The organism is Pedobacter sp. GSP4, from assembly GCF_051857575.1.
Lineage (GTDB): Bacteria > Bacteroidota > Bacteroidia > Sphingobacteriales > Sphingobacteriaceae > Pedobacter.
The window spans coordinates 230,687-285,974 of sequence record NZ_JBPZIR010000001.1; the positions used below are offsets into that span (position 1 = coordinate 230,687).

Consider the following 55,288-nt stretch of genomic DNA (forward strand, 5'->3'; position numbering starts at 1 on the left):
TACCATTTTTGATCGGGGAGGAAGGATGCTATATACCGCAATGAACTACCAGAATAATTGGGACGGTTATGTAAATGGAACCGCACTAATGGAGGATACCTACTATTATATGCTCGATCTTGGTGCTGATGGCACAATTAAAGGTTTTATATCCATTTTGTATAAAAAATAACAGCGTGAAAAAAATGAAAGGTTATATAGCAGGGCTGTTAATTTTACTGGGTTTGCCGGCTTTTGCCCAACTAAACCCAATGGGCAGTATTTATTATCAGAACCAGTTTCTTGCCAATCCGGCAATGGCTGGATTAGAGGCGGGTTTAAATTTAAATGCGGCATTTAAGGCCCAGTGGGCAGGGGTAGAGGGTGGACCAAGAATACAATATTTAACAGGCGATTATGGTTTAAGCAACAACAAGGTAGGTTTGGGGCTTCTTTTTTACAATGAAAGTGCCGGAGCCATTAACCGCACAAGGGCAACGGTAACTTATGCCTATCACTTACCTTTAAATAGCGGCACCAATTATCTGGATTTCGGCCTATCAGGCGGGATTATGAATGAATGGATAGATTTTGGTAAGGTTAAGGGAGATCTGGATGATGATGTGCTAAATAGCTTCAACGATCGGAAACTGTATTTGGATGGCGACTTTGGCGTGGCTTACCGCACGGATAAGTTAACACTGCAGGGTACATTGCCCAACCTTAAACGCTTTTTTAAAAGAGATGTGTTAAGGAATGTTGTAGACCGCTCTATCTATTTTATAGCGGCTGGCTACCGTTTTACTACCGATAAGGTAATTAACAGTATAGAACCTAAACTGGTGTACAGGGGTGTTCAAAATTACGATGGCATTTTCGATGCGGGCGTAAACCTGCAGGTTTTGGATAATAAATTAATGTTGAACGGCATATACCACAGTACAAATAGTTTTACTGCCGGGTTTGGTGCCAACTATAAAAATCAATTCTCAATTTTGTTCCAATACACTACTAATACCTCTAAAATGCAGAACTACAGCAATGGCGAATTTGAGGTGGGGTTGAAATACAGTATTAAGAATTAAGTCGATTATCGGAGCTGTCAACTTTCTAGCGCTTGAGTTATTAAGTTGACAACTCTTCTTTATATAGGCAATTGTCAATTTAAGCCTATCGAATGGCCTTTTCTGATGCTTTGAAAGAGCTGTCAGCTTTCTAGCGCATTGGCTATTAAAGTTGACAACTCTCCTTCTCATAAACCATTGTCACCCTGAGCTTGTTGAAGGGCCAGTTAGACAGGCTAATTGTTAGGGCCTATCTTCCTCGGCCTTCGTCCCATTTATTGCGTTCATCCTGCAACTCGCGCGCAAGTCTCATTTCTTTATCTTTTGCCTTTACCTTATGAGCCTGAAACTCATCAGCTACTTCCTGATAAAGTTCTGTGCGGTATTTAGCCTCATGCCTTAATTTGCCCGATTGGAAAATTACAAAGGCCAAACCGAGAGCCAGCACAATAATGATGGCCCAAACAATGGTGTTGTAAGTGCCTTTATCAAAAGCTATCCCTAAAAATTTAATTTCATTTACCGAAGCATTAGCGGTAGCCAATGAGCTTTCTTTTCCGGTTACTTCGCCCTTTAGGCTCGAAATATTACCTGCCTGCGATTTAATTTCCTGCCTGGCTTCCTGTAGTTGCTTGCGTTCTTTTCTGAGCGTATCATTCACACTTTTCCATAAAGATGATAACCTTGATGGGTTAATCAGCCTTGCGCCATTGAAGCTTTTAGATTTTTTTAACATAAACTGGTACTGGCCATTTAATGATGGATCAGTATTTTTAGTAGTATCGGGTAAAGTTTGCCCAAATGCAACGTTAAAAAATAGCATAGCGCCTAAAAACAATAGGGTGTGTTTAATTTTCTGCATAGTTTAAATATAGGTGTTAGAATGTAAAACTACATTTTTAAATATTTCCCAGTCGTATTATTTTTTAGTTTAAGTTTTAGGGAAATAGCCAAAACTGTTTTGGTTTAACATTCTAAATAACAATTTTATCTAAGTTTTATTATAAAATTATTGCCGATAGGTTACATTTGTTTCATGCAAATAGGAATTATAGGTTTGGGCGATATGGGCAAATTGTATGCACTATCGTTCGTAAATGCCGGTTATAAGGTATGTGGGGCCGATATGCCCTTACGTTTTGTCGATTTAAAAAATGAGCTTGAACCTAAGACAATCGAAGTTTTAACCGATGGACATGAAGTTGCACGTAAATCTGATTTTATTATCTATTGTGTTGAAGCCGAAAAAATTGATGAAGTAGTGGCCACCTTTGCCCGCTCTACAAAATACGGTGCCATAGTTGCCGGACAAACTTCTGTTAAGCATCCGGAGATTGCTGCTTTTGAAAAACACCTTCCGGCAGATACCCAGATTGTAACCTGCCACTCTTTGCATGGGCCGGCATTTAGTCCCGAAGGGCAGACCCTGGTTGTGGTACGCCACCGCGCTACCGATGCCGTTTATGCCAAAGCATTGGAGATCTACAAATCTTTAAAATCGAACATTATTGAGATGGACGATTATAGGGAACACGATAAAATTGTGGCCGATACGCAGGCCGTAACGCATATGGGTTTCGAAAGCATGGGCTCGGCATGGAAAAATGCAGGTTTTTTCCCCTGGGATAACCCCGCCTATGCCGGTGGAATTGACAATGTGAAGATTTTAACCACGCTAAGAATTTTTAGCTATAAATCTCATATCTATGCTGGTTTGGCCATATTAAACCCTTACGCGCAGAAGCAGGTAAAATATTATGCACAGGCAGAATCCGAACTTTTTAAACTCATGATCTGTGAAAATGAAACCGAGTTTAGAGAAAAAATTTATGCCGCACGCGATTTTGTATTTCATGAGAGCCGTACGCTTTTGCTCTTGGATGATAATATCATGAAAGAGTTTAGCCTATCGGATGCCGATCATAAACAGAAGCCCAATTCACACCTAAGTTTGCTGAGCATGGTGTACGCTTGGTATAAAATGGGCGTTAACCCTTACGATAACCTGATCTGTCAAACACCGCCTTTTAAATTGAGGTTGGGCATAGCCGAATATCTTTTCAAAAACGAATCCATGCTCGAAGAGTCGATCAGTACTGCTTTGTACGATAAATCTATCCGTGGTGACGATCTGGAATTTCATACCGCAGTACACGAATGGGCATCAATTATCGGTTATGGCGATTTAAAGGGTTACAAAGAACACTTTGAAGCTGCCAAATCATTTTTTGCCAACCGTTTAAACGATGGCAGGGATTTGAGTGCGGAGATGATCAAAAGGTTGGGTAAATAGATGAGCATAAGCTTGCGTCATGCTGAATTTATTTCAGCATCTCATTTCTGCAGAGACCCTGAAATAAATTCAGGGTGACGGCTATTCCATCGCAAAATTCTATTTTATCCCCTTAATATATAGACTTAATTTTATTCCTTTAATCCTTCGTTTACCCAAAACAGGTGTCTTATATTTGCCGCATGTCGGTATTATTGTTTACCATAATCGTTTTGCTGGGCGCTTTTTTAGCTGGCCTATTGGGCTCTTTAACCGGTTTAGGCGGTGGTGTTATTATTATTCCTTTACTCACATTAGCTTTAGGGGTTGATATCCATTATGCCATTGGCGCATCAATTGTTTCGGTTATTGCTACTTCATCCGGATCAGCGGCAGCTTATGTAAAAGAGGGAATAACCAATATCCGGATCGGGATGTTTTTGGAGATAGCCACCACCGTTGGTGCTATTTGCGGCGCAGTGATAGCCGTTTATTTAAATGCCAATTACATCGCCATCTTATTTGGCTGTATCTTGATTTTTTCGGCCATTATGACCTTGAAAAAAAAGGTAGATCATACTACATTAGATGATACCGATAAATGGGCCAATTTTTTTAAACTCAACGGCTCTTATCCCGATAAAGGCATAGATCACCCTTATGCGGTGAAACATGTACCAGGCGGTTTCTTGATGATGCTTTTTGCGGGAACATTATCTGGCCTCTTGGGCATTGGGAGCGGCGCATTAAAGGTAATTGCCATGGATAACATTATGCGTTTACCTTTTAAAGTATCTACAACCACCAGTAATTTTATGATGGGCGTTACTGCTGCTGCAAGTGCTGTGGTTTACCTGCACCGCGGACAGATCGATCCAGGTATAGCCATGCCGGTTTGCATAGGGGTTTTAACGGGCGCAACAATAGGATCGAAAGTGCTGTTAAAAACCAAAACCGACAAGCTTAAAATTGTATTTGCAGTAGTGGTTACATTTTTAGCCTTACAGATGATTTATAAAGGAATAAGCGGATTATAATGGCGGCAGTTGATAAAGAAAATATAAACGATAAAGATATTCAGGTAATATTGGGTACACTGCTGCGTGCCGGTGTAATTATTTCGATGAGCATTGTACTTGTTGGCGGTATTATTTTTCTGGTTCACAATAATGGCGTAATTACCGATTATAAAGTATTTAAGCCCGAGCTGGCCAAATTTTCTTCCATAGCCGCTATTTTTAAGGGCATACTTACATTTCAGGGCGATGCCATTGTGCAGTTTGGGATCTTAATGCTCATTTTTACGCCCATAGCCCGCATCATATTTGCTATTTTTAGCTTTTTAATTGAGCGCGATTATTTATATGTACTGATCGGATTTATCATTTTGGCCATCATAACTATCAGTTTAAATGGGGGTTTAGCGCATTAGCCTTGCTTTTTTAGGTTAAACACCATCATATCAGCAATTTATTTGAAAAATATTTTGCTAACTATTTGAAAATTAATAATTCTTGCCTATCTTTGCCGTCCCTTTCGGGGGATGTACAACCACCTTGAACGAAGCCCTACTGCTTCGATGGGTGTTAAAAAGAAAAGATAAAATGTCAGGAATTATTGGAAAAAAAGTAGGAATGACCAGTATCTTTGATGCCGAAGGAAGAAACATTCCTTGTACGGTAATCGAGGCTGGGCCTTGTGTAGTTACACAAGTAAAGACCGAAGAAAAAGACGGGTATTCATCAATCCAACTGGGTTACGATGAGAAAAAAGAGAAAAACACAACTCAACCGTTAAAAGGCCATTTCGCGAAAGCAAACACAACTCCGAAACGCAAGCTGGTAGAATTCGATTCGTTTACAACTTCACTTAATTTAGGTGATGTGGTAACAGTTGATTCATTCGCAGAAGGCGATTTTGTTGATGTTGTAGGTACCTCAAAAGGTAAAGGTTTTCAAGGTGTTGTAAAACGCCACGGATTTGCCGGTGTTGGTATGCAGACTCACGGTCAGCATAACCGTTTACGTGCCCCAGGTTCATTGGGAGCATCATCATTCCCTTCACGTGTATTCAAAGGAATGCGCATGGCAGGAAGAACAGGTGGAGACAGGGTAAAAATTCAAAACTTACAGGTTTTGAAAGTTTATGCTGAGCAAAACTTATTAGTAGTTAGTGGTTCCATTCCAGGAGCTAAAGGTTCTTACGTAATCTTAGACAAGTAATCAGATGGAAGTTAAAGTATTAAACATTTCAGGTAAAGAAACAGGTGCCAAGGTGCAACTTCCTGAATCGGTATTCGGTATCGAGCCTAACGACCACGCGATTTATTTAGATGTAAAACAGTATTTGGCTAACCAACGTCAAGGTACTCACAAATCTAAACAACGTAACGAGATTGCTGGTTCAACCCGTAAACTATACAAACAAAAAGGTACAGGTGGTGCCCGTGCTGGTAGCATTAAATCTCCGTTATTTAACGGTGGTGGTCGTGTTTTCGGTCCTCAGCCACGTGATTACAGTTTTAAATTGAACAAGAAATTAAAATCATTAGCACGTAAATCTGCTTTAGCTTATAAAGCAAAAGATAACAACGTGGTAGTTTTAGAAGATTTCAACTTCGATACAATTAAAACTAAAAACTATACAAGTTTATTGGCTGCGTTAAACGTAGGTACACAAAAAACATTGTTGGTTTTACCTTCGCAAAATAATAATATCTATTTATCAAGCAGAAACGTTCAGAAAACTAAAGTAATCGCTGCAGCAGATTTAAATACTTATGATGTATTAAACGCTGGAGTACTTGTGTTAACTGCAGATTCTGTTAAAACTTTGGAGGAGGCATTTGCCAAGTAATATGGAAATTTTAAAAAAACCAATATTAACCGAAAAAGCTTCAGCTTTAACTGAGAAATCTAACCGTTTCACATTTAGCGTTAACCACAAGGCTAACAAAATCCAAATCAAAGCAGCTATTGAGAAATTGTACGGTGTAACCATCGTTGCAGTTAACACCATGGTTGTTGATGGAAAAGCTAAATCACGTTACACTAAAGCAGGTTTTGTATCAGGCCGTAGCCCTAAATACAAAAAAGCAATCGTAACGTTGAAAGACGGAGAAACAATAGATTATTACGCAACCCTTTAATTTAATAATTAATTATAACTATGGGCTTAAGAAAATTTAAACCAGTTACTCCAGGTACCCGCTTCAGAGTTGGTGCTAGTTTTACGGAGATTACAGCAACCAAGCCCGAAAAATCATTGGTTGTATCATCAAAAAAGTCTGGTGGACGTAACAATACAGGAAAGATGACTATGCGCTACATGGGTGGCGGTCACAAAAAATCTTATCGTATTATCGACTTCAAACGCGATAAATTCGATATTCCTGCAACAGTAGCTACTGTTGAGTACGATCCAAACCGTACTGCCCGCATCGCATTATTACATTATGCAGATGGCGAGAAGCGTTATATCATTGCTCCTGAAGGATTGCAAGTTGGTTCGGTATTATTATCGGGCGATACAGCAGCTCCAGAAGTAGGTAACACTTTAAAATTATCGAACATTCCATTAGGTTCTATCATCCACAACGTGGAGATCCACCCTGGAAAAGGAGCACAATTGGCTCGTAGTGCAGGTGCTTACGCACAATTAGCTGCCCGCGATGGTAAATATGCTACTTTAAAAATGCCTTCAGGCGAAACCCGTTTAATCTTAACCACTTGTTTAGCTACAATCGGTGCAGTATCTAACTCAGATCACGCAAACGAAGTACTAGGTAAAGCTGGTCGTAAACGTTGGTTGGGCCGTCGTCCGAGAACTAGACCGGTAGCGATGAACCCAGTAGATCACCCAATGGGTGGTGGTGAAGGTAGATCATCAGGTGGTCACCCTCGTTCAAGAAATGGCGTTTTAGCTAAAGGCTTCAAAACCAGAGAACTTAAAAAATATTCTAATCGTTACATCATAGAGAGAAGGAAGAAATAATGGCTCGTTCGATAAAAAAAGGACCTTATATTGACCATAACGTAGAGAAAAAAGTAAACTCTATGAATGATTCAGGCAAAAAGTCTGTAATCAAAACTTGGTCTCGTAGATCAATGATTTCACCAGATTTCGTTAATCATACATTTGCAGTACACAACGGTAATAAATTTATCCCTGTGTACGTAACAGAAAACATGGTTGGTCACAAGTTGGGAGAATTTGCTCCAACCAGAACATTCAGAGGACACGCTGAAAAGAAAAAATAATTAGACAATGGAAGCAATAGCAAAATTAAACAATTGTCCAACCTCACCGCGTAAGATGCGTTTGGTTGTAGATCTTATCAGAGGTGAACGTGTAGAGAAAGCATTAAGCATTTTAAAGTTTACCAATAAAGAAGCAGCAATAAGAGTTGAGAAATTATTATTATCTGCTATCAAAAACTGGGAAGCTAAAAATGAAGGTGCTCGCCCTGAAGAAAACCAACTTTTTGTAAAAACAGTTATGGTTGATGGTGGCCGTCAGTTAAAACGCTTACGTCCAGCTCCTCAAGGCCGTGGATATAGAATTCGCAAACGTTCTAACCACGTAACGCTGATTGTAGATAGTAAAAACACAGAAACAACTCAAAACTAATTAGGAAATGGGACAAAAAGCAAATCCAATAGGTGCCAGGTTAGGAATTATCAAAGGATGGGATTCTAACTGGTTCGGTGGCAACAACTACTCCGATAAATTAGTTGAAGATGAGAAAATAAGAAAATACCTTTCTGCCCGTATCGCAAAAGGCGGTGTTGCAAAAGTAGTTATCGAGCGTACCTTAAAACGTATCACCGTAACTATCCACACAGCTCGTCCAGGTATCGTAATCGGTAAAGCAGGTGCTGAGGTTGATAAAATCAAAGAAGAGTTAAAGAAATTAACCAAAAAGGAAATTCAGATTAACATCTTCGAAATTAAACGCCCAGAACTTGATGCACAATTAGTTGCAGAAGGTGTTGCAAAACAATTAGAAGCAAGGATCTCATTCCGTAGAGCAATGAAATCTTCTATCGCATCAACCATGCGTATGGGTGCTGAAGGTATCAAAATCATGACTTCTGGTCGTTTAGGTGGTGCTGAGATGGCACGTACCGAGCAGTACAAAGAAGGAAGAGTGCCTTTGCATACATTCCGTGCTGATATCGACTATGCTTTAGCTGAAGCTTTAACCACTTATGGTAAAATCGGCGTTAAAGTATGGATCTGTAAAGGTGAGGTTTATGGAAAACGTGATTTGTCTCCAAACATTGGTGCAACAAACAACGGTCCAAAAGGCCAATCAGAGAAACCAGCATTCGGTGGAAGAGATAACAGAGGTGGTGGAAGAGATAACCGTGGCGGTGGTAACGACAGACGTGGTGGAAACCAAGGCGGTCGTGGTCCAGGCCAAGGTGGTGCAAACAGAGGTGGTGGCGCAGGCGCTAACAGAGGTCCTCGTAAATAATTGATTTATTAACATCGTTTAACGATTAGAACAAAATAAAATGTTACAGCCAAAAAGAACGAAGTTCAGGAAGATGCAAAAAGGCAGAATGAAGGGTTTAGCTTCTCGTGGAGCTGAATTAGCATTCGGATCTTTCGGTATCAAATCTTTAGAAGCTACTTGGATCACAAGTCGCCAGATAGAGGCTGCCCGTATTGCCGTAACACGTTTCATGAAACGTGAAGGACAAGTATGGATCAGGATTTTCCCGGACAAACCAGTAACTAAAAAACCTGCTGAGGTACGTATGGGTAAAGGTAAAGGTGCTCCTGAGTATTGGGTAGCAGTAGTAAGACCTGGACGTGTAATTTTCGAAGCTGAAGGTGTGCCTTTAGAAGTTGCTAAAGAAGCATTGCGTTTAGCTGCTCAGAAATTACCAATCCAAACCAAATTCGTAGTACGTAGAGATTACGTAGAAGCATAGTAAAGTGTTGAGGTGAATGTTGTAAATACTTGTTTATTATAACCGCTACACTCAACGTAAAAGAAAAAGAAAAATGAAAAATTCAGAAATCACAGGGCTTTCAAAAGAAGAATTAGTAGCTAAGATTGCGGAAGAAAAAGAGAACTTATCAAAATTGAAGTTCGCTCACACTATTTCAGCTATCGAAAATCCTTCACGCATTGCAAAAGTAAGGAAAGACATAGCCCGTTTAAACACTGAACTGACTAAAGTGAAAAACACTGAGTCAGCTACTGAAACCAAATAATTTGAGAGTCGACATGGAAAGACAATTAAGAAAAACAAGAACCGGGTTAGTGGTAAGCAACAAGATGGATAAATCTGTTGTGGTGAGCGTGGAACGTAAAGTAAAACACCCGATTTATGGTAAGTTCGTAAAGAAAACTACCAAATTTATGGCTCACGACGAGAAAAACGAATGCGGTATCGGAGATACAGTATTAATTATGGAAACTCGTCCTTTGAGTAAAAACAAGAACTGGAGATTGGTACAAATTTTAGAAAGAGCTAAATAAGATGGTACAACAGGAATCGAGATTAAACGTTGCTGATAACAGCGGCGCAAAAGAAGTATTAGTAATTCGCGTGCTAGGTGGAACCGGCAAACGTTATGCTTCAATTGGTGATAAAGTAGTTGTTACCGTAAAAAGCGCGTTACCTTCTGGTAACATTAAAAAAGGTACAGTTTCTAAAGCAGTTGTTGTAAGAACTAAAAAAGAAATCCGTCGTAAAGATGGTTCTTATATCCGTTTTGACGATAATGCTGCTGTATTATTGAACGCACAGGATGAGCCAAGAGGTACACGTATCTTTGGCCCGGTTGCGAGAGAACTACGTGAAAAACAATTCATGAAAATCGTATCATTAGCACCGGAGGTATTATAAAATGGGAAACAAAGTAAATACACCAAAACTTAAAATCCGCACTGGAGATTTAGTTAAAGTAATTGCTGGCGATTCAAAAGGTCAACAAGGAAAAGTACTTTCAGTACAAATAGATAAAAACAGAGCCATTGTAGAAGGCATTAACTTAGTATCTAAACATACTAAACCAAATGCTGCAAATCCAAACGGTGGTATTATTAAAAAAGAAGCTGCTCTTCACATTTCTAACCTGATGTTGGTTGATCCAAAATCTGGTAAAGCTACCCGCGTAGGTCGTAAACTAAACGCTGATGGTAAATTGGTTAGAGTTGCTAAAATTTCAGGAGAGGAGATTAAATAATGGCTACACCTAGATTAAAAAGCAAATACAAAGAAGAAGTTGTAAATGCATTGAAAGAAAAATTTCAGTACAAAACTGTAATGCAGGTTCCTAAATTGGAAAAAATCTGTATCAATCAGGGTGTAGGTCGTTTTTCTGTTACTGATAAAAAGATTATGGATACTACAATCGTAGAATTGACTACCATTACTGGTCAACAAGCGGTTGCAGCACAATCTAAGAAAGATATCTCTAACTTTAAATTACGTAAAGGTATGCCAGTAGGTGTACGTGTAACATTACGTGATAACAACATGTACGAGTTCTTAGATCGTTTGATCTCTGTAGCTTTGCCACGTATCCGCGATTTCAAAGGTATTAACGATAAAGGTTTTGATGGAAAAGGTAACTACACATTAGGTGTTACTGAGCAAATCATCTTCCCAGAGATTAATATCGATAAAATCAATAAAATTTTAGGGATGGATATAACTTTCGTAACTTCGGCAAAATCTGACGTTGAAGCGCTTGAGTTATTGAAACAATTCGGATTACCATTTAAAAATCAAAAAACAGCAGAATAATGGCAAAAGAAGGTGTAAAAGCACGCGAAGTTAAGCGCCAAAAATTGGTAGCTAGATACGCTGAAAAACGTGCAGCATTAAAAGCTGCAGGAGATTTCGAGGGTTTAGATAAATTACCTAAAAACTCATCTCCAGTACGTTTGCACAACCGTTGTAAATTAACTGGTCGTCCTCGTGGATATATGCGTACCTTTGGTATTTCAAGGGTAACGTTCCGCGAAATGGCACTAGACGGTAAAATACCAGGTGTTAAAAAAGCATCTTGGTAATATAGCTTAGAGCTGAAAGCTTAAAGTCTAAAGCGAATAAACCCGCTTTAGGCTTTAGTCTTTTTGCTTTTCGCTTAAAAAAAGAATTTTAACCGATAGCAGGTCCTACCGTTGGGTAATGATGGGAAACCACTATCAAAAACAATAAAAAATGAATACAGATCCAATAGCAGATTATTTAACAAGAGTAAGGAATGCCATTAAGGCCAACCACAGAGTTGTAGAAATTCCTGCATCAAACCTTAAAAAAGAAATTACTAAAGTTCTTTTCGACAAAGGTTACATCGCGAACTATAAGTTTGAAGATACTACAGTTCAAGGCACCATTAAAATTGCTTTGAAGTACAATCCAATTACTAAAGTTCCTGCTATTCGTACATTAGTGCGAGTAAGTAAACCAGGTTTGAGACAGTATGCAGGCGTTGAAAATATGCCAAGAGTATTAAACGGTTTAGGTATCGCAATCTTATCTACTTCTAAAGGTGTAATGACCGATAAAGAAGCAGCCAAATTAAACATTGGTGGTGAGGTATTGTGTCACGTTTATTAATATTTAGGAGAACAACACAATGTCAAGAATAGGAAAAGCCCCAATTACAATCCCTTCAGGTGTTACAATTACCGTATCTAACGATAACGTAGTAACTGTAAAAGGCCCTAAAGGTGAATTAACACAAGCAGTAGATTCAGATATCACTGTAAGTCAAGAAGACGGAATTTTAACAGTTCAACGTCCGTCAGAACAAAAGAAACACAAAGCATTACACGGTTTATATCGCTCATTGCTTAACAACATGGTTGTAGGTGTTACAGAAGGTTATAAATTAACTCAAGAATTAGTAGGTGTTGGTTACCGTGCTACAAACACAGGTAATACCTTAGATCTAGTTTTAGGTTATTCTCACCACTATGTATTCCAATTACCAGAAGAGATTAAAGTAACTACATCATCTGAAAAAGGTCAGACTCCTAAAATTATTTTAGAAAGTATCGACAAACAATTGATCGGTCAGGTAGCAGCGAAAATCCGTTCGTTACGTGCACCAGAGCCATATAAAGGTAAAGGTATCAAGTTTGTAGGTGAAGTGTTAAGAAGAAAAGCAGGTAAATCAGCATCTAAAAAATAGTAATCATGGCAGGTAAAAAATTATCAAGAAGAGATCGTATTAAAAAAGGGATCAGAAAAAGACTTACCGGTTCGGAAGAACGTCCAAGGTTATCTGTATATAGAAGCAATAAAGGGATTTATGCGCAGGTAATTAACGATGTAACCGGTACAACAATAGCATCAGCATCATCATTATCGAAAGATTTTGCAGGTACTGGAAGCAAAAGCGACCAATCAGTAGCAGTAGGTAAATTAGTTGCCGAAAAAGCAATTGCAGCTGGTGTAAAACAAGTTGTTTTCGATAGAAACGGCTATTTATACCACGGTCGTGTAAAATCGTTGGCAGAGGGTGCCCGCGAAGCTGGTTTAGTATTTTAATCTGAAGAAAAAGTAAGATGTCAACTATTAATATAAAAAGAGTAAAAACCACCGATATCGAATTAAAGGATCGTTTGGTTAGTATACAACGTGTTGCCAAAGTAACCAAAGGTGGCCGTACTTTCAGCTTCTCAGCAATTGTTGTTGTGGGTGATGAGAACGGTGTTGTTGGTTTCGGTTTAGGTAAAGCGAAAGAGGTAACTGAAGCAATTGCAAAAGGTGTGGATGATGCTAAAAAGAACTTGGTAAAAGTTCCAATTTTAAACGGTACTGTTCCTCACGAGCAAATCGGTAAATTCTCAGGTGGTTTTGTATTGATCAAACCAGCTGCTGTGGGTACCGGTGTAATTGCAGGTGGTGCGATGCGTGCTGTATTAGAGAGTGCTGGTGTACACAACGTATTGGCAAAATCTAAAGGATCATCTAACCCACACAACGTGGTGAAAGCAACTGTTGATGCATTAACTAAAATGCGCGATGCTTATACAGTAGCCCAAACACGTGGTATAGATTTAAACAAAGTATTTAACGGATAATATCATGGCTAAGATCAAAATAACACAAGTAAAAAGCGTTATCGACAGAAGCGAGCGCCAAAAAAGAACCGTTCAGGCTTTGGGTTTATCTAAAATGAACCAAAGTGTTGAGGTTGAAGCTACACCGCAAATTATCGGTATGGTTCGCAAAGTGAACCACTTGGTAGCAATCGAAGCAATTTAAGAGAATTATTAAATGAATGAATTTTGAGTGAATGAATGTGCATATTGCAAAAACATTCAATCATTCAAAATTCAATCATTATTTATTTATCGTTGTACCTGTTTAGTGAAAGCGAAGGGCAACACAAATTCAAAAAAATGAATTTAAGTAATTTAAAACCTGCAAAAGGTTCTACAAAAAACAGCAAAAGAATTGGTCGTGGTACAGGTTCTGGTCGTGGCGGTACTTCAACCCGTGGTCACAAAGGTGCGGGTTCTCGTTCAGGTCACTCAACCAAAATCGGTTTCGAAGGTGGTCAAATGCCTTTACAACGCCGTGTGCCTAAAGTTGGTTTCAAACCAATTAACCGTACAGAATACATCGGTGTAAACTTAGACGTGTTACAGAACTTAGCTGAGAAATTCAGCTTAACAACTATCGATTTCGCTGCTCTACAGGCGCATGGTTTAGCTTCAAAAAACGACTTGGTTAAAATTTTAGGTCGTGGTGAAGTGAAAGCAAAATTAGAAGTTACAGCACATGCGTTTTCTGCAACCGCACAAAAAGCTATTGAAGCTGCAGGTGGTTCTATTGTAAAATTGTAATTATTAAATGAAGAAGCTATTTACTACTTTAAGTAATATCTGGAAAATTCAAGAATTAAAAGAGCGTATATTGTTTACGCTCTTAATTCTTTTGGTATACCGTTTCGTATCTCACGTGGTTTTACCGGGTGTAGATCCAACTGCTTTAGGTGAAAACGAAAAATCAGGACTTTTAGGCTTACTCGATATGTTTGCCGGAGGTTCTTTCTCTCGTGTTTCTATCTTAGCATTGGGGGTAATGCCTTATATCTCTGCATCTATTGTGGTGCAACTATTGGGTATTGCTGTTCCTTCTTTCCAAAAAATGCAGAAAGAGGGCGAAAGTGGTAGAAAGAAAATGAACCAGATCACGCGTTATCTAACGGTAGCGATTACAATCGTTCAATCAGTTGGTTATGTGAAAACACAAATTGTTGATCCACATCCTGCTGCTATTTTAATTGCATCTCCTACATTATTTTATGTTTTGGCGGTAACTGTATTAACTGCAGGTACACTATTCGTAATGTGGTTGGGAGAGAAGATCACTGATAAAGGTATTGGTAACGGTACATCACTAATCATTATGGTTGGTATTATAGCCCGTTTACCAGTTGCAATATCTCAAGAATTTAGTGCACGGGTTGGTTCGGCAAGTGAAGGTGGTGGTCCGGTAGCATTGGTTTTAGAGATTGTTGCTTTATTTGCAGTGGTAATGTTTACCATTTTAATTGTTCAAGGAGTACGTAAAGTGCCTGTACAATACGCTAAGAAAATTGTTGGTAACCGCCAGTTCGGTGGTGTTCGTCAGTATATTCCTTTAAAGGTTAATGCTGCCGGTGTTATGCCAATCATTTTCGCACAGGCGTTAATGTTTATTCCAGGTGCTTTAATGTCATTTGCTCCTTCTTTACAAGGATCATGGTTAATCCAGTTTAGCAACACCACTTCGTTGGCTTATAGCTTAACTTTCGCATTTTTAATTATCGCATTTACTTTCTTCTATACTGCCATTACAGTTAATCCAACTCAAATGAGCGACGATATGAAGAAAAATGGTGGTTTTATCCCAGGTGTTAAACCAGGTTTTGCAACATCAAGCTTTATTGATGATGTAATTTCAAAAATCACTTTCCCAGGTGCGGTATTTTTAGCGATCATAGCTATCTTACCTTCGTTGGCTGTTAAATTTGGAATTAAACAAGAGTTTGCTCACTTCTTCGGTGGTACATCACTTTTAATTTTGGTTGGTGTTGTTTTGGATACTTTACAACAGATCGAAAGTTATTTATTGATGCGCCATTATGATGGTTTAATGAAGACGGGTAGGGTTACTGGCAGAACTGGAGTTCCAGCGGCAAGTAGCAACGCAGCGTTGTAGTTCTAAAGGATGTCTAAAATTTATTACAAATCTCTTGAAGAGATCGAGTTAATAAGAGAAAGTTCCATGCTTGTTTCTAAAACCTTGGCCGAAGTGGCCAAAGTGATAAAAGCAGGCATGACTACTATTCAATTGGATAAGTTAGCTTACGAGTTTATTAGTGACCATGGAGCGATCCCTGCATTCTTAAATTACAATGGCTTCCCCAATTCATTGTGTATTTCGCCAAATGACCAGGTTGTTCATGGTTTTCCAAGTGAATACGTAATACAGGAAGGCGACTTAATTTCGGTTGATTGTGGCGTAATCAAAAACAACTATTTTGGCGATTCGGCCTATACTTTCTCTATCGGGGAAATTGATGCTGAAAAACAGAAGTTGGTTGTGGTTACAAAACGCTGTTTGGAGTTGGGCGTAGAGAAAGCAGTTGCAGGAATGCGTATTGGAGATATCGGTTTTGCAGTGCAGCAATATGCAGAAGCCAATGGATTTGGAGTAGTAAGAGAATTGGTAGGACATGGCGTTGGTGTAAAACTTCATGAAAAACCAGAAGTTCCCAATTATGGAAAGCGTGGCGCAGGGCCAAAACTTGAAGAAGGGATGGTAATTGCAATTGAACCCATGATTAATGCAGGCGTAGCAGGTGTTAAGTTTCATAATGACGGGTGGACGGTAACCAGTAAAGACAATAAGCCATCGGCACATTTTGAACACACAGTGGCTATAAAAAAGGGCAAAGCAGATGTTTTATCAACGTTTTCTATAATAGAAGAAGTTTTACAACAAAAAAAATAAATAATTAAAATTTTTTATTTAATTTTGCAACCCTGTTTAGAAGCAGCTAATTAAGTAACAATCAATAAAATATGGCTAAACAAGCCTCAATTGAACAAGACGGAGTAATAAGAGAAGCATTGTCTAATGCGATGTTCAGGGTTGAACTCGAGAACGGACATGAGATTATTGCGCACATTTCAGGAAAGATGCGGATGCACTACATCAAAATTCTTCCTGGTGATAAAGTAAAACTGGAGATGTCTCCTTACGATTTAACAAAGGGACGCATCACTTATAGATACAAATAAAATGAAAGTTAGATCATCAATTAAAAAACGTAGCGCTGATTGCAAGATTATTCGCCGTAAAGGTAAACTTTACGTTATCAACAAGAAAAATCCTAAATACAAGCAACGTCAAGGGTAATTAAAAATATTGTAATGTACCGTACAACGGTGGCCCGCCGTTCGGACTTACTTCAAAACATAAATAAATATGGCAAGGATTTCAGGTATTGATTTACCAAGAAACAAAAGAGGAGAGATCGGTTTAACCTATATCTACGGAATTGGTAGAACAACTGCACAACGTATTTTAACTACTGCAGGTATCGATTTGAACAAAAAAGTACAAGACTGGTCTGATGATGAGTTATCAGCAATCCGTACAATGATCAACGATGAAATTAAAGTAGAAGGTGCTTTACGTTCAGAGGTTCAGTTAAACATCAAACGTTTAATGGATATTGGTTGTTACCGCGGTTTACGTCACAGAAAAGGTTTACCTTCTCGTGGTCAGCGTACTAAAAACAACTCACGTACTCGTAAGGGTAAGAGAAAAACAGTTGCTAACAAGAAAAAAGCTACTAAGTAGTAAATAAATGATTGAATTTAGAATGATTGAATATTGAATGAATCCCATTCTCTCATTCACTCAATCAAACATTCTCTCATTCAGTAATAAAAAACATGGCTAAGAGTAAAAAAGTAACAAAAAAACGTATCGTTGTAATTGAGCCTGTTGGTCAGGCGCATATCAATGCTACCTTCAACAACATCATCGTTACCTTAACAAACAACAACGGACAAACCATTTCATGGTCGTCTGCTGGTAAAATGGGCTTTAAAGGTTCTAAAAAGAACACGCCGTATGCAGCTGGTCAAGCAGCTTCAGATTGCGGTAAAGTTGCGTTTGATTTAGGTTTACGTAAAGTTGAAGTATTTGTAAAAGGTCCAGGTTCAGGTCGTGAATCTGCAATCAGAACTTTGCAAGTAGCAGGTATCGAAGTAACATCTATCAAAGATATTACTCCACTTCCTCACAACGGATGTCGTCCTCCTAAAAAGAGAAGAGTTTAATTAATTTTAAAGCTAAGAATCTCCAGCTACAGGTTGGATGATACTTTAAAAACAGAAAAAAATGGCAAGATATACAGGCCCAAAATCAAAAATCGCCCGTAAATTCAGAGAACCAATCTTCGGTCCTGATAAGGTGTTAGACAGAAAAAATTATCCTCCTGGGCAACACGGCTCATCAAAAAGAAGAGGAAAACAATCTGAATATGCAATCCAGTTAATGGAGAAGCAAAAAGTAAAATATACTTATGGTGTATTAGAAAAACAGTTCAGTAACTTGTTTAAAAAAGCATCTTCTCGTGCTGGTATTACCGGTGATAACTTACTTCAGTTATTAGAAGCACGTTTAGATAACACAGTTTACCGTTTAGGTATTGCAACAACCCGTTCTGGTGCACGCCAGTTAGTTAGCCATAAACACGTAACCGTGAATGGTGAAGTTGTAAATATCCCTTCATATCAGTTAAAAGCTGGCGATGTGGTTGCTGTTCGTGAAAAATCTAAATCTTTAGAATCAATTAGTAACTCAGTTGCAGGCAGAACAATTAACAAATTTGCTTGGTTAGAGTGGAATGCTAGTGAATTAACTGGTAAATTCTTAACCTACCCACAACGTGATGAGATTCCTGAAAACATCAAGGAAAACTTAATCATCGAGTTATACTCAAAGTAATAAATAATTTAGTTAATTACCTCCAAAGGGTAATTAACTTTTTTCATGTTACTATATATTCAATAACGAATTTAAAAAAATATAAATGGCAATTTTAGCATTTCAGAAACCAGACAAAGTGATCATGCAGAAATCAACCGATTTCGATGGCACATTTGAATTTCGTCCTTTAGAGCCCGGTTTCGGTGTAACAATTGGTAATGCCTTAAGAAGAATTTTACTTTCTTCGTTAGAAGGTTATGCTATTACTACTATTCGTTTTTCAGGCGTTTCTCATGAGTTTTCTACCATGAAAGGTGTTGTAGAAGATTTAACTGATATTATCTTAAACTTAAAACAAGTTCGTTTTAAGAAAACTGGTGATTCAGGTGATTCTGAAAAAGTTTTCATCATCGTTAATGGTCAAGATCAGTTTAAAGCTGGCGATATCACTAAATTCTCTAACAACTTTACAGTTTTAAACCCTGAGCACGTAATCTGCAATATGGATAAATCTGTTACTTTGGAAGTAGAATTAACCATCAATAAAGGACGTGGTTATGTACCTGCTGAAGAAAATAAAGTTGCTGATGCTGTTGTAGGCGTTATTGCAATCGATTCGATTTATACTCCGATGAAAAATGTAAAATACACGATCGAAAACTTTCGTGTTGAGCAAAAAACGGATTATGAAAAATTGGTTTTAGATATCTCTACTGACGGTTCAATCCATCCAGAAGAAGCATTAAAAGAGGCGGCTAAGATCCTTATCCAACACTTTATGCTGTTCTCTGATGAGAATTTGGTATTAGAATCTCAGGCTAAAGAAGAAACTAAAGAAGTTGATGAGGAAATTTTACACATGCGTAAAATCCTTAAAACTGAATTGGTAGATATGGATCTTTCAGTTAGGGCATTAAACTGCTTAAAAGCTGCTGATATCCGTACTTTGGCAGATTTAGTTTCTTACGATGTTGCTGATATGTTAAAATTCAGAAACTTCGGTAAAAAATCTTTAACAGAGATCCAAGAACTGGTAAAATCAAAAGGTTTATCATTTGGTATGAACCTGTCTAAATTTAAATTAGACGAAGAATAAGCGCATGGCGCCATGCGCTAAGCGTTAAATAAACTATTATTTAACAGTGTATAATTCCCTCTGAGACAGAGACGGTATACACTTAATCAAAGAACAATGAGACACGGTAAAAAAGTTAATCACTTAGGCAGAACCGACAGCCACAGAAAAGCGATGTTAGCTAACATGGCTACTTCACTTATTAAAGCAAAAAGAATTACTACAACTTTAGCAAAAGCTAAAGCTTTACGTACTTATGTTGAGCCAATTATCACTAAATCAAAAAATGATACCACTCACTCACGTCGTACAGTATTTGCTTATTTACAAGATAAAGAAGTAGTAACAATCTTATTCCGCGAAGTGGCTGAGAAAGTTGCAAACCGTCCAGGTGGTTACACTCGTATCATTAAATTAAACAATCGTCAAGGTGATAACGCTGAGATGGCTTTAATTGAATTGGTAGATTATAACGAAGTTTATGGTAAAGATGTAGAAGCTAAAGAAGAGAAGAAAACAACTCGTCGTGGTAGAAGCAAAACTGCTGCTGCTCCTAAAAAAGCTGCTGAAGCGAAAGTTGAAGTTGCTGAAGAAGCTGCTCCTGCTGAAGAAGCTCCAGCTACTGAAGAACCAAAAGGAGAATAATTTATTCACCTTAAGATTTGGAAAGTCCTGTTCGAAAGAGCAGGACTTTTTTTGTGTGCCTGTCATTCTGAACGTAGTGAAGAATCTATAAGCTATAGAACACTGAATTCAACAAAAAGGTAGACCCCAATTATAATGATTTTTAGGTATTCGAATTTAAGCGTCAATAAGAAAATGATTTTTCGCAGCGCTCAGAATGACAACGCATTATAGGAATTAACCAATAAACGAATGCCCAATGAACTAATCAACCAACAAAAGCAAACGTTTGTCTCATTTTTTCATTACATAGTATTTTTTTAGCTAGGTATCTATAAATTAGCCTAAAACAAATTAAAAATGAAATTTAGGCTTTTTCTACTGTCCTGTTTACTGTGGCAGTTATCTCTTCACGCGCAAACAATAAAATATAACGATGGTAAGAATGCTTGGAATGCAGATTCTTTGGGTAACCACAGGGTTGCTGTTCAGTATACTGGTACCGGCAAAATTGCACATGCTAAAATAAATTGGCGCAGGCGGGATGAACACCCTGAAGCAAAAGCAATTATTGTTCAGGATGCCAGTGGTAAAAATATTCCTGTTTTTGGCACTGATCAACTGACGAGAGAAAGTGCTGATGTTTATTTTGAAGCTATAGGGCCCGGGAAATATTACATCTATTATCTTGCTTATAAAAACGAAGGTAGAAGCAACTACCCCAAGGGAGTTTATCTAAAACCTAAACAGGTAAATCAGGACTGGTTAGCGAAGGCAAAGCAGGTTAAAGTAAATGCTGCTGTACTGGAAATTCAATCTATTGATGCTTTTAATTCATTTTACCCAATGGAAGTAATTGCTACCGCGCAGGAAACGGCGGCAATTAAAGCTAAATATGCTTCAGAAGCTTTTATCGTTTTTCCTGAAGACAGGATATACCCGATCAAGATGCAAAACGACCTGCCTTACCGTTGGATACAAAAAGGAGCGATAAGCACTTTTACCGGCACGGCCAGTAAGGGCGAAAACTATGCTTTTCAATTGGGAGTATTTGCACTAAAGGACCTCAAAAATGTAACGGTTAGCTTTGGCGACTTAAAAACAGCGAATGGTAAAGTAATTTCATCGCAATTTATCAACTGTTTAAATACAAATGGAACAAGTTACGATAACAAAGCATTGGTTGAAACCGTTAACGTAGTTTCTGGTAAGATACAGCCCATGTGGATTACCGTTAATATACCAAAAAGCACTGCTGCAGGTATTTATAGTGGCAAATTTACAGTGAAGGCCAACGGAAAATCTAAAATAATCGATGTCAAAATTACTGTTGGAAATGAAATTTTAGCTGATGCGGGTGTTGGAACACCAAATAAACAGACCCGCCTAACCTGGTTAAATTCTACCTTAGCGCAGTCTAACACGGTTGTGGCACCTTATACTCCCCTAACAGTTGATGGAAATGTGATTTCACTATTAGGTAGGAAGTTCGAAATTAATACGGACGGTTTTCCTAAGCAGATCCAAACATTTTTCAATGCAGAGATGACCGCTTACAGTGATAAGCCCAACAATATTTTAGCTGAACCCATTCACTTTCACTTTTTTAATACGCCTAAAACACAAGAGAAATTTGTTCCGGCCAATTTTCAAATTACAAGCAAGGAAGCAGGAACGGTAAAATGGACTGCAACCAACACTTCCGAAAATATAAAAATGGATGTTGAAGGGGCTTTAGAATTTGATGGTTATGTACACTATACGGTTAAAGTAACGGCGTTAAAAGATGTAGATTTTAGCAATGTTGATTTTCATATTCCATTTGATAAAGGCTCTACCAAGTATTTAATGGGCCTGGGCGAAAAAGGAGGAATTAGACCCGATACTGTTAAGTGGAAATGGGATGTAGCCAATAAAAACCAGGATGCTGTTTGGATAGGAAATGTAAATGCAGGCCTCTATTACAACTTAAGAGACGAGCAGTACGTTCGCCCGCTTAATACCAATTTTTACCTTCAGAAGCCTTTATTGTTGCCTAAATCGTGGGGAAATGGAGATAAGGGTGGAATCCAGATCAACGTGAAAGGCAGCTCGATGCTGGCCGATAATTTTACCGGATCAAGGAGTATGAAAAAAGGCGAGGTGCTTTATTATAATTTCAACCTGCTGATTACACCTTTCCACTTAATCAATACCGAATTTCAATGGGATAACCGTTTTTATCATAAATACGGTGATTTAGATTCGATTAAAGCAAAAGGGGCAACGGTAGTGAATATTCACCATGCTACACCGATTAACCCTTGGATCAATTATCCATTTATTGAGTGGAAAAAGATGAAAGGTTATATTGGTGATGCACACTCAAAAGGGTTAAAAGTGAAAATTTACAATACCGTGCGTGAACTTTCTAACCATGCTTACGAATGGCCTGCTTTAAGAAGTTTGGGTACTGAGGTATATTCTCCAGGTAAAGGTGGTGGCTTTAGCTGGTTGCAGGAACATTTGGATTCTAATTACATTGCGGCCTGGTTTGTACCCGAAATTAAGGATGCAGCTGTAATTAACAGCGGAATGAACCGTTGGCACAATTACTACGTAGAAGGTATGAACTGGTTGGTAAACAATGTGGGCATTGATGGTGTGTATCTGGATGATGTAGCCTTCGACCGTGTAACCATGAAAAGGATTAAAAGGGTATTAACGCAGAACAACCATCCGGGAATTATTGATCTGCACTCTGCCAATCAGTACAATAAGAGCGATGGCTTTAACAATAGTGCCATTTTATACCTTGAGCATTTTCCATACCTTAACCGTTTATGGTTTGGCGAATATTTCGATTACCAAAAAAATAACCCAGATTTCTTTTTAACGGAAGTTAGTGGAATTCCTTTTGGCCTGATGGGAGAGATGTTGGAGGATGATGGAAACCCATGGCGCGGAATGATCTACGGTATGACAAGCCGTTTAGGCTGGTCGGATAAGAGCGACCCGAAACCATTGTGGAAAGCTTGGGATAATTTTGGCATAAAGGGATCTGAAATGATCGGTTACTGGAGCGAAAACTGTCCGGTTAAAACTGACAATCCTAAGGTATTGGCAACCGTTTATAAAAAACAGGGAAAAACAATGATTGCCCTAGCCAGCTGGGCAGAGGGCGACGTTAAGGTTAATTTAAACATCGATTGGACCAAATTGGGCTTAGATGGCAGTAAAGTTAAAATTACGGCCCCAGCAATTGATAAATTCCAAACCGCAGGAAGTTACCCAGAAGGAAAATCGGTACCAATTGAAAAAGGAAAAGGTTTGATTTTGATTGTGGAGTAATCTCGATAATATGTTACCGTCATTTCGAGCGTAGCACAGCGAAGTCGAAATGACGGTTTGTTTTAATCATCCTAAACCATAGTCCTCTGTCTCAACGGGGATTATGAACCTACACATTTGTAATGCGTTTCTTTATCAAGATCGATACAATCGATCAGCTCGTTCATCCCGATTAATCGGGACGATGGTACAAAAAAATAGGTGTGGGTTTAAACCCACACCTATTTTTTGTTGATCCCAAGAAATCTGTTTCAAGTTAGATTTAGCTTCGCTGAGCACTGCGTGGTTCTACGCTTCACTGCGTTTCGGTCGAGATGACGGTTCTTTTTATATTATACCTTTACATTTTCCATGCCGTACTGTTTCAGTACATCGGCTGGAACACCGGCCCATTGGTTTGGTGTGTTGCCTACGTAGCCAATGTCTTTCACGCCCATTTCTGTTGTGTAAAAGCCCGATGCGGTTAAATTTCTCATCCTGTTGAAAAAGGTTACACCTGCCTGCATTTCTGGTCTGGCTTTTTTCGGGTAAGCAATTTCATCCACAATCGAAATCTGCTGCTCGGCTGATGCCTCTACAAATGATTTTTGAAATTTATTGAAACAATATACATCCAGCCATTTAAGACCACCGCGCATCGGCACCTTATGCTCAGGAATATCTTTTACGATAAACTCGATAAATTCGGGAACTTTGGCATCAGATGCGCTGCCTGAAACATCATCTTTAGGGATAATGATATCGGCCAAAACCGTAATGGTAGCCATTTCATGTTTAGTGAAAAAGGTCTCCGATTTTAAGTTTTTATCGCGGTCTAGTTCCCACTGCTCTCTTCCAGCTTCTTTTGCCGTTTCTTCTGGTGCAACAGCTTCAGTTTTTGTTTCAGGTTGTTTACAGGCATCTAAAAGTACAGTTGTACTGATTGCCGTTAAACCTAATGCTTTTATGGAATCACGTCTGTTCATGTTAAATGTTTTGTTTTTTCTTTTGAGCTAAAATATATTCGGCGGTACGCATAGAAAGTGCTAAAATGGTCCAGGTGGCATTTTTATCACCCTGCTGAACAAAAGGCCCTGCATCAACCACGAATAGGTTTTTACAATCGTGTGCCTGGCAATATTTATTCAATGCCGATTTTTTAGGGTCATCGCCCATTCTTATGGTACCTACTTCGTGGATAATTTTACCCGGATTGAGTAAGCCATAATTGGTATCGGCACCTTGAATTTCGGAGGTAACTACTGCGCCCATTTCTTTCATAATGGAAAGGAAAGTTTCTTGCATGTGTTTAGCCTGCAGAATTTCATCTTTGTCCCACTTATAGTTAAACCTTAAAACGGGGATACCATATTTATCAACCGTATTCGGATCTATTTCGCAATAGTTGCTTTCTCGGGCAATTGCTGTACCGCGGCCGGCCATGCCAACCCCAGTGCCATAAAAACGGCGGTAATCATCTTTTAACGATTTTCCGTAACCGCCAGCTTCTTTCATTTTGCCATCCCTTCCGGGTACCATACCGTTCATTTGTGCTACACCGCCACCAAAACCATATGCTGGCATGCCCATTCCTCCCCAATACTCTATATGATAGCCACGAGGGAAGTTGAGCTTACGGTTATCCAACCACCAAGGCGAATAAATGTGCACACTGCCAAGGCCATCTTCGTTATAACGTTTCCTATCCATTAACTGCGGCAGAAAACCCGAAACGCTGGCTCCGGTAGAATCGTGAAGGTATTTTCCAACTACACCACTGCTATTGGCCAGGCCGTTTGGGTGCGAGGTAGATTTTGAATTTAATAATATACGGGCCGATTCGCAGGCACTGGCGCCCAAAATAACCAGTTTACCATTTACCTGGTATTCTTGCAGATCTTTACGGTTTACATACGAAACACCTTTTGCGGTACCATCTTTATCGGTAATCACTTCTCGTACCATGGCATCGGTAATTACCGTAAGATTGCCGGTTTTTACCGCTGGGTTTACCAGGCATGAAGAAGAAGAAAAATCGCCGTAAACTTTACAGCTTCTGCCGCATTGGCCGCAGTAAAAGCAAGGTGCGCGGTCGTTGTTATTGGGCAAAGCTTCGGTAAGCACCGAACCACGGCCTGTAATCACCTTTACCCCGGCTTTTTCTGCTCCTTTTTTAATAAAAAGTTCGTTTAACCTTGGCTTAGGCGGTTTCATGAATATGCCATCCGGTTCATTTTCCAAACCCTCGGCTGTTCCATAAATACCGATCATGCGGTCAACTTTATCGTAAAATGGTTTTACATCGGCATAGGTAATCGGCCATGCATCGGTTAAACCATCTTTCGGTTTAAAATCTTCAGGACCCATTCTCAGCGAAATCCTTCCCCAGTGGTTCGTACGGCCACCAAGCATCCGCGAACGGAACCATTCAAATTCGCTTTTGTTCTTCTGGGTGTAGGGCTCGCCTTCTAGCTCCCAGCCACCATAAGAAGCATCAAAATCGCCAAACGGACGCACAGTACCTGCACCACGGCGTGGCGATTCCCAAGGCCATTTCAATTGATGTGAATCTAATCGTGGATCGAAATTTTGACCGGCTTCGAGCATTAAAACCTTTTGGCCCGCGTGCGCCAGTACATACGCCGCCATCCCGCCACCAGCACCCGAGCCAACAACAATGGCATCGTAAACGGTTGGCGATTTTTTTATCTGAAAGTCACTCATGAAATATGGTTAGCTATTTTTATACTCTAATCTAAAACTTAATTTTTTTAAATAAAAGCGTTCGGCTTCTTTGGAATCAATATAGATAATGTGGTAAACGCATATCTCTAAATCGTATTATGTCATTAATTAGTTTAAGGCAACCCGAGCGCTTTTTGAAGTGTAAATTCTTTCCGTTTTTCCTGCACACCTCTTCCATCAGCTTTAATATGGTCTCTCTATTGTTACATTATTTGCTAAATGTTCAGCTCCGGATAAACTTGATTATCTTTGCAATCAAATCAATGCCAGTGTCAGAATACATCAACCAATTTATTGCCGCTTTAAAAGAGCGTTTGGGTACCGAAACTTTCGTAAAGATTTCTTTAGGAAACTATAAAGGGGAGGAGGAAGCCTTAAAGCAATTGTTAATCCGCAAAGTAATCATCAAGCGTGAAGAGAAACTGGCTTTTACCTATCGCTATAAAACCCGCGATGTGGTGAAAAACTATGCTATTGATGAAGCTACGGAGCTGATTGTTGCTTATCTGGAAAATGGTTTTAAAATAGCTACCCTGTTTACCACTGATAAAGATCTTATTTTGGAGGAGCTGAACAATGGAAAAATTGTTTTGAGGGAAATCAAAGCATCTACTACAGCAACACCTTCTGCAAGCCACGATAAAGAAAAGGCCAGGTTGATTAAGCCTGATGCTAAATCATATTTAACCGAACTGAAAATCACCGATGAAGCAGGAAAGGTTTTTAAAAATGCACAGGATAAATTCCGCCAGATTAACCACTATATTGAAATTTTAAGTGCCTTGATTAAAGAGCTGCCGGCAGGAACCATAAAAAAGGTTGCCGATATGGGCTCTGGAAAGGGATATTTAACATTTGCTTTGTACGATTACTTACATTCGGTTTTAAAACTGGATACGGAAGTGGTAGGCGTAGAGTATAGGCACGATATGGTTGAGCTATGCAACCAGGTTGCCGGTAAATCTGCTTTCGGCAAATTAAATTTTGTGCAGGGAACGATTGAAGATTACCAAGCTGCTGATGTTAATTTATTAATTGCGCTACATGCCTGCGATACTGCCACCGATGACGCGATTTTTAAGGGCATTAAGGCCAATGCCGAATTGATTGTTGTTGCGCCTTGCTGCCATAAACAGATCCGCAGGGAAATTGAACAGCACAAAGTGAAGAATGATGTTTCTTTTTTAACGAAATACGGCATTTTCTTAGAACGCCAGGCAGAAATGGTTACGGATGGGATACGAGCACTGATTTTAGAATATTTTGGCTATAAAACAAAGGTTTTCGAATTCATTTCTGATGCGCATACGCCAAAGAATGTGCTTGTTGTGGGGGTTAAGGGCAAAGCGCTAAGCGCAGAGCGAAAAGCAGAGATTTTAGAGAAGATTAAAGCAAGCAAGGCCTATTTCGGAATTGGTTACCATCATTTAGAGAGGCTGCTAGAAATATAGTTTTTCTAATGTAGTCGTCATGCTGAATTTATTTCAGCATCTATCATGTATTTATAAAATATGTGGGACCCTGAAACAAGTTCAGGGTGATGATCGCTTTGTTTAGTTGGTTTCTAAGAATAAATCCAAAGCAATACCGGCTTTTTTTTGGTTTTGAGCAATGCATCTATTTTCCTCATGGTAACATCTGATAAAACCGGGCAACCGGCACTTTGGCCAAATAAGGTTTGCGGATAAATTTCATGATTGGGGACAGGACTGTAGGAATGTAAAACCACAATACGTTTAAAAGCATTGCTGTTAGTTTCTTCTAATCCGTACATTTTATAGTGGATATTAATCCCCCAGTTACTATAGGCACGGCCTTTAACTTTATATTTCCCTAGCGAAGTGCAATAACTTCCTTCTTTATTGCTGAAAACCGGCCGGGTTGGCGTACTTCCGCCACCAACGCCGTGGGCGCACAAGCCTTCGATGATAATTGCTCCTTGCTTAAAATTGTAAACAAAAAGCCTGTTTTTGCCTGAATGGATGCTCATATCAACCATAATAGCGATTGAAGTATCCATGTTGTTCTCCTTGCAGAAAGCTAAGGCATCCTTAATTTTATCCGCACTTATTTTGTTATTGGCAACAGGCTTAAACCCGAAGAGCGTGAATAAGATGAGAAGAGCAAATAACCTTTGCATAAATAATTAATGTTGGGAGGGGGCTTGGCCGGTGTGACACCGACTAATAGCGTTACTTATAAGTGCAATAAAATTAACGCTACCAATGCCGGGATGGATTGCACGTAAAGAATTTTCTTACTGGCTGTTGCAGCGCCGTAAATTCCGGCAATAATTACGCAGGTTAAAAAGAATATAGCTACATAAAATTTCCAGTGATGATCGTTTATACACAGCGACCAAATTAAGCCTGCTGCTAAAAAGCCGTTGTACAAACCTTGGTTTGCGGCCAGTGTTTTGGTGGGTACAAATAAATCTTTAGGGATGGTTTTAAACACTTTCGGAGCCTTGGTTGTCCAGGCAAACATTTCTAGCCAAAGAATATAAATATGGATCAAGGCTATTAAGCCGACTACAATTTGAGCTGCTAACTGCATTATTTTTTAAGATTATATGATTTAGGTGATTACACCGATTGACTTATGTTATAATAAAGATATAAAACTTTGGGTTATTTTTTTTACTGGCCGCTGTTAATAAACCCGGATAGGAGCGAGCACGAGTGGAACGAAGTAAAGCGGATAGCGGGGCTGCTGCTCCCGAAGCACTACTGACATTCATTTTCAAATTATTTTAAGGCATTCGTCCCGCTTTGATCTTTGGCTTTTTTACTTTAGTCTTTCTGCTTTAGTCTTTGATCGTCCCCTCATCCATCTGCCATCCTACATTTTCCTTCCCTTTCTGTCATGCTGTCAGTAAACGATAACTCCTTTTTTTACATTTTATCAGTCTTTTACCCATATTTTCTGCCAAAAACCAATTGGCACAAGCATTGTTTAATAGGAGTAGAAATTATAATACTTTAAAAAGAGAAATTAAAAATACAATGGGAAAAATTATTGGAATAGACTTAGGAACAACAAACTCTTGCGTAAGCGTAATGGAGGGCAACGAGCCTGTAGTTATCGCAAACAGTGAGGGTAAACGTACTACACCGTCTATTGTTGCTTTTGCAGAAAACGGTGAGCGTAAGGTTGGCGAGCCTGCTAAACGTCAGGCTATAACCAACCCAACAAAAACGATATATTCGATTAAACGCTTTATGGGTAACAGCTACGACGAAAGTGCGAAAGAAGCTGGGCGTGTACCTTATAAAGTGGTTAAAGGTGATAACAATACACCACGTGTAGAAATCGACGACAGAAAATATACTCCACAAGAGATTTCTGCCATGATTCTACAAAAAATGAAAAAAACTGCTGAAGATTTCTTGGGTCAAGAAGTTACAGAAGCAGTAATTACTGTACCAGCTTATTTTAACGATGCACAACGTCAGGCTACTAAAGAAGCAGGCGAAATTGCAGGTTTAACTGTAAAACGTATCATTAACGAGCCAACTGCAGCTGCTTTAGCTTACGGTTTAGATAAAGCACACAAAGACATGAAAATTGTTGTGTTTGACTGTGGTGGTGGTACACATGACGTTTCTGTATTGGAATTGGGTGATGGCGTTTTTGAGGTAAAATCTACTGACGGTGATACACACTTAGGTGGTGATGACTTTGACCACATCATTATCGATTGGTTAACTGAAGAGTTTAAATCAGAAAACAGCATGGACCTTTCTAAAGATCCAATGGCTTTACAACGTTTAAAAGAAGCTGCTGAGAAAGCTAAAATCGAGTTATCAAGCACAACTTCTACTGAAATTAACTTACCATACATTACTGCTGATGCTAGCGGCCCTAAACACTTGGTACGTACATTATCACGTGCTAAATTTGAGCAACTGGCTGATAGCTTAATCAAACGTACCATCGATCCTTGTAGATCTGCTTTGAAAAATGCTGGTTTAAGCACAAGTGATATCGATGAAATTATCTTAGTTGGTGGTTCAACACGTATTCCTGCAATTCAGGATGCTGTTAAAGCTTTCTTCGGTAAAGAGCCAAGTAAAGGTGTTAACCCTGATGAGGTTGTTGCAATTGGTGCAGCTATCCAAGGTGGTGTGTTAACCGGTGATGTGAAAGACGTATTGTTATTAGATGTTACGCCTTTATCATTAGGTATCGAAACTATGGGTGGTGTAATGACTAAATTAATCGAGTCGAACACAACTATACCAACCAAAAAATCTGAAACTTTCTCAACTGCAGCTGATAACCAGCCTTCAGTAGAAATCCACATTTTACAAGGTGAGCGCCCAATGGCTGGTCAGAACCGTACAATTGGCCGTTTCATTTTAGATGGTATTCCACCAGCACCTCGCGGTGTGCCTCAGGTAGAAGTATCTTTTGATATTGATGCTAATGGTATTTTACACGTAAGTGCTAAAGATAAAGCTACAGGTAAAGAGCAAAAAATCCGTATCGAAGCATCTTCAGGTTTAACTGATGCTGAGATCAAAAAAATGAAAGAAGAAGCTGAAGCTAATGCAGCAGATGATGCTAAGCAAAAAGAAGAAGCTGATAAAATTAACGGAGCTGATGCTTTAATCTTCTCAACAGAGAAACAGTTAAAAGAGTTTGGTGATAAATTATCTGCTGATAAAAAAGCCCCAATTGAAGCTGGTTTAGAGAAATTAAAAGCAGCTCACTCATCTCGTAACTTTGCTGATATCGATGCAGCTTCTGCAGAATTGCAGTCGGCATGGAATGTGGCTTCAGAAGAAATGTACAAAGATGGCGGTCAGCCTCAAGGTGGCGAACAACCACAAGCAGATGGTCAGCCTCAAGGTGGTGGCGATAACGTTACCGATGTTGATTTTGAAGAAGTGAAAGAAGAGAAATAAGTCTTCAATCCTGGGTCGAGAGTCTTGGGGTTATAAAATAAAAAGCGTTCCGATTTTTACATCGGAACGCTTTTTTTATGCTAGACCTCGCAGGTTTTAAAAACCTGCGAGGTCTGAGATGACATTTGTTTTTTTTGAAAACGAACGGTCCTATACTTTTCTGGAACTGCAGTCCCGCCATTCGCTATAGCCCTGATGATCCCGATCAAAAATCGGGTGGGGGCTGTCGCTGCTGTCGTGTTTATGGAGGAGGAACTGTGCTTTTGGCCAGGCATAAATAGCGATAGGGTTAACTTATAACCTTTCTTATATGCGGCTTAAACCAACTTTTTGATTGAAGTGGACGTTACCCTGATCCGATAGCTTTTGGGTTGTTTCAGGGGTTATCATGCATGAAAGATGCTGAAATAAATTCAGCATGACGATTGTGTTGGGTAATTAGGTTTTTAAACATAAGATTTATTGAAGCTCTAAACCAGATTCTCCTCAATAATATCCTGCAGTTCTTTTTGGTTTACTGATAATTCGTGAAGTAGCTTAAATTGATTTTTAGCGCGGTCAAGATTTTGTGAAGGGTAATTTGTAGGATAATAATTATTGCCGCTTAAAAAGTCGGTTAAAAAGCGCAGGGCCTGCATGTAAATAATGTACTTGCCCGAAAATAAGATCAGCTCTTTTTCTGTTTCAGTTAAAATGCTTTTCATTTCAGATAAATAGCCCTTTATCATCGCTTCGAAATAAGGTAAACGAATTTTAATCAGTGCTAAATCGGTTTCATTTTCAGAAAAAGCACATAAATAAGTACGCATCATATCACCAAGGTCTGAAATAAATTTGCCCGGCATAATGGTATCCAGATCAATTACACAAATGCCTTCATTTGTTTCTCCATCCAATAATACATTGCTGATTTTGGTATCGTGGTGCATCACCCGGTCAGGAAAATCGTTACTGTGGCTGTAAGCGTTGTAATAATCTAAAATATACTTATGTGCCAGTGCATCTTCAATCTGCGCCTGAGCCGTTTCTTTTAAAGTTAATGTAGCTTGATTTAGTGCCAGCATAAACTGTTCATACCTTAATCCCAGATCATGAAAGCCGGGAATAGTGGGCTGCAGTGTTTTTGCATTAAAGTTATCCAGTAGCCTGCTGAGTTTGCCAAATTGTTTAGCTGCTTCATAAGCTTGCTTCGGATCGGCCAGTACATCCAAAGAGATGGTGTTGGCTACAAAAGGAAGCATGCGCCAGTACTCATCATGTAGGTGCGCCATTTCTTCGCCATTTAAGGTAGAAACAGGCTTGATAAAGAGATAATCGGGGTAGGTAAAGGCAAGATAATCAGCAATTGCCCTGAGGTTGTTGGCAATAGCTTGTGGCGATTTAAAAACCGAAGTATTAATGTTTTGAAGAATGTATTTCTGCTCTTCGGCCAGGGGCGAAAGCAAATAAGTACGGTTAATTAAACCCGTACCTATTTGTGTAATTTTGGTATTTTCTTTAGCGTATCCGTAGGCTTTTAAAACTTCGGAGTCTAAATTTAGTTCCATAGTTTTTCAGGATATGTTCCGTTTTTAACCAATTGGTCTATACTGTCCTGAACATAAGGTTTATCTTCTTTGTAAGTTACACCAAACCATTTGTTTGAAGTAGGTACTACTTTGAACGTTGCTGTATTGCTTTTTACCAGGTTTTCGCCAATTAATGGAATAAAGAATTCTGCCTTAGGTTTATCTTTATTTGCTTCTGCAAATTCTCTGAACAGTTCTTCGGTAATTTTAAAAACTGCCGGCGTAAAGCCCCAGAAATTCATCGATACCGGAGTTTCGAAACTTAGAGGGAATTCCTCTCCGTTTTCTTCGTAGAAAATACTTCCATCTTTTGGGTAAACTTTTGTACGCTCTACAATTTCTTCTAGATTGCCGGCACTGTCTACCTTACAAACACCTCTAGAAACAGCTCCGAATTCTGATAAGGTTTTACCAATCTCGTAACCGATGATTGAGTAGTTGCTATCTGTTACTTCAGTAGTCAAGAAATCGACCATTTTCTTAAACGCATCATAACCATAATAATCATCAGCGTTAATTACACAGAATGGCTCTTTAATTACATTTCTGCCCGAAAGGATGGCGTGCGCAGTACCCCAAGGTTTCTCTCTGTATATTTCTTCTTCGATGCCAAATTGTTTAAGGTCGAAATTTTGAAAAACATATTCTGTTTCAATCCTTCCAGCTAACTTTGGTTCAAAAATGGCTTTAAAATTATCTACAAACTCTTCTTTGATAATGAATACAACTTTGCCAAAACCGGCATTAATTGCATCATATATTGAATAATCGATAATGGTTTCGCCATTCGGACCAAAACCATCGATCTGTTTCATACTTCCATAGCGGCTTGCCATACCTGCAGCCAATATTAATAGGGTAGGTTTCATCTATTGTTTATTATTTTTTATTTGTGAGAACCTTGATAATTTAAACAGTGTTTTAACCATGTTGGGTTCATTGTGCGAAAATAGTAATAGCCATTTGATTTAACTAAAAATGGCTTTTGTTTTAATTTTATTGTTTATTTAAGTAAGCGAAGAACTTTGATAAATCTTTGTCTTCTTTAAGTTCAATTTTTTCTTTTTTTAAGTAATCTGTTATTTCTTTTTCTTTATCTGGAGCAAGGCCAAGCAGTGATTTTTTATTGATGCTTATTTTGGATAATGCACTATTCTGCAAAACGTAATAGCCACTATAGGTATTAAAAGATTTGTCGACGGTTGCAGAGCCATATTCTTTACTTTCGGTAATCTTTTTATAAACCCTTTTCAAAAGTGTTAATTTTCCTGTGGCAATTAACTGAAAAAATGAAGCTTGGTTTAGCCCATCGATTGCTGGAAGCCCGTTAATGAATTTATAATTGGCAGATGAATCCACAGTTGTGATTTCGAATGCAGAAAGGGGATCAACGAAATACATAGGATTTCCGCCTGCATCTTGGTAAATGAGCTGATCGCCCATGATATCATATTTAAGCTGCAGATCGGCATAACGTTTACCAGATTTAGTGGTTACATTTCCTTTAGACCAAAAATCCAACAGGTATGGAGTGCCACTTACATTTTCGTATTTGATTTCTCTTAATGGGGCACCCCGCATATCCCCAAGGCGTTCACTTACAAACTGGGCATGAACAGCAACAGAACAGAGCGAGAGCATAATGATTAGATATTTCATTTTCTTATTAGTTAAAATCCAAATAAACCGCCGCCCGTTTTCGATCGCGTTTTCTTTCCGGTAAGCATGCCAAAAATACCACGGACAATCTCTTTACCTATTTGACGGGTAATGGTTGCACCCATCACCTGTTCAACCAAACTTTTTTCGCCTGGTTTAGGCCTACTTTCCTGTTCTGCTTGTTTTTGAGCCTCTGCTTCCTGTTTCTGCTGCTCTACGGCTGCAGTTTGTTCATTAATGCGTTTGGTTAAAATATCGTAAGCACTTTCCGGGTCAATAGGGTCTTTGTATTTGGCATAAACCTGACTGGCGTGTACTACCTGATCAAAATCAGCCGGAGTAAGTGGTCCCATAACTGCCCTTGGCGGGGTAAGCATGGTGGCTGAAACTTCTGTAGGGATACCTTTCTCATTCAATACGGTAACCAAAGCCTGGCCAGTACCTAAAGAAGTAAGTATTTTATCTATTTCGTAAAAATCTGATTTTGGATATGTGTTAACAGTTTTTTTCAAGGCATCAACATCATTAGGTGTAAATGCCCTCAACGCATGCTGAACACGGTTACCCAGTTGTCCTAAAACACTCTCGGGCACATCTGTTGGTGCCTGCGTGCAAAAGAAAACGCCAACACCTTTTGAGCGGATTAGCCTGATAATGGTTTCTATCTGTTCTAAAAATGCTTTAGACGAATTTTTGAACAATAAATGTGCTTCATCAAAGAAGAAAACGAGTTTTGGTTTGTCCAGATCGCCAACTTCTGGCATGGTGTTAAACAGTTCGGCCAAAAGGCTCAATAAAAAAGTAGAATATAATACGGGTTGGTTTTGAACGTCGGCAATGTTGAGCAAACTAATGGTGCCTTTACCATCTACACGCTCGAAAAGATCTTCAATATCAAAAGATTTTTCCCCGAACATACCACCAAGTCCCTGTTGTTCTATCGCTACAATTTTTCTTAATATCGTGCCCGATGTAGCGGTAGAAATACTGCCATAACTGCTTTTTATTTCTGCTGCACCTGCTCCTTCGGATAAGTAGGAAACCAGCTTTTTTAAATCGTTTAAATCGATTATCGGCATTTTATTGTCGTCGGCATATTTAAAAATAACCGCCAGCACACCTGCCTGTGTATCGTTTAAATCTAATATTTTAGCTAAAAGTGTTGGTCCAAATTCCAATACCGTTGCCCGCATCTGTGCACCCATTTTACCCGAAAGTGAATAAATTTCGATGGGAAAGCCGCTTGGTGAAAAAGGTTTATTGAGTTGTTTGGCCCTTTCTTCTATCTTTGGGTTAACTGCCCCAGGCTGGTTTAAGCCCGATAAATCGCCTTTAACATCTAACATAAAAACAGGTACGCCGGCATCTGATAACTGTTCTGCCAATAACTGCAGTGTACGTGTTTTACCAGTTCCGGTTGCTCCAGCAATTAGGCCGTGGCGGTTCATCATCTTTAATGATAAATTAACTTCAGCTTCGCTGTAAACTTGCCCATCTAAAATTCCGGCGCCCAAATAAATGTATGAACCCGTAGGGGCATAGGATGATTTTATTTTTTCGATGAATTTTGAAGACAATTCGCTCATTTTTTTCAAATTAGTGTGCCAATTTAAGAAACTAATCTTAAAAAGGTTGTGTTTTTGTTTTCACTTTTAGTGCAAAATTGTGCACAAACGATTGATTAATGGTGCTGGTTAAGCTGCTTGTAATAATTGAGTTCGTTTTGTAGGGAAATTATTTTATCCTGCATGTGCTGCACTTGATTTAGCAGATGGGAAACAGCGTGGATACCCTCGAGGTTAATCTCAAGATCGTGTGCCAAGCGCAGGTACAGTTCTAGTTTATTCAACTCATCTATGGGCAAGAAGGCCGATTTCTTTTTAACAGTAGTTTGGATTAAGCCAAAATCTTCGAGAGATTGGATAAACTTAATTTCGACATGATGGTAAGCGCATATGGCTTCAACAGGGATAAGATTGTTTTCCATGATGTTTAAAGTTTAGAGAGTTTTTCGAATAGTTCTTTTTGCTCCGCATTTAATTGGGTAGGTAAGCTAACCTGCCATTTAATGTATAAGTCGCCAAAATGGTTTTCTTTTTTATAGATAGGAAAGCCCTTGCCTTTTAACCTTAAGGTGGTATCGGGCTGGGTACCTTCGGGTACTTTTAGCTTCACTTTTCCATTTAGGGTTTCAATAATCCTATCGCCACCCAATATGGCCGTATATAAATCTATATCTTCCTGAATATAGATGTCGTTGCCTTTCCGCTTAAATTTAGGATGGTCGGTAATGTTAAACTTGATAAACAGATCGCCCGGAGGACCATTGTTAACTCCTGGTGCACCATAGCCAGATAATTTAATTTTTTGACCGTTTTCTACCCCTGCCGGAATAGTGATGCGGACCTGCTTGCCGTTTACCGTTAAAGTTTGCTTGTGTGTGGTGTAGGCGTCTAACAAATTGAGCTGTAAATCTGCGTTGTAATCCTGCCCTTTAAATGGCGAATTTCTACTGCTTCTGCCGCCGCCGCCAAACATGGAGGAAAAGAAATCAGAAAAATCATCACCGCCAAAACCTCCAGAATAACCGCCGCCTCCATAACCACCGCCCTGCGATTGATACTGCCTTTGCTGCTGCTGTTGTGCATCGAGCTGATCGGCATGCTGCCAATCTTTACCATACTTATCGTACTTTTTCCTTTTCTCGGGGTCACTTAAAACTTCATTGGCTTCATTAATCTGCTGAAACTTCTTGTTAGCCTCTTCATTGTTGGGATTAAGATCTGGATGATGCTTCCGGGCTAATTTTCTATAGGCTTTTTTGATATCCTCAGTGCTCGCGTCTTTTTTTAAATCGAGGATTTTATAATAGTCAATGTAATCCATAACGGCTAAACAAATAAATAAAGGTAATGTTCAATTTTATAAGATAAATGTAAGTGTTATTGTGAAGTATTTCAATTGTGTTTGATTATTAAGGGATTAAGGACATTAAGTTTGGCTGAGATTTTCTTAACTTCTTTAATGGTCGGTAATATTCGATTGTTTTTTACCATTAAGGGATTAAGGACATTAAGTAGACTGGGATTTTCTAAACTATCTTAACTTCTTAATGGTCATGATATTCGATTGTTTTTTACCATTAAGGGATTAATGACATTAAGTAGGCTGGGATTTTCTTAACTATCATAAGTTCTTAATGGTCGTGACATTCAATTGTTTTTTACCATTAAGGGATTAAGGACATTAAGTTTGGCTGAGATTTTCTTAACTTCTTTAATGGTCGTGACATTCAATTGTTTTTTACCATTAAGGGATTAAGGACATTAAGTTTGGCTGAGATTTTCTTAACTTCTTTAATGGTCGGTAATATTCGATTGTTTTTTACCATTAAGGGATTAAGGACATTAAGTAGACTGGGATTTTCTAAACTATCTTAACTTCTTAATGGTCATGATATTCGATTGTTTTTTACCATTAAGGGATTAATGACATTAAGTAGGCTGGGATTTTCTTAACTACCTTAACTTATTTAATGGTCGGTATATTCGATTGTTTTACCTAAAATCACAGACAAAAAAAGTGCCCCGAATGGAGGCACTTTAATCGATAAAGGTAGAGAGAAATTTTATTTTTTATTTTTTACGTATTTTTCCAACCATTGGTCTTGCTCCCAAAGCATATGCAATAGGTTTTCTTTGCCTCGATAACTGTGGGCTTCGTATGGTAAAAATACAAAACGGGTAGTACCACCTGCACCTTTAATGGCATTGAACAAACGCTCACTATTAATAGGGAAAGTACCAGGGTTATCGTCAGAATCGCCATGAATTAACAAAATAGGTGTTTTAATTTTATCTGCATAACTAAAAGGACTCATTTCGTAATATAATTGAGGCACCTGCCAGTAGGTACGTTCTTCATTTTGGAAACCAAAAGGGGTTAAAGTACGGTTATATGCACCACTACGGGCAATTCCTGCCGCGAAAAGATTGGTGTGGGCCAATAAATTAGCCGTCATAAACGCACCATAACTATGACCGCCAACAGCCATACGTTTTTTATCACCCACACCCAAATCGGCTAATTTGTTAATTGCGGCTTCTGCATTTAACTGTAACTGAGCTACAAAGGTATCGTTTGGTTTTTTGCCATCTTTGGCTACAATAGGCATCTCGGCATTATCTAAAACAGCATAACCGCGGGTTACCCAAAAAATAGGTGAGGCCCAGCTAATAGTAGTAAATTTATCTTTCGATCCACGGATCTGCGCAGCATCGGCGGCCGAATTAAATTCGCGCGGGTAAGCCCAGATTAGTGTTGGCAATGGACCGTCCTTATCTTTATTGTATCCTTTTGGTAAGTATAAATCGCCCGTTAAATCAACTCCATCTGCACGCTTGTAGGCAATTTTTTCTTTGGTAATGCCCTCTAAAGAAGGATATGGGTTGGTAAAATTGGTAATCGGCCTATCGGCAACGCGGAGACCCAGGTTTTTGATAAAATAGTTCGGAACCAATTTCTGGCTTTCTTTACGGGTAAGTAAAACCAGTTTGTCAGGATCAATTACATCAGTCACATATTCGAAAGTACCTTCGGCACTACGCCAGATAATTTCATTCTTTTTGGTAGCCAGATCGAATTTTGCCAAGAAAGGCAAATCTCCTTTTTCTGATGAACCAACAGTATTGTTCATTAGTAATTTGGTGCCGTTATCTATTGTTTTGATTACCTGGCGGCCATATTTGTTCTTGGCGGTAACCGGTAAGCCTGGGTTTCCATAGGCGTCGGTTTGGTTACGGCTGTACAATTCTTCTACTGCTCCCGTTGAAGGGTTGTAACGGCTTACTTTGCTGGTTTGTTTACTGCGCAAGCCCTCCATAATCAAAGCAAGGTTTGCATCGCCCCATTGTACGCCACGGTAACGGGTTTGGGTTTTAAACAGTTCTTTTTCAGTTCCGGTAAAGGGCGCACTTAACGCATAAACAGCATCATGAAAAGGCACATCTTTTTTAATCAAACCGCTATCTAATGGCTTACTCCAAACCAGTGTGGCAGGTTCATCATCGCGCCAATCGAAACCACGGGCAATATTCTGCGTATTATCGTAACCTGATGGCGTACCTTCTGATGAAGGTAGCTCGGCAATAACCTTAATGGCTTTGCCTGTTAAATCGGTAATGGTTACTGTTGATGGAAAGCCATAAGCCGAAACCAAATAGGAAAAAGGTTTGCGGATGGTTTCAACCAGCATATAATTTTTATCAGGTGATAGGCTTACTGAGCCGTAAATGGCGGGCTTTCCGATTGGTGTTTCTACTCCTGCAGTATTTTTAACCAATTGGGAAGTGGCAAAGAATTCGAACAACTGCTCATCAAAAGGAGATTTAATTAAATCCTGATAAGTTGCGCTCGGTGCAGTCTTCCCTAAATTTTGCTGAATAGTTGGTCCTTTTGGCATTAAAGGTTTGCTAGGTGCAGCACTTGCAGGTTTGGTAACCGTGCGGTAAATAATGGTATGATCGTTTAACCAGGTAATGCCACTGCCCAAAACAACATTTAAAAAAGCTTTATTTGTTTTGGTGGCTTTTTTTGTAGCCAGATCAATCACATAAAGATCTACACCTTTTTGGGTGGTATTGGTAAAGGCAATTTTGTTTTCGGATGGATTCCAACTGATATTACTGGCATACAAAGGCGTTGGTAAGCCTGTTACCTGAAAGGTTTGATTGGATTTTATATTCTTGAGGCTAAAATTATTGATATACGTTTGCCTGCTTGGCGAATAATTGTTCGGGTTTAGCCTTAAGCCAGCAATTCTATATTCGGGCATAGCCAGTTCTTCTACAGATGGGTAAGAATTCCGTTCGCTAAACAAGATCCATTCCGCTTTACCATCTATACTAACGCCTGGTGTAGGCTTTGCAAGCAATAAATCGGCAATTTCTTTTGGTGGGGTTTGGTAGCTTACAGCATCCTGCGCAGCCGCATTAAGCGAAACACAAGCGCCCGCTATTAATAAATAGAGGTGTAGTTTTTTAATCATTTCCGGTAAGTTTGTTCGATTAGGGAATAATCAAATATTGCAAAATTTAAGCTATTGTAGCGTAACTTCTTATTTACATGTTTGAGGAGAATATTTTATTCCACTTATGCCATTTAACCGCGAAGAACGCAATGGTTATTCGCATAACGAGCAAAGGCATTTAAATATTCCGTGTTAATCTGTGCATCTGTAGCTATTAAAAGCCATTTGCTGTAAGCTAAGCACAAAGACATGGAGGCACAAAGATAAAACAGGTGTAGTGCTACATTTGGCAATTATGCTATTCCATAATCCATTTTCCCTCATCCACATTTCATTCCTATGGGTATAAACTGCTAATATGCGCTACAGAATTAACAATCATTTCTTTCAGTACTGCCGTATCTATGTCGCTCATTTTTTTTACATATACGCAGGCTTTGGCGGCTTTGTGCTTGCCAAATTTAGCAAGTAGGGTGTCACGGTCTTTAAATTGAGAAGACAGGTACAATGAAATGGCATCTTTTCTTGGCGAAAAACCGATCAGCGGCGCATCTCCCTCGCGGCCACTATCATACTTATAGTGGTAACTGCCAAAGCCAACAATTGCGTGGCCCCACATTTTAGGCTTAAGGCCTGTAGTTTCGGCTATTATTGTTGATAGTGTAAAACAATCTCTTTTTTTGATTTCATCATCCACTGTGTTTAAGAAATCGGATACGCTTAAATCATTTTCGGTGGTCTTATTTTGAGCCATATCTTTTTTTATAATGAAGATAGGGCTTTAAAAAATAATTTCAATATTTTGTATAAAAAGACAGTCAATGCGTTGTTTGTTTTTATTATGATTATAAATAAGGGTGTGTAAATCAATATTATACACTTTTTTGTGATTCGAGTTTGACATATGTCAAAAAATCAACATCTTTTATACAACCTTTCACACTTATTCTTAATTTTAAACTGTCAATCGTCCCCGATATCTGATTTAATTATTTTTTCATTTTAAAAAATTAATTATCTCAATGACAACACAATTACTAAAACAAGGAGAAATCCTTGAGCGCTTAGTGCGCAGAGATCGTATGGGCATCAGTGAGCTTTCTAGAAAGCTTAATGTAAGCCGCAGAACAATTTACAACTGGTTTGGTCAAGACAGAATTGGTCACGAAGTAATTTGGCAAGTAGGCAAATTATTAGGACAGGATCTTTCTTCGTCATTTCCAGAAGCATTCCCCAAGTACAGTGCCGAACCCAGCAACCAAACCGCCGATCCGGGCAAACAGGCGGGTTCAGATTCCAATTCTGTATATTTCTGGATGAATAAGTACATTCATTTGCTGGAAAAGTACAACGACTTATTAATTACTGAAGAACAGCATGAGTCCGATCCAATTGGTAAAGAATTTCCGCTCAGGAACAAACGATCTGAAACATTTTTGTATCAGTAAAGCCAAACACACTAATTCATAACAACCAAGTTGTTTGCTTCATTAACCAAGTATCTAAACCGTCCCGTTAGGTTTTCTTCTAGCTCCCTACCTAAACATTGTAATATTTTTAAGTATTTGCATTATGGCTTGTATAAATCTCTAATTTGGCTAATATCAATTTAGAGGAGAATAATTATGGTGCCGTGTACTGCTAAACAATTCTTAAGCGCCATTGGCCTTATCTTTTGCCTGTTTTTTACTGTTTTACCGGTTAAAGCGCAACAAAAATTAAATGTGGCCATTGCCGGTTTAAATCATGATCATGTGTATCTGATTATGAACAGTTACCAAAAAGCCGAAGTTAATATTATTGGTATTGCAGAAAGTAACGCTGAACTGGTAACACGGTTCAAAACACGCTATAAAATTCCAGATAGTGTTTTTTATTCCAACCTAACCGATCTTCTCCGCGATAAAAAACCGGATGTTGTTTTAGCTTACAACGCGATTAGCGATCATTTGGCTGTTGTAGAAGCCGCAGCACCACTGGGCATATCGGTTATGGTAGAAAAACCGCTGGCCATCTCGGTTAAACAGGCCGAAAGAATGGCTGCTCTTGCCAGTCAATACAAAGTCAACGTGCTTACCAATTACGAAACTACCTGGTATCCCAGCAATCAGGAGATTTATAAAAACCTAAAAGAAAACGATGACATTGGCCACTTGCGCAAAATAATTGTACACGATGGGCATCAAGGTCCTAAAGAAATTGGTGTAAGTACTGCATTTTTAACCTGGTTAACCGATCCGGCTAAAAACGGTGCCGGGGCCTTGGTGGATTTTGGCTGCTACGGAGCTAACTTAATGACCTGGCTAATGGATGGAAAAGCACCTATATCCGTAACTGCGGTAACCCATCAGGTAAAAAAAGATATTTATCCAAATGTGGATGATGATGCTACAATATTATTGGAATACCCGGGTGCTACCGGAATTATCGAAGCCTCGTGGAACTGGCCGTTTAGTATTAAAGATATGGAAGTATTTGGCACCAAAGGCTACATACAGGCTATAAATGAAAAGGATTTAAGGAGCCGAAATGGAAATGGCGGTTATAAAGTCTATAAGGCACAGGCTCCAGCCGCCGAATATGCCAACCATTTAAATTATCTAGCGGCGGTTTTAAAGGGCGAAATTAAGGCGGAAAACGACCTATCTTCTTTAAACAACAATATAATTGTGGTCAGAATTTTGGAAGCGGCCAAGGCTTCGGCCAAAACTGGTAAAAAGGTATTTTTGAAATAGGCTGCTACCCAATAAAAATAGCCACCTGTGAGATGGCTATTGACAAAAGAATTTAATCTTTTTTATGGTGTGCCTGCCCTCCGCGGATCTCCCGCTCACAGGACTTTTTGTCTTTGTTTTATGCTTAACAATTTAGGCAATAGTTGGTTTTGTTGCGCTAAATAATTTTGCACATCGTGTGGAAAATGTTAATATCTTTCGAGCCCTCTCTAACGGCATGATTTATTCATTTCATACTTAAAACATTTTACCCGGTGCGATGTTTTGAATGGACAAAGCTTAAACCAATAGGTTGTAATTAAAACTTGTTTTTGTAACTGATATGACCGAACTCCATAAAGATCTTTTTTATAAGCTTGGCGATTTATCTGCTGATGGTTATTTCATTTTTAGGCAAAAGAATTTTTTGTACCTGAATAAATCCATTAGCAAAATTTTTGAATTGGATCAGCACGTTATTCTTGCCGATCCGAAGGCGGTTTTAACGAATATCCATCCTGAAGATATAGCGCATGTAAAATCTTGTTATGAGGAAAGCCTTAGCAGCACTACCGAAAAAAAGTACGAATTCAGGCTATTGTTCAATGACCGGGAAAAGTATGTGAGGGTTAGTGTTTTTAATATTGGCGATGCCACTGACTGGTATTTGGCTGGCGTAGTAGAGGATACAACGGTAATGCGCCACAATAAAATCCATATTGAGCAGATCAATGCCCGTAAAAACATTACGTTAGAGGTGTTGGCCCACGATTTAAAAGAGCCTTTGGGCATGATGAAACTGGCTGCTTCCTCAATAGAAGAAAGTATTTCCAAAACCGGCGATATCCAAACCATGAATGCTTTAAGTTTTATTAAAGATATGTGCGCGCGGAATTTGCTGTTGGTAAGAAGCATGATTAACCGTGAATTCTTAAAATCATCTGTTGTTGAAATTGGTAAAGAACGGACCGATCTGGTTTGGGAACTGAGAGACGTGGTACGTTTTTACAAAAGATCAAAGCTGGGCAAAACCAAAAATATCCAGTTTACCAGTTCGGCAGAACAGATTTACCTGCGCTTGGACAGTATGAAATTTTTGCAGGTAATCAATAATTTAATTTCTAACTCATTAAAATTTACTGCGGATGATGGATTTATCGGCCTTCATGCCGAAGAACATGAAAATACGGTATTAATTACGGTTACTGATGATGGAATCGGTATACCCGACGAGCTGCAGCCCGGTCTTTTTGACCATTTGCCCGAAACACTCAGGCCTGGGTTAAAGGGCGAAGAATCGGGCGGTTTTGGTATGGGCATTATTAAGGCCATTGTAGAACTGCATAATGGAAAAATCTGGTTTAAGAGCAAAATTGGTGTTGGCACCACCTTCTATATCGAGCTGCCGAAGTAGCCGTTTTTAATTTTAAAATACCGTAAGTTATATTTGAGTTATGATTAACATTATTCTTGCGGATGATCACCACATTATCCGGACCTCACTTAAAGCACTTATAGAAAAACACGAAGGCATCAAAGTTGTAGGAGAAGTATCAGACGGTTTTGCTGTTTTGGAGCTTCTTGAAAAAGGAATAAAAGCTGATATTATTTTATCAGATATTGTAATGCCCAATCTGGACGGGATAGGACTAACCAAAACGATACGGGAGAAAGGATACAGTGCAAAAGTTGTGGTTTTATCGATTTTGGATGATGAAAAGTATGCTTCAAATGCCTTTATTTCAGGTGCTTCTGCTTACCTCTCAAAAGATATAGAAGAGGATGAACTCTTGTTCTGTTTACAGCATGTAATGAAAGGTAAACGGTATCTTTCTTCCAATTTATGCATATCAATTTTGGAGCGCTTTAACAGCCAGCTGAATATGCTTTCTCAAAATATGAACAGTGGCATTAACTTTTCGGAACGTGAAATTAACGTATTAAAGCTGATAGCCGAAGGCTTAACCAATCAGGAAATTGCCGATAAATTATATCTGAGCCGGCGTACAGTTGAGAGTCAAAGGGAAGCACTGATCAGTAAAACTGGCACCAAAAACTCGGCATCTTTGGTTCGTTTTGCCATGAGAAATGGTTATGTAGCCTAGTATTTTTGGCTATTTTTAGACGGGTTTTTGCGTGTTTTTAAGAAACCGTAAAAAATCGGGTATTTCTACAAATAACACCGGGGCGCTGTGTTTGTTAAAAGATATATCAATCCCAAAACTAAATATGGAAACTTTAAATTTCAACTGCGATATTTATCAGTACAGGCAGCCACTATTTGAGCGGGCGCTCGCATATACCCGCGATGAGGACGATGCAGCAGATCTTGTTCAGGATACCTTTATGAAGGCATTTAGGTTTTCTGCCAAGTTCGAACTGGGAAGTAACGTTAGGGCATGGCTTTTTACCATTTTAAAAAATACTTTCCTTAACCATTATTACAAGGTTAAGCGTAAAAATGAAATGATACAGCAGGAAGAAGATTTAACTTCTGTACAACTGGCTCCAAGCGCCTCGATAAACGGTGGCAGTGCCAAATTTATGATGGAAGATATTCAGCGGTCGTTAAGTGCCTTACCTGAAGATTGCAGGTTTTGTTTTTGCCGTTACTTTGAAGGCTATAAATACCACGAAATTGCTGCCGAACTGGATATTCCATTGGGTACGGTAAAAACCAAAATACATGTAGCCAGAGGACTGCTCAAAAAGATGCTTAAAAACTATAAGAGTGATATGGCCGCATAGTTTGGCTTTCTCATTTAAGCATAACATGATAGGTTTTAGGGCGGCATGATGGGTTTAACAAAAAAGGGACAGGCTAATTAGCCTATCCCCATATCTAAACTCAAACATGCGCTCAAACATGAATGAATCTTAACAACTAAACATTTCAGTTTAGTATTGGTTTTAAAAAGCAGAATTTTGATTTAAAGGCTGCTTTTATTTTTTATATTGTTTCAGTTCTATTTTTAATTCCTGGATTTTCTCTTGGGCCTGCCTGTTTTCGAGGTAAAAGAAAATTGCAGCCGCCAAAAATATTTTTCCTAAAACAAATACTGCAATAAATGCCCACTTCCAGGCTTTATTTACCCGCATCTGGTTCGATTCTGACTCAACTTCGATATAGCGGTCCTGTTTTGCTTCTGTTTCATTGTTGCCACCACCATACTCAGGATCTGGTACTTTTTCTACAGATTGGTTGCGGCGTTGAATTTCCCTGATTTCGGTTTCAATCTTGGCCAAGGTGCCGGCAGGAGGGGCTATGCCCATGTTTTGGGCCATCAGTTCCATGTCAAACTCCAGGCTTTCCAATGCATCCTTAAATTCAGGATATTCTTGCTTATACCGTAAAACCTGCTGTACTTCCTCTTCGGTTGCAATACCCATTACATAGGTTTCCATTAAACCGCTCTCTATAACTTTATTAATTTCCACGGGCCCTCCTCATTTTATCGATTGATAATTTTAATTCGTTACGGATCTCATCCAAACTGCTGTTTAAAGTGGTAGCCAGGTATGAAATTGATTTTCCGTGATAATAAACCGAACAGAAAATTCTTTTTTGCAGGTCGGTTAACAATTCCAGGTTGGCTTTGCCCTGAGTAGCAATAGGATTTAAGGCCGGCTCGGCATCTGTAAATAAACTCAGCTTATACTGGGCATACTGACGTAGCTCTAACCATATACTCAGGTTGCTTTTCTCTTCACCACCAAAATCCTGGGTAAATGAAGTCAGAATGGAAACAAGATGATCTTCTGATTTTTGATGATCCTGAACAATTCCATTGATATAACCCAGTAGCATGGCGGCATACTTGTCATAAAACCAACGGATATCTTTTGGTTCGGCAGGAGGGACGTTTAAAACTGCTTTGAACATGGTATGGAAATAGGTGATTTAAAAAGCGTTGCAAGATAAGTGCAAATTCTTAAATAACCTTAAATATTTGTAAAATATGCCGATACCGTACTTGCACGTAGGTTTTTAAGAAAGATTTATCCTTATTGTTGTTCTATTTTAAGTTTTATTGTGGAGATTTATAAAATGAACATCATGAGTTTCCAAAATCATCATGATTGCTTCATCACCATAAATAATTGATACGGATGAAAATAGCAACTTATAATGTAAATGGCGTAAATGGCCGCCTGCCTGTTTTGTTACGCTGGCTCGAAGAAACGCAGCCAGATGTGGTGTGCCTGCAGGAATTAAAGGCACCACAGGAAAAGTTTCCTGAGCAGGCCATTAAAGATGCTGGTTATAATGCCATTTGGCATGGCCAAAAAAGCTGGAACGGTGTGGCTATACTGGCACGTAATTTAGAAATAAAGGAGCTTAAGGTTGGCTTGGGTGGCGATGATGAGGATTTACAGAGCAGGTACATCGAGGCCATGGTTAATGGCGTGGTGATCGGCTGTCTTTACCTGCCAAACGGTAATCCGGCACCGGGACCAAAATTTGATTATAAATTAAAGTGGTTTGAACGTTTTACCGCTCATGCCGCTAAGCTGTTAACGCACAATTTGCCTGTGGTGCTGGCTGGAGATTACAATGTAATACCAACAGAATTAGATGCCTATAAGCCCGAGCGATGGGTAGAAGATGCGCTTTTTCGCCCGGAAACCCGCCTTGCCTTTAAAAATTTACTTGCACAAGGCTGGACAGATGCCATAAGAAAGTTATATCCAAATGAAACCATTTATACCTTTTGGGATTATTTCCGCAATGCTTACGGCCGCAATGCCGGGTTAAGGATCGATCACTTTTTGCTTAGCCCACAGCTTAATGCGCGTTTAAAATCGGCCGGTGTTGATAGAGAAGTTAGGGGCTGGGAGAAAACAAGCGATCATGGTCCGGTTTGGATAGAAATTGATGAGGCCTAGCGTTTAATGGGCCTCCTGTTTTAAGTCGGTGACATCTAACGTAGTTCCAATTAATTTTAAACTTTCACCTTCGGCTTTTGATAGCATTCCATCGGCCTTGATCCATCTGATTTCGCCATCTAAACGGCGGATTCTGTACAGTGCTTGATACTTGCTTTTTTCGCCCAGGATGGTGAGTTCTATCTCATCCTGAACATGATCTAAATCTTCGGGAAGTATTAAACCGAGAACAGCCTCGTAACTCAAAACCTTATCGGGTGGATAACCGTAATTTCTTTTGCAGGATGTAGTGGTACGGAGTATGCCCGAGGCTAAACTCAACTCCCAAAAACCAAGACTAAGCTGATCGAACACAACGTTCCAGTGATCGTCTCGGATAAGGGATAGATCTACCGTTCTTTTATTTGATAACATAAGGATAAACTGCTGGTTAAAATAACGGAACAATGTAGATATAAATTTAGGTATAAATAAAAAGAAACGTAATCTTAAGGGTTTTAAGCAGATTTGTTTTAGCTGTTACATTCGGGCCAGATCTGGATAATTAATCGTTAAAGAAGAAAACAAAAAGGCCTGAAGTTTTTTTCTCCAGGCCTTTATTTTATTTAGGGTTGCCAGTTAAATCGGCTTTTTGATCAGTTAGGTCTTTGTAGTAAAAATAGGCCCCAAAGCCTATGATAAGGATAAAATTTCTCAACTTAAAACTATGATCGAGCCAAAAGCTCAACGGCGGAACATTGCCACTCAAGCTCTGTTTAATTTGTGGCCATGAGTTTAGTGTGAAGATAATCACAATCATCAGCAACACTTTTAGCAAGGTTCTGATCAGAATTTTTTGATGCGATATTTTTACCGGAGCCATTATTTAAATTCTCTAAAATCCTGTCCGTCGGTAATGTTTAACAAGCTTTCGTAAATTAAGCTGATTACATTATCAACATCTTCTTTGTGCACCATTTCTACCGTGGTGTGCATGTAGCGCAACGGTAAAGATATTAATGCCGATGGAACACCGCCGTTTGAATAAGCAAAAGCATCGGTATCAGTTCCGGTAGAGCGCGAAGAAGCCTGGCGCTGAAATGGAATCTGGTTCTTTTCTGCAGTTTTGATCAATAACTTGTTCAAGTTGGTTTGAACGGCAGGTGCATAAGAAACTACGGGCCCTTTTCCGGCCGATAAATCGCCTTGTGTATTCTTGTTAATCATCGGCGTAGTGGTATCGTGTGTAACATCGGTAACAATGGCCACGTTTGGCTTAATGCGCTGCGCAATCATTTCGGCACCGCGTAAACCAATCTCTTCTTGTACAGAATTTACAATGTACAACCCGAATGGAAGTTTTTTCTTGTTCTCTTTTAATAAACGCGCAACTTCGGCAATCATAAAGCCACCAACACGGTTATCTAATGCACGGCCAACGTAATAACGGTCGTTTAAAACCATAAACTCATCTTCATAGGTAATTACGCAGCCCACGTGGACCCCTAATTTTTCTACTTCTTCTTTTGTGGTACAGCCGCAGTCGAGAAAAATATTCTTTAACTCTGGGGCCTGTTCTTTTTCACCATGGCGGGTGTGGATTGCCGGCCAGCCAAATACAGCTTTTACCAATCCTTTTTCGGTATGGATGTTAACCCTTTTTGAAGGTGCAATCTGATGATCAGAACCACCATTGCGGATAACATAAATTAAACCATCATTGGTAATGTAATTTACATACCACGAAATTTCATCGGCATGGGCCTCAATTACTACTTTATAAGCTGCTTTAGGGTTAATTACCCCAACAGCAGTACCATAATTATCAACAAAATGCTCATCAATATATGGTTTTAAGTATTTTAGCCAAAGTTTTTGGCCTTCCCACTCGTAACCGGTAGGCGCAGGGTTATTGATATATTCCTCTAAAAACTGCAGCGATTTTTTGGTAACCACTGCTACATGTTTCTTTTTTTCTTCGTCTTTTTTTTTAGCCATTTTAATAGATATGAGATTTGAGTTTAGATTTGAGACATCATACTCATTTTTAACTTAACTTGATAAATTTTTTTCCATTACCACAAAATCGTAACCATCTTTAAAAAAGGTTTTATCGGTTTCGTAGAATCCAAATTTAAAATAAAATTCTTTAGCATTTACCCGTGCATTGCACCATAGTTTGGTTGCTTTCTGAATTTTACAAAAATCTAAGATATACGCCATCAGTTTCGAGCCATAACCACCCTTTTGGGCATCAGGTAGCACAGCCAGTTTTCTGAACTGATAAATATCGCCCTGATGAAATAGTGATACCACCCCGGTTAACTTATGGTCGGCATATAAGCCAAAATGGATGCCTTCAAAATCATCGGCTAACTTCACACTATCAAAGGGCAGTTCTGGGTACATGGCTTCGTGCCTGATGCGCCAGGTTAATGAAGGGAATAGCTGTTCTATTTGAATTAAGGTATCCAAGGCTTTAATTTTTCTTTCCGTAAAACTTATAAATTAAAATATTCAAATTAATTATGCCGGTCATCCCATAACAGAAAAGTGCCCAGCCGCCTTGGTCCCAAAGCCATAGGCCCAGCGCCGAGCCACAGCTGGCGCCAATAAAACTAACCGACATAAAAATGGTGTTGAGCCTGTTTCTGGCTTCAGGTATAAGGGTGTAAATCCGTGTTTGGTTGGTTACATGAATAGCCTGCTGACCGATATCGATTAGCACGATGCCGATTACAAATAGGTATAAATGGCTGCCCGTAAAATAAAACAGCGCAATACTTATCAGCTGTAATAGAAAGCCGATCATCAAGTTTTTACGTGGATTATTGCCATCGCTTAATTTGCCTACCAATGGCGCGGCCAGTGCACCGGCTGCACCTGCTATTCCAAATAAGCCAATCTGCAAAGTCTGGAAATTAAAGGGTGGATTGGCCAGAAACAGTACCATGGTAGTCCAAAATGCACTGATGATGGCAAAGGCCAAAAAGTTGATGATTGATGTTTCTCTTAGTGCAGGCTGGGTTTTAATATAACTGAACATGGAGCGCATCAGTTCTTTATAGGTTCCCTTAAAAGCAGGATAGCTTTGAGGGAAACGTTTGGCCATTAAGAGGATCAGCAATGCGCATATTGCTGCCGCGATATAGTAAACTGCTCTCCAGCCCAGCCAGAAGCCAATGCTACCACTAACGGCACGAGATGCCAGGATGCCGACCAGCAAACCGCTCATAATCATACCTATGTTTGCACCGCGGTTTTCATCGCTGCTTAAATTGGCGGCCAATGGCAGAATAAGCTGTGGTACGATAGAACAGGTTCCAATTAAGATAGAGGCAGCGGCCAATACAAAAAAGGTAGGCGAAAGCGCAGCAGCAAGCAGAGCCAAAATAGCCAGCCCGGTAATGATCAGGATCTGCTTTTTGCGTTCGAACATATCGCCCAGCGGAACCAGTAGGAAAAGCCCCAAGGCATAACCAATTTGTGTGAGATAGGTAATCCGCCCTGCTTCGGTTTCGGTAAGGTTAAAATCTTTTGCAATTAAGATTACCAAAGGTTGGCAGTAATAAATATTTGCAACAATTAGGCCTGTGCAAAAAGCCATCAGCAAAATATCGGCTCGCTTTAACATTTAGGGTGATGTAAAATGTAAATATGTAAAATGGATGATGGAATTGCATATAAGGTGTTTTACTATGGTGAAACCATTATCCATCTTACATCATGTTCTACAAAGGTATGTTTCCATGTTTTTTTCTGGGGGTGTTTACCACCTTATTTTCTAACATCTTAAAAGCTTTTATCAACTTTATACGTGTTTGCGCAGGTTCTATCACTTCATCAACAAAGCCACGTTCGGCTGCGCGGTAAGGGTTGGCAAAAATATCGGAATAGAGTTTTTCTTTTTCCAGCCATTTTTCTTCAGGGTTTTCTGCAGCGGTAATTTCTCTTTTAAAAATGATTTCTGCGGCACCTTTTGCACCCATTACGGCAATTTCGGCACTAGGCCAGGCGTAATTCATATCAGCCCCAATATGTTTGCTGTTCATCACATCGTAGGCTCCGCCGTAGGCTTTTCTGGTAATTACTGTAATACGCGGTACGGTTGCTTCGCTAAAGGCGTATAATAATTTCGCCCCATTGGTGATAATTCCGTTCCACTCTTGATCGGTGCCTGGCAAAAAGCCCGGTACATCTTCAAATACGAGCAGTGGGATGTTAAAGCAATCGCAGAAACGCACAAAACGGGCCGCTTTGGAGGATGAATTACTATCTAAAACACCTGCCAGATAAGCAGGTTGATTGGCCACCACGCCAATGCTTCTTCCGGCCAAACGGACAAATCCTACCACAATGTTCTCCGCATAGGCCGCATGTACTTCCAAAAAGCTATCTGCATCGGCAACAGCGGTAATTACCTCGCGGATATCGTAGGGCTGTGAAGCATTTTGGGGCATAAACGTATTTAAGCCAGGCCGGCTTTCATCTGCAGGTTCGTAAGGTAAATGATCGGCCGTTTCCTCACAGTTTTGAGGCATGTAGCTCAATAATTTTTTTACATGGTTAATGGCCTCAATTTCGTTGGCACAGGCAAAATGGGTTACTCCCGATTTTGTGGCATGTGTACTTGCTCCACCCAGTTCTTCTGAAGTTACTTCTTCGTGTGTTACCGTTTTAACCACATTTGGCCCGGTAACAAACATATAAGAGGTGTTTTCTACCATCAAAATGAAATCGGTAATGGCTGGCGAATACACGGCGCCACCAGCGCATGGGCCCATAATGGCCGATAGCTGCGGAATTACGCCTGATGCCTGTACATTTTTGTAAAAAATATCGGCATAACCACCCAAAGAAACTACACCTTCCTGAATACGTGCGCCGCCACTATCATTTAAACCGATTAAAGGCGCGCCGTTTTTCATGGCCATATCCATTAACTTGCAGATTTTTTCGGCATGGGTTTCGGATAGTGAACCGCCAAATACCGTAAAATCCTGCGAGAAAACGTAAGTTAACCGTCCATTAATTGTTCCGTAACCGGTTACCACGCCATCGCCAAGGTATTTTTCGTTTTCCATGCCAAAATCGGTGCTGCGGTGCATAACCATCATGCCAATTTCTTCGAAACTGCCTTCGTCCATTAAAAAGTGGATGCGCTCGCGTGCAGTGAGTTTGCCTTTTTTATGCTGACTATCAATTCTGGCCTGTCCACCACCAAGGTTTGCCTGGTTTATTTTATCTTGAAGTAATGCTATTTTTTTATCCATTGCCAATACGAATGAGATTTTAAATTTAAAAATTAACCGTGGTATTGCAAGTTTTGCACTAAGCTTATTTAGGGCGATACCATACTTTTTAGAGCAACAGAAGAAAATAACTGTGCTGAAAATCAGAACAGTTTAACAGTTTTTAAGCTGCCCTGATTTATATATTACATTTTTTTTACAGCATAAAGCATTGAAAAACCAATTATCCGTTTATTTTTGTAAACGTTAGATTAGAATAAGATTAGAAATAGCAGATGTTTTTAAGGAAATACAAGTATTTAATCGTTGCATCGTTTATGTTTATCTTCATGGCGAAGATGGGCATTTCTGGCGCACCGGTATTTTTTACGGGTATCGACAAAGAAATCATGAATGCTGTAATCATGCAGATTGAGTTAGAGCATGAAGGCGGAAAAGATACCGCCAAAGACACTGCAAAGTTTACCGATTTCAAACTCATCGAGCTTAATCACCCCATCTTTTCTTACGAGTTCTCTTCAAGCCACTTCTTTTTGAAGAGCAGTTTTATAGAACATTTCAAAAGATATGTAGATCCATATCACCCTACGGTTCCTACACCGCCACCCAACTTTATCTAGTTTTTTATTCGGAATTACATGATCTGCCTGTCCGTGTGCTTTAGCATTGGATAAATCTGCCAATGTGCCTATTGTGGGCTATTTGCTGGCCATGTTGTGCTATTCCTCACGATTTAATTCGTTAAAATTTACTAGATAATTATATTGTTATGCAAAAGTTTAACCCGGCCTTTTCAGGTTCGGATGTGAAGAAATATTTTCTTAAAAAGAATTTAAAGAAAGATCTACCTTCGAGTATTGTGGTTTTTTTAGTGGCTTTGCCGCTATGTTTAGGAATAGCACTCGCCTCTGGCGCACCTTTATTTGCTGGTTTGTTAACTGGTATTATTGGGGGGATTGTAGTGGCCTCATGCAGTGGTTCGCAATTAAGTGTTAGTGGCCCGGCAGCGGGGTTAACGGTTATTGTACTGGGTGCCATTACCTCTTTGGGCAATTACCAGGTTTTTTTACTGGCTGTTGTTTTGGCGGGTGTTTTTCAGCTGATTTTAGGTTTGGTAAAAGCCGGAACCATCGGAAATTACTTTCCTTCGAGCGTAATCGAAGGCATGTTGGCTGCAATCGGCTTAATACTGATTTTAAAACAGTTGCCCCATGCTTTAGGTGTAGATAGCGATTTTAGTGGTGATGAAGGCTTTTTTCAGCAGGATCACGAAAATACTTTCTCAGCCATAACTGCCGCAATCAGTCATTTTAGTTTGGCCGCGGTTGTAATCAGTGTAATTTCGATTGCGGTACTGTTGCTATGGCCAAGGTTTAAAAAGCTGAGTATTGTTCCCGCTCCACTGATTGTAGTCATAATTGGTGTGGTAGGAAGTTTCATCTTTGCCGGAACAGACCATCAGCTTAGGGCCGATCAGATTGTGAAAATCCCCGTGGTGAATGGTTTCAGCGAATTTTTAGGGCTGTTTACCATGCCCGATTTTTCTGCTCTGGCCAATAAAGATGTTTACATTGTTGCCTTAACCATTGCTGTTGTAGCGAGTTTAGAAACCTTACTGAGCATTGAAGCGGTTGATAAGATCGATCCTATCAAAAGGGTATCGCCTACCAATAGGGAGCTTATTGCCCAGGGTATCGGTAACATTACCAGTGGTATGTTGGGTGGTTTACCTATGACATCGGTAATTGTGCGAAGCTCTGCCAACGTAAATTCGGGCGGTAGAACCAAAATGTCGGCTATTTTTCATGGTACCTGGTTGTTATTGTCGCTGTTGTTTATTCCGCAGGTAATTAATATGATACCGCTTTCGTGTTTGGCTGCAATTCTTTTGGTTACAGGATATAGGCTAACCAGGATCAGTCTTTTTAAACACATGTACCATAAAGGATGGGATCAGTTTATACCCTTTGTAGTTACCGTTTTAGCTGTACTCTTTACCGATCTGTTAAAAGGTGTGGCCATAGGCATGCTGGTTTCTATCTTCTATCTGCTACGCACCAATATGCGCAATCCTTTCTTTTACAGGATCTCGAACGAAGGAGATAAAAAGCACATCAGGATTAAACTGGCCGAAGAAGTTTCGTTCTTAAATAAAGCAGCAATACAGGTAGTTTTAACGAATATCCCGAAAGAAACCAATGTAATTATTGATGGTTCGAATGCCCGGTATATCGACCCTGATGTACTG

66 protein-coding genes (2 of these 66 cut by a window edge) are annotated in these 55,288 nt (G+C 39.3%); 45 read left to right on the forward strand and 21 right to left on the reverse strand.

The window, feature by feature from the left end; all coding sequences use genetic code 11:
* Together ACS5PU_RS00860 and ACS5PU_RS00865 are read left to right on the forward strand one after the other, a co-directional pair.
* Positions 1-172 carry the final stretch of a gliding motility-associated C-terminal domain-containing protein gene (locus ACS5PU_RS00860; RefSeq protein ID WP_439457390.1) on the forward strand. 332 nt of this gene lie to the left of the window's left edge, so only the last 172 of its 504 coding nucleotides appear in the window; its start codon lies beyond the left edge, outside the window; its stop codon occupies positions 170-172.
* A 13-nt stretch (positions 173-185) separates the two neighbouring features.
* Positions 186-1,064: a PorP/SprF family type IX secretion system membrane protein gene (locus ACS5PU_RS00865; protein WP_439457391.1), complete on the forward strand. Its 879-nt coding sequence runs from the start codon at positions 186-188 to the stop codon at positions 1,062-1,064.
* A gap of 229 nt (positions 1,065-1,293) precedes the next feature.
* On the opposite strand, the gene ACS5PU_RS00870 is transcribed toward ACS5PU_RS00865, so the two are convergent.
* A complete protein-coding gene (locus tag ACS5PU_RS00870) occupies positions 1,294-1,905 on the reverse strand; it encodes a hypothetical protein (protein WP_439457392.1) in 612 nt (203 codons plus the stop codon).
* Between the two features lie 174 nt (positions 1,906-2,079).
* Between ACS5PU_RS00870 and ACS5PU_RS00875 the strand changes: the two genes are divergently transcribed.
* From ACS5PU_RS00875 to ACS5PU_RS01035, 33 genes are all read left to right on the forward strand, one after another.
* Complete coding sequence (locus ACS5PU_RS00875) at positions 2,080-3,336, forward strand: prephenate dehydrogenase/arogenate dehydrogenase family protein (protein WP_439457393.1); 1,257 nt, start codon at positions 2,080-2,082, stop codon at positions 3,334-3,336.
* Between the two features lie 182 nt (positions 3,337-3,518).
* The gene (locus tag ACS5PU_RS00880) at positions 3,519-4,352 is read left to right on the forward strand and encodes a sulfite exporter TauE/SafE family protein (RefSeq protein WP_439457394.1); all 834 of its coding nucleotides are present in this window, start codon (positions 3,519-3,521) and stop codon (positions 4,350-4,352) included.
* A complete protein-coding gene (locus ACS5PU_RS00885; protein WP_439457395.1) occupies positions 4,352-4,747 on the forward strand; it encodes a DUF1634 domain-containing protein in 396 nt (131 codons plus the stop codon). Before ACS5PU_RS00880 ends, ACS5PU_RS00885 begins: the two co-directional genes overlap by 1 nt.
* Positions 4,748-4,919: 172 nt before the next feature.
* The gene (rplC, locus tag ACS5PU_RS00890; protein ID WP_439457396.1) at positions 4,920-5,537 is read left to right on the forward strand and encodes a 50S ribosomal protein L3; all 618 of its coding nucleotides are present in this window, start codon (positions 4,920-4,922) and stop codon (positions 5,535-5,537) included.
* Between the two features lie 4 nt (positions 5,538-5,541).
* Positions 5,542-6,171, forward strand: a complete 630-nt coding sequence (gene rplD / locus ACS5PU_RS00895) for a 50S ribosomal protein L4 (protein WP_439457397.1) — start codon at positions 5,542-5,544, stop codon at positions 6,169-6,171.
* A gap of 1 nt (position 6,172) precedes the next feature.
* Positions 6,173-6,463, forward strand: coding sequence for a 50S ribosomal protein L23 (rplW, locus tag ACS5PU_RS00900; protein WP_025145221.1), 291 nt, complete (start codon positions 6,173-6,175; stop codon positions 6,461-6,463).
* 20 nt (positions 6,464-6,483) lie between these two features.
* Positions 6,484-7,308: a 50S ribosomal protein L2 gene (gene rplB, locus ACS5PU_RS00905; RefSeq protein WP_439457398.1), complete on the forward strand. Its 825-nt coding sequence runs from the start codon at positions 6,484-6,486 to the stop codon at positions 7,306-7,308.
* The gene (gene rpsS / locus ACS5PU_RS00910) at positions 7,308-7,574 is read left to right on the forward strand and encodes a 30S ribosomal protein S19 (protein WP_010599906.1); all 267 of its coding nucleotides are present in this window, start codon (positions 7,308-7,310) and stop codon (positions 7,572-7,574) included. Before rplB ends, rpsS begins: the two co-directional genes overlap by 1 nt.
* A gap of 7 nt (positions 7,575-7,581) precedes the next feature.
* Complete coding sequence (gene rplV / locus ACS5PU_RS00915; RefSeq protein WP_439457399.1) at positions 7,582-7,944, forward strand: 50S ribosomal protein L22; 363 nt, start codon at positions 7,582-7,584, stop codon at positions 7,942-7,944.
* A 7-nt stretch (positions 7,945-7,951) separates the two neighbouring features.
* Positions 7,952-8,794 (forward strand): 30S ribosomal protein S3, encoded by an 843-nt coding sequence (gene rpsC / locus ACS5PU_RS00920; RefSeq protein WP_439457400.1) that lies wholly within the window; start codon positions 7,952-7,954, stop codon positions 8,792-8,794.
* A gap of 40 nt (positions 8,795-8,834) precedes the next feature.
* Positions 8,835-9,257, forward strand: a complete 423-nt coding sequence (gene rplP / locus ACS5PU_RS00925; RefSeq protein ID WP_010599903.1) for a 50S ribosomal protein L16 — start codon at positions 8,835-8,837, stop codon at positions 9,255-9,257.
* A gap of 73 nt (positions 9,258-9,330) precedes the next feature.
* Positions 9,331-9,543: a 50S ribosomal protein L29 gene (rpmC, locus tag ACS5PU_RS00930; protein WP_025145217.1), complete on the forward strand. Its 213-nt coding sequence runs from the start codon at positions 9,331-9,333 to the stop codon at positions 9,541-9,543.
* Between the two features lie 13 nt (positions 9,544-9,556).
* Complete coding sequence (rpsQ, locus tag ACS5PU_RS00935) at positions 9,557-9,811, forward strand: 30S ribosomal protein S17 (protein ID WP_010599901.1); 255 nt, start codon at positions 9,557-9,559, stop codon at positions 9,809-9,811.
* Position 9,812: 1 nt separating this feature from the next.
* Positions 9,813-10,181: a 50S ribosomal protein L14 gene (rplN, locus tag ACS5PU_RS00940; RefSeq protein ID WP_010599900.1), complete on the forward strand. Its 369-nt coding sequence runs from the start codon at positions 9,813-9,815 to the stop codon at positions 10,179-10,181.
* 1 nt (position 10,182) lies between these two features.
* On the forward strand, positions 10,183-10,521 hold the full coding sequence (gene rplX / locus ACS5PU_RS00945; RefSeq protein ID WP_439457401.1) for a 50S ribosomal protein L24: 339 nt from the start codon (positions 10,183-10,185) through the stop codon (positions 10,519-10,521).
* Positions 10,518-11,084 (forward strand): 50S ribosomal protein L5, encoded by a 567-nt coding sequence (rplE, locus tag ACS5PU_RS00950; protein WP_090984040.1) that lies wholly within the window; start codon positions 10,518-10,520, stop codon positions 11,082-11,084. Before rplX ends, rplE begins: the two co-directional genes overlap by 4 nt.
* Positions 11,084-11,353, forward strand: coding sequence for a 30S ribosomal protein S14 (gene rpsN / locus ACS5PU_RS00955; RefSeq protein WP_039475193.1), 270 nt, complete (start codon positions 11,084-11,086; stop codon positions 11,351-11,353). Before rplE ends, rpsN begins: the two co-directional genes overlap by 1 nt.
* A 151-nt stretch (positions 11,354-11,504) precedes the next feature.
* Entirely contained in the window at positions 11,505-11,903 is a 399-nt protein-coding gene (gene rpsH, locus ACS5PU_RS00960) for a 30S ribosomal protein S8 (protein ID WP_039475190.1), read from the forward strand.
* A 19-nt stretch (positions 11,904-11,922) separates the two neighbouring features.
* On the forward strand, positions 11,923-12,480 hold the full coding sequence (rplF, locus tag ACS5PU_RS00965; RefSeq protein ID WP_439457402.1) for a 50S ribosomal protein L6: 558 nt from the start codon (positions 11,923-11,925) through the stop codon (positions 12,478-12,480).
* Positions 12,481-12,485: 5 nt separating this feature from the next.
* Positions 12,486-12,839 carry a 50S ribosomal protein L18 gene (gene rplR, locus ACS5PU_RS00970; RefSeq protein ID WP_010599894.1) on the forward strand — a complete coding sequence of 118 codons (354 nt, stop codon included), beginning with the start codon at positions 12,486-12,488 and terminating at the stop codon, positions 12,837-12,839.
* A gap of 17 nt (positions 12,840-12,856) precedes the next feature.
* The gene (rpsE, locus tag ACS5PU_RS00975) at positions 12,857-13,375 is read left to right on the forward strand and encodes a 30S ribosomal protein S5 (RefSeq protein WP_010599893.1); all 519 of its coding nucleotides are present in this window, start codon (positions 12,857-12,859) and stop codon (positions 13,373-13,375) included.
* Positions 13,376-13,379: 4 nt separating this feature from the next.
* Positions 13,380-13,559 carry a 50S ribosomal protein L30 gene (gene rpmD / locus ACS5PU_RS00980; protein ID WP_010599892.1) on the forward strand — a complete coding sequence of 60 codons (180 nt, stop codon included), beginning with the start codon at positions 13,380-13,382 and terminating at the stop codon, positions 13,557-13,559.
* A gap of 137 nt (positions 13,560-13,696) precedes the next feature.
* Complete coding sequence (rplO, locus tag ACS5PU_RS00985; protein WP_439457403.1) at positions 13,697-14,143, forward strand: 50S ribosomal protein L15; 447 nt, start codon at positions 13,697-13,699, stop codon at positions 14,141-14,143.
* A gap of 7 nt (positions 14,144-14,150) precedes the next feature.
* A complete protein-coding gene (gene secY / locus ACS5PU_RS00990; protein ID WP_439457404.1) occupies positions 14,151-15,503 on the forward strand; it encodes a preprotein translocase subunit SecY in 1,353 nt (450 codons plus the stop codon).
* 9 nt (positions 15,504-15,512) lie between these two features.
* Positions 15,513-16,298: a type I methionyl aminopeptidase gene (gene map / locus ACS5PU_RS00995; RefSeq protein WP_439457405.1), complete on the forward strand. Its 786-nt coding sequence runs from the start codon at positions 15,513-15,515 to the stop codon at positions 16,296-16,298.
* Positions 16,299-16,369: 71 nt separating this feature from the next.
* Positions 16,370-16,588 carry a translation initiation factor IF-1 gene (gene infA / locus ACS5PU_RS01000; protein WP_010599888.1) on the forward strand — a complete coding sequence of 73 codons (219 nt, stop codon included), beginning with the start codon at positions 16,370-16,372 and terminating at the stop codon, positions 16,586-16,588.
* Between the two features lies 1 nt (position 16,589).
* Positions 16,590-16,706 (forward strand): 50S ribosomal protein L36, encoded by a 117-nt coding sequence (gene rpmJ / locus ACS5PU_RS01005; protein WP_010599887.1) that lies wholly within the window; start codon positions 16,590-16,592, stop codon positions 16,704-16,706.
* A 69-nt stretch (positions 16,707-16,775) separates the two neighbouring features.
* Positions 16,776-17,153 carry a 30S ribosomal protein S13 gene (gene rpsM, locus ACS5PU_RS01010; RefSeq protein WP_010599886.1) on the forward strand — a complete coding sequence of 126 codons (378 nt, stop codon included), beginning with the start codon at positions 16,776-16,778 and terminating at the stop codon, positions 17,151-17,153.
* A 95-nt stretch (positions 17,154-17,248) separates the two neighbouring features.
* Entirely contained in the window at positions 17,249-17,638 is a 390-nt protein-coding gene (gene rpsK, locus ACS5PU_RS01015; protein WP_010599885.1) for a 30S ribosomal protein S11, read from the forward strand.
* A gap of 61 nt (positions 17,639-17,699) precedes the next feature.
* A complete protein-coding gene (rpsD, locus tag ACS5PU_RS01020; protein ID WP_109929312.1) occupies positions 17,700-18,308 on the forward strand; it encodes a 30S ribosomal protein S4 in 609 nt (202 codons plus the stop codon).
* A gap of 85 nt (positions 18,309-18,393) precedes the next feature.
* Positions 18,394-19,386, forward strand: a complete 993-nt coding sequence (locus ACS5PU_RS01025; RefSeq protein ID WP_025145205.1) for a DNA-directed RNA polymerase subunit alpha — start codon at positions 18,394-18,396, stop codon at positions 19,384-19,386.
* Positions 19,387-19,482: 96 nt separating this feature from the next.
* Entirely contained in the window at positions 19,483-20,010 is a 528-nt protein-coding gene (rplQ, locus tag ACS5PU_RS01030; protein ID WP_439457406.1) for a 50S ribosomal protein L17, read from the forward strand.
* A 339-nt stretch (positions 20,011-20,349) separates the two neighbouring features.
* Positions 20,350-23,319, forward strand: coding sequence for a glycoside hydrolase domain-containing protein (locus ACS5PU_RS01035; protein ID WP_439457407.1), 2,970 nt, complete (start codon positions 20,350-20,352; stop codon positions 23,317-23,319).
* A gap of 332 nt (positions 23,320-23,651) precedes the next feature.
* Here ACS5PU_RS01035 and ACS5PU_RS01040 read toward each other — a convergent pair whose 3' ends face one another.
* Together ACS5PU_RS01040 and ACS5PU_RS01045 are read right to left on the reverse strand one after the other, a co-directional pair.
* Complete coding sequence (locus ACS5PU_RS01040) at positions 23,652-24,284, reverse strand: gluconate 2-dehydrogenase subunit 3 family protein (protein ID WP_439457408.1); 633 nt, start codon at positions 24,282-24,284, stop codon at positions 23,652-23,654.
* Position 24,285: 1 nt separating this feature from the next.
* Positions 24,286-26,022, reverse strand: coding sequence for a GMC family oxidoreductase (locus ACS5PU_RS01045; RefSeq protein ID WP_439457409.1), 1,737 nt, complete (start codon positions 26,020-26,022; stop codon positions 24,286-24,288).
* Between the two features lie 284 nt (positions 26,023-26,306).
* On the opposite strand from ACS5PU_RS01045, the gene ACS5PU_RS01050 reads away from it, so the two are divergent.
* Entirely contained in the window at positions 26,307-27,494 is a 1,188-nt protein-coding gene (locus ACS5PU_RS01050; RefSeq protein WP_439457410.1) for a class I SAM-dependent methyltransferase, read from the forward strand.
* A gap of 113 nt (positions 27,495-27,607) precedes the next feature.
* Here the strand turns inward: ACS5PU_RS01050 and ACS5PU_RS01055 are convergent, their stop codons facing one another.
* Positions 27,608-28,183, reverse strand: a complete 576-nt coding sequence (locus ACS5PU_RS01055) for a murein L,D-transpeptidase catalytic domain-containing protein (RefSeq protein ID WP_439457411.1) — start codon at positions 28,181-28,183, stop codon at positions 27,608-27,610.
* Between the two features lie 56 nt (positions 28,184-28,239).
* On the reverse strand, positions 28,240-28,599 hold the full coding sequence (locus tag ACS5PU_RS01060) for a DUF1304 domain-containing protein (protein ID WP_439457412.1): 360 nt from the start codon (positions 28,597-28,599) through the stop codon (positions 28,240-28,242).
* A gap of 449 nt (positions 28,600-29,048) precedes the next feature.
* On the opposite strand from ACS5PU_RS01060, the gene dnaK reads away from it, so the two are divergent.
* Complete coding sequence (dnaK, locus tag ACS5PU_RS01065) at positions 29,049-30,953, forward strand: molecular chaperone DnaK (RefSeq protein ID WP_439457413.1); 1,905 nt, start codon at positions 29,049-29,051, stop codon at positions 30,951-30,953.
* Positions 30,954-31,423: 470 nt separating this feature from the next.
* On the opposite strand, the gene ACS5PU_RS01070 is transcribed toward dnaK, so the two are convergent.
* From ACS5PU_RS01070 to ACS5PU_RS01105, 8 genes are all read right to left on the reverse strand, one after another.
* Positions 31,424-32,500 (reverse strand): phosphotransferase enzyme family protein, encoded by a 1,077-nt coding sequence (locus ACS5PU_RS01070; protein WP_439457414.1) that lies wholly within the window; start codon positions 32,498-32,500, stop codon positions 31,424-31,426.
* The gene (locus tag ACS5PU_RS01075; RefSeq protein ID WP_439457415.1) at positions 32,491-33,390 is read right to left on the reverse strand and encodes a nucleotidyltransferase family protein; all 900 of its coding nucleotides are present in this window, start codon (positions 33,388-33,390) and stop codon (positions 32,491-32,493) included. Before ACS5PU_RS01075 ends, ACS5PU_RS01070 begins: the two co-directional genes overlap by 10 nt.
* 127 nt (positions 33,391-33,517) lie before the next feature.
* Positions 33,518-34,180, reverse strand: coding sequence for a hypothetical protein (locus ACS5PU_RS01080; RefSeq protein WP_439457416.1), 663 nt, complete (start codon positions 34,178-34,180; stop codon positions 33,518-33,520).
* 11 nt (positions 34,181-34,191) lie between these two features.
* Positions 34,192-35,766, reverse strand: a complete 1,575-nt coding sequence (locus ACS5PU_RS01085; protein WP_439457417.1) for a helicase HerA-like domain-containing protein — start codon at positions 35,764-35,766, stop codon at positions 34,192-34,194.
* A gap of 95 nt (positions 35,767-35,861) precedes the next feature.
* Positions 35,862-36,167 carry a chaperone modulator CbpM gene (locus tag ACS5PU_RS01090; RefSeq protein WP_439457418.1) on the reverse strand — a complete coding sequence of 102 codons (306 nt, stop codon included), beginning with the start codon at positions 36,165-36,167 and terminating at the stop codon, positions 35,862-35,864.
* A gap of 5 nt (positions 36,168-36,172) precedes the next feature.
* Entirely contained in the window at positions 36,173-37,066 is an 894-nt protein-coding gene (locus tag ACS5PU_RS01095; protein ID WP_439457419.1) for a DnaJ C-terminal domain-containing protein, read from the reverse strand.
* A 742-nt stretch (positions 37,067-37,808) separates the two neighbouring features.
* Positions 37,809-40,226 (reverse strand): prolyl oligopeptidase family serine peptidase, encoded by a 2,418-nt coding sequence (locus ACS5PU_RS01100; protein WP_439457420.1) that lies wholly within the window; start codon positions 40,224-40,226, stop codon positions 37,809-37,811.
* A gap of 319 nt (positions 40,227-40,545) precedes the next feature.
* On the reverse strand, positions 40,546-40,962 hold the full coding sequence (locus tag ACS5PU_RS01105) for a DUF1801 domain-containing protein (RefSeq protein WP_439457421.1): 417 nt from the start codon (positions 40,960-40,962) through the stop codon (positions 40,546-40,548).
* Positions 40,963-41,230: 268 nt separating this feature from the next.
* Between ACS5PU_RS01105 and ACS5PU_RS01110 the strand changes: the two genes are divergently transcribed.
* The 5 genes from ACS5PU_RS01110 (at position 41,231) to ACS5PU_RS01130 (ending at position 45,670) form a co-directional block, all read left to right on the forward strand.
* Positions 41,231-41,656 (forward strand): helix-turn-helix domain-containing protein, encoded by a 426-nt coding sequence (locus ACS5PU_RS01110; protein ID WP_439457422.1) that lies wholly within the window; start codon positions 41,231-41,233, stop codon positions 41,654-41,656.
* A gap of 177 nt (positions 41,657-41,833) precedes the next feature.
* The gene (locus ACS5PU_RS01115; RefSeq protein ID WP_439457423.1) at positions 41,834-42,943 is read left to right on the forward strand and encodes a Gfo/Idh/MocA family protein; all 1,110 of its coding nucleotides are present in this window, start codon (positions 41,834-41,836) and stop codon (positions 42,941-42,943) included.
* A gap of 322 nt (positions 42,944-43,265) precedes the next feature.
* Entirely contained in the window at positions 43,266-44,336 is a 1,071-nt protein-coding gene (locus ACS5PU_RS01120) for a sensor histidine kinase (protein ID WP_439457424.1), read from the forward strand.
* 40 nt (positions 44,337-44,376) lie between these two features.
* On the forward strand, positions 44,377-45,027 hold the full coding sequence (locus ACS5PU_RS01125; protein WP_439457425.1) for a response regulator: 651 nt from the start codon (positions 44,377-44,379) through the stop codon (positions 45,025-45,027).
* A gap of 124 nt (positions 45,028-45,151) precedes the next feature.
* A complete protein-coding gene (locus tag ACS5PU_RS01130; protein ID WP_439457426.1) occupies positions 45,152-45,670 on the forward strand; it encodes an RNA polymerase sigma factor in 519 nt (172 codons plus the stop codon).
* Between the two features lie 195 nt (positions 45,671-45,865).
* Here the strand turns inward: ACS5PU_RS01130 and ACS5PU_RS01135 are convergent, their stop codons facing one another.
* Both ACS5PU_RS01135 and ACS5PU_RS01140 read right to left on the reverse strand, forming a co-directional pair.
* Positions 45,866-46,360: a hypothetical protein gene (locus ACS5PU_RS01135; protein WP_439457427.1), complete on the reverse strand. Its 495-nt coding sequence runs from the start codon at positions 46,358-46,360 to the stop codon at positions 45,866-45,868.
* On the reverse strand, positions 46,350-46,805 hold the full coding sequence (locus ACS5PU_RS01140; protein ID WP_439457428.1) for a hypothetical protein: 456 nt from the start codon (positions 46,803-46,805) through the stop codon (positions 46,350-46,352). Before ACS5PU_RS01140 ends, ACS5PU_RS01135 begins: the two co-directional genes overlap by 11 nt.
* A 227-nt stretch (positions 46,806-47,032) precedes the next feature.
* Between ACS5PU_RS01140 and xth the strand changes: the two genes are divergently transcribed.
* A complete protein-coding gene (xth, locus tag ACS5PU_RS01145) occupies positions 47,033-47,809 on the forward strand; it encodes an exodeoxyribonuclease III (protein WP_439457429.1) in 777 nt (258 codons plus the stop codon).
* Positions 47,810-47,812: 3 nt separating this feature from the next.
* Here xth and ACS5PU_RS01150 read toward each other — a convergent pair whose 3' ends face one another.
* The 6 genes from ACS5PU_RS01150 to ACS5PU_RS01175 all read right to left on the reverse strand — a co-directional run bounded on the left by ACS5PU_RS01150 (position 47,813) and on the right by ACS5PU_RS01175 (position 53,061).
* A complete protein-coding gene (locus tag ACS5PU_RS01150; protein WP_439457430.1) occupies positions 47,813-48,223 on the reverse strand; it encodes a PAS domain-containing protein in 411 nt (136 codons plus the stop codon).
* A gap of 187 nt (positions 48,224-48,410) precedes the next feature.
* Complete coding sequence (locus tag ACS5PU_RS01155) at positions 48,411-48,671, reverse strand: hypothetical protein (RefSeq protein WP_439457431.1); 261 nt, start codon at positions 48,669-48,671, stop codon at positions 48,411-48,413.
* Positions 48,671-49,786 carry a M42 family metallopeptidase gene (locus tag ACS5PU_RS01160; protein WP_439457432.1) on the reverse strand — a complete coding sequence of 372 codons (1,116 nt, stop codon included), beginning with the start codon at positions 49,784-49,786 and terminating at the stop codon, positions 48,671-48,673. The genes ACS5PU_RS01155 and ACS5PU_RS01160 overlap by 1 nt, the downstream gene beginning before the upstream one ends.
* A 54-nt stretch (positions 49,787-49,840) precedes the next feature.
* Positions 49,841-50,263 (reverse strand): GNAT family N-acetyltransferase, encoded by a 423-nt coding sequence (locus ACS5PU_RS01165; RefSeq protein ID WP_439457433.1) that lies wholly within the window; start codon positions 50,261-50,263, stop codon positions 49,841-49,843.
* A 4-nt stretch (positions 50,264-50,267) separates the two neighbouring features.
* Positions 50,268-51,422 carry an MFS transporter gene (locus tag ACS5PU_RS01170; RefSeq protein WP_439457434.1) on the reverse strand — a complete coding sequence of 385 codons (1,155 nt, stop codon included), beginning with the start codon at positions 51,420-51,422 and terminating at the stop codon, positions 50,268-50,270.
* Positions 51,423-51,519: 97 nt separating this feature from the next.
* Positions 51,520-53,061, reverse strand: coding sequence for an acyl-CoA carboxylase subunit beta (locus ACS5PU_RS01175; RefSeq protein WP_439457435.1), 1,542 nt, complete (start codon positions 53,059-53,061; stop codon positions 51,520-51,522).
* Between the two features lie 296 nt (positions 53,062-53,357).
* On the opposite strand from ACS5PU_RS01175, the gene ACS5PU_RS01180 reads away from it, so the two are divergent.
* Together ACS5PU_RS01180 and ACS5PU_RS01185 are read left to right on the forward strand one after the other, a co-directional pair.
* Positions 53,358-53,660 (forward strand): hypothetical protein, encoded by a 303-nt coding sequence (locus tag ACS5PU_RS01180; protein ID WP_439457436.1) that lies wholly within the window; start codon positions 53,358-53,360, stop codon positions 53,658-53,660.
* Between the two features lie 149 nt (positions 53,661-53,809).
* On the forward strand, positions 53,810-55,288 hold the 5' portion of the coding sequence (locus tag ACS5PU_RS01185; RefSeq protein ID WP_439457437.1) for a SulP family inorganic anion transporter. Its footprint extends 129 nt past the window's final position; 1,479 of the gene's 1,608 nt are visible here — the first part of the coding sequence; its start codon is at positions 53,810-53,812; its stop codon lies off the right edge, out of view.

What these genes read in the sequence shown, in the direction of transcription:
- ACS5PU_RS01060 (WP_439457412.1), bottom strand. Translation starts at nt 28,599, where the DNA reads ATGCAGTTAGCAGCTCAAATTGTAGTCGGCTTAATAGCCTTGATCCAT.
- ACS5PU_RS01025 (WP_025145205.1), top strand. Translation starts at nt 18,394, where the DNA reads ATGGCAATTTTAGCATTTCAGAAACCAGACAAAGTGATCATGCAGAAA.
- ACS5PU_RS01170 (WP_439457434.1), bottom strand. Translation starts at nt 51,422, where the DNA reads ATGTTAAAGCGAGCCGATATTTTGCTGATGGCTTTTTGCACAGGCCTA.
- ACS5PU_RS01150 (WP_439457430.1), bottom strand. Translation starts at nt 48,223, where the DNA reads ATGTTATCAAATAAAAGAACGGTAGATCTATCCCTTATCCGAGACGAT.
- ACS5PU_RS01035 (WP_439457407.1), top strand. Translation starts at nt 20,350, where the DNA reads ATGAAATTTAGGCTTTTTCTACTGTCCTGTTTACTGTGGCAGTTATCT.
- ACS5PU_RS01055 (WP_439457411.1), bottom strand. Translation starts at nt 28,183, where the DNA reads ATGCAAAGGTTATTTGCTCTTCTCATCTTATTCACGCTCTTCGGGTTT.
- rpmJ (WP_010599887.1), top strand. Translation starts at nt 16,590, where the DNA reads ATGAAAGTTAGATCATCAATTAAAAAACGTAGCGCTGATTGCAAGATT.
- ACS5PU_RS00885 (WP_439457395.1), top strand. Translation starts at nt 4,352, where the DNA reads ATGGCGGCAGTTGATAAAGAAAATATAAACGATAAAGATATTCAGGTA.
- ACS5PU_RS00870 (WP_439457392.1), bottom strand. Translation starts at nt 1,905, where the DNA reads ATGCAGAAAATTAAACACACCCTATTGTTTTTAGGCGCTATGCTATTT.
- ACS5PU_RS01070 (WP_439457414.1), bottom strand. Translation starts at nt 32,500, where the DNA reads ATGGAACTAAATTTAGACTCCGAAGTTTTAAAAGCCTACGGATACGCT.
- rpsE (WP_010599893.1), top strand. Translation starts at nt 12,857, where the DNA reads ATGTCAACTATTAATATAAAAAGAGTAAAAACCACCGATATCGAATTA.
- ACS5PU_RS00880 (WP_439457394.1), top strand. Translation starts at nt 3,519, where the DNA reads ATGTCGGTATTATTGTTTACCATAATCGTTTTGCTGGGCGCTTTTTTA.
- rpsS (WP_010599906.1), top strand. Translation starts at nt 7,308, where the DNA reads ATGGCTCGTTCGATAAAAAAAGGACCTTATATTGACCATAACGTAGAG.
- ACS5PU_RS01115 (WP_439457423.1), top strand. Translation starts at nt 41,834, where the DNA reads ATGGTGCCGTGTACTGCTAAACAATTCTTAAGCGCCATTGGCCTTATC.
- xth (WP_439457429.1), top strand. Translation starts at nt 47,033, where the DNA reads ATGAAAATAGCAACTTATAATGTAAATGGCGTAAATGGCCGCCTGCCT.
- ACS5PU_RS01130 (WP_439457426.1), top strand. Translation starts at nt 45,152, where the DNA reads ATGGAAACTTTAAATTTCAACTGCGATATTTATCAGTACAGGCAGCCA.
- ACS5PU_RS01125 (WP_439457425.1), top strand. Translation starts at nt 44,377, where the DNA reads ATGATTAACATTATTCTTGCGGATGATCACCACATTATCCGGACCTCA.
- ACS5PU_RS00865 (WP_439457391.1), top strand. Translation starts at nt 186, where the DNA reads ATGAAAGGTTATATAGCAGGGCTGTTAATTTTACTGGGTTTGCCGGCT.
- ACS5PU_RS01090 (WP_439457418.1), bottom strand. Translation starts at nt 36,167, where the DNA reads ATGGAAAACAATCTTATCCCTGTTGAAGCCATATGCGCTTACCATCAT.
- ACS5PU_RS01095 (WP_439457419.1), bottom strand. Translation starts at nt 37,066, where the DNA reads ATGGATTACATTGACTATTATAAAATCCTCGATTTAAAAAAAGACGCG.
- map (WP_439457405.1), top strand. Translation starts at nt 15,513, where the DNA reads ATGTCTAAAATTTATTACAAATCTCTTGAAGAGATCGAGTTAATAAGA.
- rplN (WP_010599900.1), top strand. Translation starts at nt 9,813, where the DNA reads ATGGTACAACAGGAATCGAGATTAAACGTTGCTGATAACAGCGGCGCA.
- ACS5PU_RS01180 (WP_439457436.1), top strand. Translation starts at nt 53,358, where the DNA reads ATGTTTATCTTCATGGCGAAGATGGGCATTTCTGGCGCACCGGTATTT.
- ACS5PU_RS01080 (WP_439457416.1), bottom strand. Translation starts at nt 34,180, where the DNA reads ATGAAATATCTAATCATTATGCTCTCGCTCTGTTCTGTTGCTGTTCAT.
- rpmC (WP_025145217.1), top strand. Translation starts at nt 9,331, where the DNA reads ATGAAAAATTCAGAAATCACAGGGCTTTCAAAAGAAGAATTAGTAGCT.
- rpsD (WP_109929312.1), top strand. Translation starts at nt 17,700, where the DNA reads ATGGCAAGATATACAGGCCCAAAATCAAAAATCGCCCGTAAATTCAGA.
- ACS5PU_RS01075 (WP_439457415.1), bottom strand. Translation starts at nt 33,390, where the DNA reads ATGAAACCTACCCTATTAATATTGGCTGCAGGTATGGCAAGCCGCTAT.
- ACS5PU_RS01160 (WP_439457432.1), bottom strand. Translation starts at nt 49,786, where the DNA reads ATGGCTAAAAAAAAAGACGAAGAAAAAAAGAAACATGTAGCAGTGGTT.
- rplQ (WP_439457406.1), top strand. Translation starts at nt 19,483, where the DNA reads ATGAGACACGGTAAAAAAGTTAATCACTTAGGCAGAACCGACAGCCAC.
- rpsM (WP_010599886.1), top strand. Translation starts at nt 16,776, where the DNA reads ATGGCAAGGATTTCAGGTATTGATTTACCAAGAAACAAAAGAGGAGAG.
- rplF (WP_439457402.1), top strand. Translation starts at nt 11,923, where the DNA reads ATGTCAAGAATAGGAAAAGCCCCAATTACAATCCCTTCAGGTGTTACA.
- ACS5PU_RS01100 (WP_439457420.1), bottom strand. Translation starts at nt 40,226, where the DNA reads ATGATTAAAAAACTACACCTCTATTTATTAATAGCGGGCGCTTGTGTT.
- ACS5PU_RS01140 (WP_439457428.1), bottom strand. Translation starts at nt 46,805, where the DNA reads ATGTTCAAAGCAGTTTTAAACGTCCCTCCTGCCGAACCAAAAGATATC.
- ACS5PU_RS00875 (WP_439457393.1), top strand. Translation starts at nt 2,080, where the DNA reads ATGCAAATAGGAATTATAGGTTTGGGCGATATGGGCAAATTGTATGCA.
- rplX (WP_439457401.1), top strand. Translation starts at nt 10,183, where the DNA reads ATGGGAAACAAAGTAAATACACCAAAACTTAAAATCCGCACTGGAGAT.
- rplP (WP_010599903.1), top strand. Translation starts at nt 8,835, where the DNA reads ATGTTACAGCCAAAAAGAACGAAGTTCAGGAAGATGCAAAAAGGCAGA.
- rplO (WP_439457403.1), top strand. Translation starts at nt 13,697, where the DNA reads ATGAATTTAAGTAATTTAAAACCTGCAAAAGGTTCTACAAAAAACAGC.
- ACS5PU_RS01085 (WP_439457417.1), bottom strand. Translation starts at nt 35,766, where the DNA reads ATGAGCGAATTGTCTTCAAAATTCATCGAAAAAATAAAATCATCCTAT.
- ACS5PU_RS01155 (WP_439457431.1), bottom strand. Translation starts at nt 48,671, where the DNA reads ATGGCTCCGGTAAAAATATCGCATCAAAAAATTCTGATCAGAACCTTG.
- ACS5PU_RS01110 (WP_439457422.1), top strand. Translation starts at nt 41,231, where the DNA reads ATGACAACACAATTACTAAAACAAGGAGAAATCCTTGAGCGCTTAGTG.
- rpsC (WP_439457400.1), top strand. Translation starts at nt 7,952, where the DNA reads ATGGGACAAAAAGCAAATCCAATAGGTGCCAGGTTAGGAATTATCAAA.
- ACS5PU_RS01175 (WP_439457435.1), bottom strand. Translation starts at nt 53,061, where the DNA reads ATGGATAAAAAAATAGCATTACTTCAAGATAAAATAAACCAGGCAAAC.
- rpsK (WP_010599885.1), top strand. Translation starts at nt 17,249, where the DNA reads ATGGCTAAGAGTAAAAAAGTAACAAAAAAACGTATCGTTGTAATTGAG.
- rpmD (WP_010599892.1), top strand. Translation starts at nt 13,380, where the DNA reads ATGGCTAAGATCAAAATAACACAAGTAAAAAGCGTTATCGACAGAAGC.
- rplV (WP_439457399.1), top strand. Translation starts at nt 7,582, where the DNA reads ATGGAAGCAATAGCAAAATTAAACAATTGTCCAACCTCACCGCGTAAG.
- rpsN (WP_039475193.1), top strand. Translation starts at nt 11,084, where the DNA reads ATGGCAAAAGAAGGTGTAAAAGCACGCGAAGTTAAGCGCCAAAAATTG.
- ACS5PU_RS01050 (WP_439457410.1), top strand. Translation starts at nt 26,307, where the DNA reads ATGCCAGTGTCAGAATACATCAACCAATTTATTGCCGCTTTAAAAGAG.
- rplC (WP_439457396.1), top strand. Translation starts at nt 4,920, where the DNA reads ATGTCAGGAATTATTGGAAAAAAAGTAGGAATGACCAGTATCTTTGAT.
- ACS5PU_RS01045 (WP_439457409.1), bottom strand. Translation starts at nt 26,022, where the DNA reads ATGAGTGACTTTCAGATAAAAAAATCGCCAACCGTTTACGATGCCATT.
- infA (WP_010599888.1), top strand. Translation starts at nt 16,370, where the DNA reads ATGGCTAAACAAGCCTCAATTGAACAAGACGGAGTAATAAGAGAAGCA.
- ACS5PU_RS01105 (WP_439457421.1), bottom strand. Translation starts at nt 40,962, where the DNA reads ATGGCTCAAAATAAGACCACCGAAAATGATTTAAGCGTATCCGATTTC.
- rpsQ (WP_010599901.1), top strand. Translation starts at nt 9,557, where the DNA reads ATGGAAAGACAATTAAGAAAAACAAGAACCGGGTTAGTGGTAAGCAAC.
- ACS5PU_RS01120 (WP_439457424.1), top strand. Translation starts at nt 43,266, where the DNA reads ATGACCGAACTCCATAAAGATCTTTTTTATAAGCTTGGCGATTTATCT.
- ACS5PU_RS01040 (WP_439457408.1), bottom strand. Translation starts at nt 24,284, where the DNA reads ATGAACAGACGTGATTCCATAAAAGCATTAGGTTTAACGGCAATCAGT.
- rpsH (WP_039475190.1), top strand. Translation starts at nt 11,505, where the DNA reads ATGAATACAGATCCAATAGCAGATTATTTAACAAGAGTAAGGAATGCC.
- dnaK (WP_439457413.1), top strand. Translation starts at nt 29,049, where the DNA reads ATGGGAAAAATTATTGGAATAGACTTAGGAACAACAAACTCTTGCGTA.
- rplB (WP_439457398.1), top strand. Translation starts at nt 6,484, where the DNA reads ATGGGCTTAAGAAAATTTAAACCAGTTACTCCAGGTACCCGCTTCAGA.
- rplW (WP_025145221.1), top strand. Translation starts at nt 6,173, where the DNA reads ATGGAAATTTTAAAAAAACCAATATTAACCGAAAAAGCTTCAGCTTTA.
- rplD (WP_439457397.1), top strand. Translation starts at nt 5,542, where the DNA reads ATGGAAGTTAAAGTATTAAACATTTCAGGTAAAGAAACAGGTGCCAAG.
- secY (WP_439457404.1), top strand. Translation starts at nt 14,151, where the DNA reads ATGAAGAAGCTATTTACTACTTTAAGTAATATCTGGAAAATTCAAGAA.
- rplR (WP_010599894.1), top strand. Translation starts at nt 12,486, where the DNA reads ATGGCAGGTAAAAAATTATCAAGAAGAGATCGTATTAAAAAAGGGATC.